General features: G+C 63.0%; 59 protein-coding genes (2 of these 59 running past the window's edge). 34 read left to right on the top strand and 25 right to left on the bottom strand.

Annotated elements, in window-relative coordinates; translation table 11 throughout:
• The 3 genes from pcaH to IB267_RS26335 form a co-directional block, all read left to right on the top strand.
• Window positions 1–674, top strand: partial view of a protocatechuate 3,4-dioxygenase subunit beta gene (gene pcaH / locus IB267_RS26325; protein WP_192450467.1) — the 3' portion only. Its footprint begins 76 nt before the window's first position; 674 of the gene's 750 nt are visible here — the last part of the coding sequence; its start codon lies off the left edge, out of view; the stop codon is at window positions 672–674.
• Entirely contained in the window at window positions 674–1,288 is a 615-nt protein-coding gene (pcaG, locus tag IB267_RS26330; RefSeq protein ID WP_192450468.1) for a protocatechuate 3,4-dioxygenase subunit alpha, read from the top strand. Before pcaH ends, pcaG begins: the two co-directional genes overlap by 1 nt.
• A gap of 105 nt (window positions 1,289–1,393) precedes the next feature.
• Entirely contained in the window at window positions 1,394–2,449 is a 1,056-nt protein-coding gene (locus tag IB267_RS26335) for a 3-carboxy-cis,cis-muconate cycloisomerase (protein WP_192450469.1), read from the top strand.
• 21 nt (window positions 2,450–2,470) lie between these two features.
• Here IB267_RS26335 and IB267_RS26340 read toward each other — a convergent pair whose 3' ends face one another.
• Together IB267_RS26340 and IB267_RS26345 are read right to left on the bottom strand one after the other, a co-directional pair.
• Window positions 2,471–3,208 carry a FadR/GntR family transcriptional regulator gene (locus IB267_RS26340; protein ID WP_043614941.1) on the bottom strand — a complete coding sequence of 246 codons (738 nt, stop codon included), beginning with the start codon at window positions 3,206–3,208 and terminating at the stop codon, window positions 2,471–2,473.
• A gap of 108 nt (window positions 3,209–3,316) precedes the next feature.
• The gene (locus IB267_RS26345; RefSeq protein WP_192450470.1) at window positions 3,317–4,105 is read right to left on the bottom strand and encodes an NAD(P)-dependent oxidoreductase; all 789 of its coding nucleotides are present in this window, start codon (window positions 4,103–4,105) and stop codon (window positions 3,317–3,319) included.
• Window positions 4,106–4,395: 290 nt separating this feature from the next.
• Between IB267_RS26345 and kdgD the strand changes: the two genes are divergently transcribed.
• From kdgD to IB267_RS26375, 6 genes are all read left to right on the top strand, one after another.
• A complete protein-coding gene (gene kdgD, locus IB267_RS26350; protein WP_192450471.1) occupies window positions 4,396–5,307 on the top strand; it encodes a 5-dehydro-4-deoxyglucarate dehydratase in 912 nt (303 codons plus the stop codon).
• A 20-nt stretch (window positions 5,308–5,327) separates the two neighbouring features.
• Window positions 5,328–6,470: a mandelate racemase/muconate lactonizing enzyme family protein gene (locus tag IB267_RS26355; RefSeq protein ID WP_192450472.1), complete on the top strand. Its 1,143-nt coding sequence runs from the start codon at window positions 5,328–5,330 to the stop codon at window positions 6,468–6,470.
• A complete protein-coding gene (locus IB267_RS26360) occupies window positions 6,467–7,339 on the top strand; it encodes an amidohydrolase family protein (RefSeq protein ID WP_246810848.1) in 873 nt (290 codons plus the stop codon). Before IB267_RS26355 ends, IB267_RS26360 begins: the two co-directional genes overlap by 4 nt.
• A gap of 121 nt (window positions 7,340–7,460) precedes the next feature.
• Window positions 7,461–8,438 carry a TRAP transporter substrate-binding protein gene (locus IB267_RS26365; RefSeq protein WP_192450473.1) on the top strand — a complete coding sequence of 326 codons (978 nt, stop codon included), beginning with the start codon at window positions 7,461–7,463 and terminating at the stop codon, window positions 8,436–8,438.
• Window positions 8,439–8,517: 79 nt separating this feature from the next.
• On the top strand, window positions 8,518–9,039 hold the full coding sequence (locus IB267_RS26370) for a TRAP transporter small permease (RefSeq protein ID WP_192450474.1): 522 nt from the start codon (window positions 8,518–8,520) through the stop codon (window positions 9,037–9,039).
• Window positions 9,040–10,320: a TRAP transporter large permease gene (locus tag IB267_RS26375; RefSeq protein WP_192450475.1), complete on the top strand. Its 1,281-nt coding sequence runs from the start codon at window positions 9,040–9,042 to the stop codon at window positions 10,318–10,320. It begins immediately after the preceding gene.
• 67 nt (window positions 10,321–10,387) lie between these two features.
• Here IB267_RS26375 and IB267_RS26380 read toward each other — a convergent pair whose 3' ends face one another.
• The 3 genes from IB267_RS26380 to IB267_RS26390 all read right to left on the bottom strand — a co-directional run bounded on the left by IB267_RS26380 (window position 10,388) and on the right by IB267_RS26390 (window position 12,103).
• Window positions 10,388–10,720, bottom strand: coding sequence for a tetratricopeptide repeat protein (locus tag IB267_RS26380; RefSeq protein WP_192450476.1), 333 nt, complete (start codon window positions 10,718–10,720; stop codon window positions 10,388–10,390).
• Window positions 10,721–10,745: 25 nt separating this feature from the next.
• A complete protein-coding gene (locus IB267_RS26385) occupies window positions 10,746–11,342 on the bottom strand; it encodes a flavin reductase family protein (protein ID WP_192450477.1) in 597 nt (198 codons plus the stop codon).
• Window positions 11,343–11,494: 152 nt separating this feature from the next.
• Window positions 11,495–12,103, bottom strand: a complete 609-nt coding sequence (locus tag IB267_RS26390) for a superoxide dismutase (RefSeq protein WP_192450478.1) — start codon at window positions 12,101–12,103, stop codon at window positions 11,495–11,497.
• 167 nt (window positions 12,104–12,270) lie between these two features.
• Between IB267_RS26390 and IB267_RS26395 the strand changes: the two genes are divergently transcribed.
• A complete protein-coding gene (locus tag IB267_RS26395; RefSeq protein ID WP_210336012.1) occupies window positions 12,271–12,882 on the top strand; it encodes a metalloregulator ArsR/SmtB family transcription factor in 612 nt (203 codons plus the stop codon).
• Window positions 12,883–12,942: 60 nt separating this feature from the next.
• Here the strand turns inward: IB267_RS26395 and IB267_RS26400 are convergent, their stop codons facing one another.
• The 5 genes from IB267_RS26400 to IB267_RS26420 all read right to left on the bottom strand — a co-directional run bounded on the left by IB267_RS26400 (window position 12,943) and on the right by IB267_RS26420 (window position 16,019).
• Complete coding sequence (locus IB267_RS26400) at window positions 12,943–13,710, bottom strand: 3-hydroxyacyl-CoA dehydrogenase (protein WP_192450480.1); 768 nt, start codon at window positions 13,708–13,710, stop codon at window positions 12,943–12,945.
• A 105-nt stretch (window positions 13,711–13,815) separates the two neighbouring features.
• Complete coding sequence (locus IB267_RS26405) at window positions 13,816–14,136, bottom strand: FliM/FliN family flagellar motor switch protein (protein ID WP_051659531.1); 321 nt, start codon at window positions 14,134–14,136, stop codon at window positions 13,816–13,818.
• 155 nt (window positions 14,137–14,291) lie between these two features.
• Complete coding sequence (locus IB267_RS26410; RefSeq protein ID WP_192450481.1) at window positions 14,292–14,648, bottom strand: hypothetical protein; 357 nt, start codon at window positions 14,646–14,648, stop codon at window positions 14,292–14,294.
• Window positions 14,649–14,955: 307 nt separating this feature from the next.
• A complete protein-coding gene (locus IB267_RS26415) occupies window positions 14,956–15,219 on the bottom strand; it encodes a hypothetical protein (RefSeq protein ID WP_192450482.1) in 264 nt (87 codons plus the stop codon).
• On the bottom strand, window positions 15,216–16,019 hold the full coding sequence (locus tag IB267_RS26420) for a DUF899 domain-containing protein (RefSeq protein WP_192450483.1): 804 nt from the start codon (window positions 16,017–16,019) through the stop codon (window positions 15,216–15,218). The genes IB267_RS26415 and IB267_RS26420 overlap by 4 nt, the downstream gene beginning before the upstream one ends.
• A gap of 245 nt (window positions 16,020–16,264) precedes the next feature.
• On the opposite strand from IB267_RS26420, the gene IB267_RS26425 reads away from it, so the two are divergent.
• The 8 genes from IB267_RS26425 (at window position 16,265) to IB267_RS26460 (ending at window position 23,097) form a co-directional block, all read left to right on the top strand.
• Window positions 16,265–17,008: a hypothetical protein gene (locus IB267_RS26425; RefSeq protein WP_192450484.1), complete on the top strand. Its 744-nt coding sequence runs from the start codon at window positions 16,265–16,267 to the stop codon at window positions 17,006–17,008.
• An 80-nt stretch (window positions 17,009–17,088) separates the two neighbouring features.
• Window positions 17,089–17,415 (top strand): hypothetical protein, encoded by a 327-nt coding sequence (locus IB267_RS26430; protein WP_192450485.1) that lies wholly within the window; start codon window positions 17,089–17,091, stop codon window positions 17,413–17,415.
• A gap of 7 nt (window positions 17,416–17,422) precedes the next feature.
• Entirely contained in the window at window positions 17,423–18,109 is a 687-nt protein-coding gene (locus IB267_RS26435; RefSeq protein ID WP_371742645.1) for a phospholipase D-like domain-containing protein, read from the top strand.
• 309 nt (window positions 18,110–18,418) lie between these two features.
• Window positions 18,419–19,591, top strand: a complete 1,173-nt coding sequence (locus IB267_RS26440; RefSeq protein WP_043614704.1) for an ABC transporter substrate-binding protein — start codon at window positions 18,419–18,421, stop codon at window positions 19,589–19,591.
• Window positions 19,592–19,768: 177 nt separating this feature from the next.
• A complete protein-coding gene (locus tag IB267_RS26445; RefSeq protein WP_192450487.1) occupies window positions 19,769–20,635 on the top strand; it encodes a branched-chain amino acid ABC transporter permease in 867 nt (288 codons plus the stop codon).
• Window positions 20,632–21,636, top strand: coding sequence for a branched-chain amino acid ABC transporter permease (locus IB267_RS26450; RefSeq protein WP_192450488.1), 1,005 nt, complete (start codon window positions 20,632–20,634; stop codon window positions 21,634–21,636). The genes IB267_RS26445 and IB267_RS26450 overlap by 4 nt, the downstream gene beginning before the upstream one ends.
• Window positions 21,636–22,400 (top strand): ABC transporter ATP-binding protein, encoded by a 765-nt coding sequence (locus IB267_RS26455; RefSeq protein ID WP_192450489.1) that lies wholly within the window; start codon window positions 21,636–21,638, stop codon window positions 22,398–22,400. The genes IB267_RS26450 and IB267_RS26455 overlap by 1 nt, the downstream gene beginning before the upstream one ends.
• Complete coding sequence (locus IB267_RS26460) at window positions 22,381–23,097, top strand: ABC transporter ATP-binding protein (RefSeq protein WP_192450490.1); 717 nt, start codon at window positions 22,381–22,383, stop codon at window positions 23,095–23,097. Before IB267_RS26455 ends, IB267_RS26460 begins: the two co-directional genes overlap by 20 nt.
• A gap of 36 nt (window positions 23,098–23,133) precedes the next feature.
• Here the strand turns inward: IB267_RS26460 and IB267_RS26465 are convergent, their stop codons facing one another.
• From IB267_RS26465 to IB267_RS26475, 3 genes are all read right to left on the bottom strand, one after another.
• On the bottom strand, window positions 23,134–25,140 hold the full coding sequence (locus tag IB267_RS26465; RefSeq protein WP_192450491.1) for a CHASE2 domain-containing protein: 2,007 nt from the start codon (window positions 25,138–25,140) through the stop codon (window positions 23,134–23,136).
• Window positions 25,140–28,796 (bottom strand): FecR domain-containing protein, encoded by a 3,657-nt coding sequence (locus IB267_RS26470; RefSeq protein ID WP_192450492.1) that lies wholly within the window; start codon window positions 28,794–28,796, stop codon window positions 25,140–25,142. The genes IB267_RS26465 and IB267_RS26470 overlap by 1 nt, the downstream gene beginning before the upstream one ends.
• A 459-nt stretch (window positions 28,797–29,255) precedes the next feature.
• Window positions 29,256–29,942: a GntR family transcriptional regulator gene (locus IB267_RS26475; protein ID WP_192443894.1), complete on the bottom strand. Its 687-nt coding sequence runs from the start codon at window positions 29,940–29,942 to the stop codon at window positions 29,256–29,258.
• A gap of 204 nt (window positions 29,943–30,146) precedes the next feature.
• On the opposite strand from IB267_RS26475, the gene IB267_RS26480 reads away from it, so the two are divergent.
• From IB267_RS26480 to IB267_RS26515, 8 genes are all read left to right on the top strand, one after another.
• Window positions 30,147–31,190, top strand: coding sequence for a 4-hydroxythreonine-4-phosphate dehydrogenase PdxA (locus IB267_RS26480; RefSeq protein ID WP_127890821.1), 1,044 nt, complete (start codon window positions 30,147–30,149; stop codon window positions 31,188–31,190).
• A 75-nt stretch (window positions 31,191–31,265) separates the two neighbouring features.
• Window positions 31,266–32,252 carry a tripartite tricarboxylate transporter substrate binding protein gene (locus IB267_RS26485; RefSeq protein WP_192450493.1) on the top strand — a complete coding sequence of 329 codons (987 nt, stop codon included), beginning with the start codon at window positions 31,266–31,268 and terminating at the stop codon, window positions 32,250–32,252.
• Window positions 32,253–32,313: 61 nt separating this feature from the next.
• The gene (locus IB267_RS26490) at window positions 32,314–32,814 is read left to right on the top strand and encodes a tripartite tricarboxylate transporter TctB family protein (protein WP_043614681.1); all 501 of its coding nucleotides are present in this window, start codon (window positions 32,314–32,316) and stop codon (window positions 32,812–32,814) included.
• Window positions 32,815–32,951: 137 nt separating this feature from the next.
• Window positions 32,952–34,490 (top strand): tripartite tricarboxylate transporter permease, encoded by a 1,539-nt coding sequence (locus IB267_RS26495; protein WP_192450494.1) that lies wholly within the window; start codon window positions 32,952–32,954, stop codon window positions 34,488–34,490.
• A gap of 89 nt (window positions 34,491–34,579) precedes the next feature.
• Window positions 34,580–35,518 (top strand): sugar phosphate isomerase/epimerase, encoded by a 939-nt coding sequence (locus IB267_RS26500; protein WP_192450495.1) that lies wholly within the window; start codon window positions 34,580–34,582, stop codon window positions 35,516–35,518.
• Window positions 35,519–35,531: 13 nt separating this feature from the next.
• Entirely contained in the window at window positions 35,532–37,250 is a 1,719-nt protein-coding gene (locus IB267_RS26505; protein WP_192450496.1) for a dihydroxyacetone kinase family protein, read from the top strand.
• A gap of 340 nt (window positions 37,251–37,590) precedes the next feature.
• Complete coding sequence (locus IB267_RS26510; protein WP_034800084.1) at window positions 37,591–38,115, top strand: DUF992 domain-containing protein; 525 nt, start codon at window positions 37,591–37,593, stop codon at window positions 38,113–38,115.
• A 209-nt stretch (window positions 38,116–38,324) separates the two neighbouring features.
• Window positions 38,325–38,897 (top strand): DUF922 domain-containing Zn-dependent protease, encoded by a 573-nt coding sequence (locus IB267_RS26515; protein WP_192450497.1) that lies wholly within the window; start codon window positions 38,325–38,327, stop codon window positions 38,895–38,897.
• 54 nt (window positions 38,898–38,951) lie between these two features.
• Here IB267_RS26515 and IB267_RS26520 read toward each other — a convergent pair whose 3' ends face one another.
• Genes IB267_RS26520 through phnG form a run of 8 tightly spaced genes read right to left on the bottom strand, consistent with a single transcriptional unit; the run spans window position 38,952 to window position 44,378 of the window.
• A complete protein-coding gene (locus IB267_RS26520) occupies window positions 38,952–39,566 on the bottom strand; it encodes a DapH/DapD/GlmU-related protein (RefSeq protein WP_192450498.1) in 615 nt (204 codons plus the stop codon).
• Window positions 39,563–40,270: a phosphonate C-P lyase system protein PhnL gene (phnL, locus tag IB267_RS26525; RefSeq protein WP_192450499.1), complete on the bottom strand. Its 708-nt coding sequence runs from the start codon at window positions 40,268–40,270 to the stop codon at window positions 39,563–39,565. Before phnL ends, IB267_RS26520 begins: the two co-directional genes overlap by 4 nt.
• 2 nt (window positions 40,271–40,272) lie before the next feature.
• Window positions 40,273–41,049 (bottom strand): phosphonate C-P lyase system protein PhnK, encoded by a 777-nt coding sequence (gene phnK / locus IB267_RS26530; protein ID WP_043623284.1) that lies wholly within the window; start codon window positions 41,047–41,049, stop codon window positions 40,273–40,275.
• Window positions 41,046–41,924 (bottom strand): alpha-D-ribose 1-methylphosphonate 5-phosphate C-P-lyase PhnJ, encoded by an 879-nt coding sequence (locus tag IB267_RS26535; protein ID WP_192450500.1) that lies wholly within the window; start codon window positions 41,922–41,924, stop codon window positions 41,046–41,048. The genes phnK and IB267_RS26535 overlap by 4 nt, the downstream gene beginning before the upstream one ends.
• Complete coding sequence (locus IB267_RS26540) at window positions 41,921–42,193, bottom strand: hypothetical protein (protein WP_192450501.1); 273 nt, start codon at window positions 42,191–42,193, stop codon at window positions 41,921–41,923. The genes IB267_RS26535 and IB267_RS26540 overlap by 4 nt, the downstream gene beginning before the upstream one ends.
• Complete coding sequence (locus tag IB267_RS26545) at window positions 42,190–43,299, bottom strand: carbon-phosphorus lyase complex subunit PhnI (RefSeq protein WP_192450502.1); 1,110 nt, start codon at window positions 43,297–43,299, stop codon at window positions 42,190–42,192. Before IB267_RS26545 ends, IB267_RS26540 begins: the two co-directional genes overlap by 4 nt.
• Window positions 43,300–43,302: 3 nt before the next feature.
• Entirely contained in the window at window positions 43,303–43,911 is a 609-nt protein-coding gene (gene phnH / locus IB267_RS26550) for a phosphonate C-P lyase system protein PhnH (protein ID WP_192450503.1), read from the bottom strand.
• Complete coding sequence (gene phnG / locus IB267_RS26555) at window positions 43,911–44,378, bottom strand: phosphonate C-P lyase system protein PhnG (protein WP_192450555.1); 468 nt, start codon at window positions 44,376–44,378, stop codon at window positions 43,911–43,913. Before phnG ends, phnH begins: the two co-directional genes overlap by 1 nt.
• A gap of 90 nt (window positions 44,379–44,468) precedes the next feature.
• Between phnG and phnF the strand changes: the two genes are divergently transcribed.
• Window positions 44,469–45,218, top strand: coding sequence for a phosphonate metabolism transcriptional regulator PhnF (phnF, locus tag IB267_RS26560; RefSeq protein ID WP_192450556.1), 750 nt, complete (start codon window positions 44,469–44,471; stop codon window positions 45,216–45,218).
• A gap of 71 nt (window positions 45,219–45,289) precedes the next feature.
• Here phnF and IB267_RS26565 read toward each other — a convergent pair whose 3' ends face one another.
• Window positions 45,290–46,807: a PIN-like domain-containing protein gene (locus IB267_RS26565; protein WP_192450504.1), complete on the bottom strand. Its 1,518-nt coding sequence runs from the start codon at window positions 46,805–46,807 to the stop codon at window positions 45,290–45,292.
• 303 nt (window positions 46,808–47,110) lie between these two features.
• On the opposite strand from IB267_RS26565, the gene IB267_RS26570 reads away from it, so the two are divergent.
• Both IB267_RS26570 and IB267_RS26575 read left to right on the top strand, forming a co-directional pair.
• Entirely contained in the window at window positions 47,111–48,505 is a 1,395-nt protein-coding gene (locus IB267_RS26570; protein ID WP_192450505.1) for a selenium-binding family protein, read from the top strand.
• Window positions 48,506–48,538: 33 nt separating this feature from the next.
• Entirely contained in the window at window positions 48,539–49,165 is a 627-nt protein-coding gene (locus IB267_RS26575) for a hypothetical protein (RefSeq protein WP_192450506.1), read from the top strand.
• Window positions 49,166–49,184: 19 nt separating this feature from the next.
• On the opposite strand, the gene IB267_RS26580 is transcribed toward IB267_RS26575, so the two are convergent.
• Together IB267_RS26580 and IB267_RS26585 are read right to left on the bottom strand one after the other, a co-directional pair.
• Entirely contained in the window at window positions 49,185–49,874 is a 690-nt protein-coding gene (locus IB267_RS26580; RefSeq protein ID WP_192450507.1) for a glutathione S-transferase family protein, read from the bottom strand.
• 93 nt (window positions 49,875–49,967) lie between these two features.
• Window positions 49,968–50,558 carry a VOC family protein gene (locus IB267_RS26585; protein ID WP_192450508.1) on the bottom strand — a complete coding sequence of 197 codons (591 nt, stop codon included), beginning with the start codon at window positions 50,556–50,558 and terminating at the stop codon, window positions 49,968–49,970.
• 264 nt (window positions 50,559–50,822) lie between these two features.
• Here IB267_RS26585 and IB267_RS26590 point away from each other — a divergent pair, with 264 nt between their 5' ends.
• From IB267_RS26590 to IB267_RS26610, 5 genes are all read left to right on the top strand, one after another.
• Window positions 50,823–51,263: a hypothetical protein gene (locus IB267_RS26590; protein ID WP_192450509.1), complete on the top strand. Its 441-nt coding sequence runs from the start codon at window positions 50,823–50,825 to the stop codon at window positions 51,261–51,263.
• 82 nt (window positions 51,264–51,345) lie between these two features.
• A complete protein-coding gene (locus tag IB267_RS34025) occupies window positions 51,346–52,368 on the top strand; it encodes a GNAT family N-acetyltransferase (RefSeq protein ID WP_192450510.1) in 1,023 nt (340 codons plus the stop codon).
• A gap of 104 nt (window positions 52,369–52,472) precedes the next feature.
• Window positions 52,473–53,072 (top strand): hypothetical protein, encoded by a 600-nt coding sequence (locus tag IB267_RS26600; protein ID WP_192450511.1) that lies wholly within the window; start codon window positions 52,473–52,475, stop codon window positions 53,070–53,072.
• Window positions 53,069–53,662 carry a hypothetical protein gene (locus IB267_RS26605; RefSeq protein ID WP_192450512.1) on the top strand — a complete coding sequence of 198 codons (594 nt, stop codon included), beginning with the start codon at window positions 53,069–53,071 and terminating at the stop codon, window positions 53,660–53,662. The genes IB267_RS26600 and IB267_RS26605 overlap by 4 nt, the downstream gene beginning before the upstream one ends.
• 11 nt (window positions 53,663–53,673) lie before the next feature.
• Window positions 53,674–54,204: a hypothetical protein gene (locus IB267_RS26610; RefSeq protein ID WP_192450513.1), complete on the top strand. Its 531-nt coding sequence runs from the start codon at window positions 53,674–53,676 to the stop codon at window positions 54,202–54,204.
• Here the strand turns inward: IB267_RS26610 and IB267_RS26615 are convergent.
• Window positions 54,185–55,181: the 3' portion of a hypothetical protein gene (locus IB267_RS26615; protein ID WP_246810849.1), read on the bottom strand. 326 nt of this gene lie beyond the right edge of the window; the window shows 997 of its 1,323 coding nt (coding positions 327–1,323); the start codon falls outside the window, past its right edge; the stop codon is at window positions 54,185–54,187. The two genes, IB267_RS26610 and IB267_RS26615, sit on opposite strands and share 20 nt — an antisense overlap.

The following is a 55,181-nucleotide window of genomic DNA, read 5'->3' on the forward strand; positions in this document are numbered from 1 at the left end:
TAACGCCGGGCTACAAGACCTCGGTGCTGCGATCGCCGCAGAAGGCGCTGCTTTCGCTCGACGGGACGATTTCGGAAATCACCGGCCCGGTCTTCGGGCATTCGATCATCGGCGAACTCGACAACGACCTCATCCACAATTTCGCCAGGGCCGGTGAGAGTGCTATCGGCGAGCGCATCATCGTGCATGGCCGGGTGCTTGACGAGCGCGGCCGCGCCGTGCCCGGGGCGCTGCTCGAATTCTGGCAGGCCAATGCCGGAGGTCGCTACCGCCACAAGAAGGAAAGCTATCTCGCGCCGCTCGATCCTAATTTCGGCGGTTGTGGCCGCACGATCACCGATGCGGAAGGGGGCTATGCTTTCCGCACGATCAAGCCCGGCCCCTATCCCTGGCCGAACGGCGTCAACGACTGGCGCCCGGCGCATATCCATTTCTCGGTCTTCGGCCACGGCTTCGCGCAGCGGCTGATCACCCAGATGTATTTCGAGGGCGATCCGATGATCTGGAAGTGTCCGATCGTCAACACCATCCCGGACCGGCAGGCGGTCGAACAATTGATCGCCCCGCTCGACTGGGCAAACACGATCCCCTTCGACGCGCGAGCCTACAAGTTCGACATCGTGCTGCGGGGGCGCCGCTCGACGCTGTTCGAGAACCGGATGGAGGGCAACTGATGGTTCAGCAACTCGGCTACCTCAAGGAGACGCCCTCGCAGACGGCCGGTCCCTATGTGCATATCGGTCTCACCCCGAACTTTTGCGGCATTGGCGGCGTCTACGAGGCCGACCTCGGATCGCGGATGGTGAACGGCGAGACGCGTGGCGAGCGCATCACGATCACCGGACGGGTGATCGACGGCGCCGGCGCGCCGCTGAAGGACGCGCTCGTCGAGATCTGGCAGGCGGACGCCGCCGGGCTCTACAATTCGCCGACCGAGATACGCGGTTCTGCCGACGCCAACTTCGCCGGTTGGGGGCGCTGTTCAACCGGTGCCGACGACGGGGTCTTTTCCTTCGAGACGATCAAGCCTGGGCAGGTTCCCTACAGCCACGACCGGCAGATGGCACCCCACATCACCTTCTGGATCGTGGCGCGCGGCATTAATGTGGGGCTTCACACCCGGATGTATTTCCCGGACGAGGCGGAAGCCAACGCCGCCGACCCGCTGCTTGCGCGCATCGAGCATCGCCATCGCGTCGCCACGCTTGTCGCGACCGGAACGGCGCCTAATTATGTCTTCGACATTCACCTGCAGGGTGAGAAGGAAACCGTCTTCCTCGACATCTGAACAGGAATGTCACGCCTGGACACCGAGCGCCGCACGGTTGGCGCTTCGGGCAGCAGGTGGCATTTCGTTCGGCGAGCCGCATCCGCGACCAGAAACGGGGAAATCATGACCTATTCCGCCTTCGACCACCCTTATCTCTCCGGGTTGCTGGGGGATGAGGCGGTTGCCGCCGAGTTCTCGGCCTCCGCCGATATCCATGCGATGCTCGCCTTCGAGGCGGCGCTCGCGCGGGCCGAGGCCGTGCACGGCATCATCCCGGCCAAGGCTGCCGACCGGATCACCGAGGCCTGCCGTGCCTTCTCGCCCGATGTCAGTGCGCTGCGGCGGGCGGTGGCGGCGGATGGGGTGGTGGTTCCGGAACTCGTGCGGCAGTTGCGGGCGATCGTCGGCGGCGAGGCGGCGGACCATGTGCATTATGGCGCCACCAGCCAGGATGTCATCGACACCAGCCTGATGCTGCGGATGAAGGCGGTCGCCGAGCTTTTCGCCGTCCGGCTCGGCAGCATCGTCACGGTGCTCGAGGAGTGCGACAACGAATGGGGCGAGCGCCTCCTTATGGGGCGCACGCGCATGCAGGCGGCGATCCCGATAACGGTGTCGGACCGGCTGCGCAGCTGGATCGAGCCGCTGCTCGATCACAAGGACCGGCTGGAAGCCATGGACCGCGATCTCTTCGCCGTTCAGTTCGGCGGTGCCGCGGGCACGCTGGAGAAGCTCGGGGACCGCGCAGACGACGTGCGCGCGACACTTGCCGAGGAGCTCGGCCTTGCCGACTTTCCGCAATGGCACAGCCAGCGCTCGGAGGTGGCGGATTTCGCCAACGCGCTGTCGCTGATCACAGGCAGCCTCGGCAAGTTCGGTCAGGACGTCGCTTTGATGGCGCAGCAGGGCGACGAGATCGAACTTGCGGGCGGGGGCGGTTCGTCGGCCATGCCGCACAAGCAGAACCCGGTGGCCGCAGAGGTTCTGGTGGCGCTCGCGCGGTTCAACGCGACCCAGCTTTCCGGCATGCACCATGCGCTCGTCCACGAGCAGGAACGCTCCGGCGCCGCCTGGACACTGGAATGGCTGATCATGCCGCAGATGGCCGGTGCGACGGCGGCGGCGCTTCGTCTGGCTGGCGAACTCGTCGGCAACATACGCAGGCTCGGCCGCGCCTGAGCGGGCTCGCGGCCGGTTCCTTCAGCGGGCCGCGCGCAACATCGAACGGTAGCGCACCTGGCTGTTCTTGAGGTGCTGTCGCATGGCGCTGCGTGCCCCGTCTTCGTCTCCATCCTGGATGGCGATGAGGATGGCCTCGTGCTCCGCGATCAATCGCGACAGTTCAGCCGACGCCAGAACGGTTTCCTCGCCGCTCTCTGAAACCGCGCGCCGGGGGATGAGCGCCGTGCCCAGCATCTGGAGGAACTCGCTGAAGCGCGGGTTGTTCGTTGCCTGGGCGATTGCCAGATGGAAGTTGAAATCGGCCTCCGCCGTTGGCCGTCCCTCCGCTGCACTGGCGCAGAAGCTGTCGAAGGCTTCGGCGATCTTTTCTTCCTGGGCCGGTGAGCGGCGAAGGGCGGCAAGCGCTGCGGCATCGCCCTCGACGGCGGTTCGCAATTCCAGCATCTCAATCAGCGAGGAGACGCGCGCAAGATCGATGCCGTGGAACGGCAGAGGGGTCGAAGGTGCAGGTTCCAGCACGAAAACGCCGATGCCATGCCGCGCTTCGACAAGCCCGCCGGAGCGCAGTGCCGCGATCGCTTCGCGCACCACTGTGCGGCTCACGCCGAACTCCTGGGTCAGTTGCGCTTCCGAAGGCAGGCGGTCCCCCGGCTTGTAATGCCCGGTGCCGATCTGGCCGCTGAGGGCGTCCGTCACCTTGGCCACCAGCGTCTTGCCTTGAGGGGCGGGTGTGTCGGGGGCGGTGACGTTGCTCATGGGTTTGGCCGTTTCTGCGACTTGGATGTTGTGTGTCTGGATACGCCATTGCCAATCGAGGGCGCAATCCATGGCTGGCTGCAATGCGCCGGAACCAGGGGCGATGTCTCAATAAATCGGATCATCGACGAAGGCGCCGCCCTGATAACGCACGAGACTATCTCCTGGCTGCGGTTTGGGGGTGTTTTCAGCGATCTTCTGACGGAACACCTCGGCATTGTCCTTCGGGCGCCAGCCGAGCCAGGAAACATGCGAATTGTCCCACCAGCCGGCGTCGTTGGCCGATGCGCCCCAGATGACCGGGCAACCGAGAACCGGCACACGGAAGACGGCCTCGACGAGCGATACGAAGTCTTGATGGGAAAGCCAGGTGGAGAGCATGCGGTAGTTGACGGGCTCGGGCAGGCAGGAGCCGATGCGGACCAGGGCGGTCTCCTGGCCGAACTTCTCGAAATACATGCGCGCCAGCGCTTCGCCGAAGCACTTCGATACGCCGTAGAGCCCGTCGGGCCGATAGGGCGCGTTCGGGCCGAGCCGTTCGCCTTGCGGATAGTAGCCGATCGTGTGGTTGGTGCTGGCAAAGAGGATGCGCGGCCTGTTGTTGGCGCGCGCCGCCTCATAGAGATTGTAGAGGCCGAGAATGTTGCCGTCGAGGATTTCCGAGAAGGGGCGTTCGACCGAGATGCCGCCCAGATGCACGATCGCGTCACAGCCGGCGACAAGCTCGTTGACGGCGCCGCGGTCTGCCAGGTCGCACTGAACGCATTCCTCGTTTTCACCCGGCGAATCGAGCGGTGCGCGGTCTGACAGGCGGATCGTCCTTGCCATCGGGGCCAGCATTTGGCGCATGACGCGGCCCAACTGGCCCGCTGCGCCGGTGATCAGAAGTCGTTCCATCGCCTGTCCTCCCTCACGCCGGCGCCAACGCTCTCGGCGAGTGCTAACTTTGCATGTCATATGACAACCGCTAACATATAATATATCTATATTGCAACGCTCATCGGGGCAGGTGTTCAGTCGGTGTTTCGAGATTTGCGCAGAATTGCACGTCAAGCGAAGTTCTTCATCGGTCAACGGCCGAGGGAAATCTCGATATCTCATATGATGACTTGTATTATGACATATTGACATGCGTGTGATGACTTGCTTAGTAGATCTTGTCGAGTTTGAGGGAGGGCCCGCACGAAATGACCCCTGAGCAAATCAAGGCCGCACTTGGATCGGGCCTGCTTTCGTTCCCGGTGACGCATTTCGATGCGGAGGGTCGTTTTGCGCCCGACAGCTACCGGGCGCATGTCGAGTGGCTGGCCGGTTACAAGGCGCCGGTGCTGTTTGCCGCCGGCGGCACCGGCGAGTTCTTTTCGCTGAAGCCGGACGAGATCCCCGGCATCGTCCGGGCGGCCAAGGATGTTGCCGATGACACGGCGATCGTATCGGGCTGCGGCTATGGCACCGAGATGGCGGTCGAGATCGCCCGCTCGGTCGAGCGCGTCGGCGCCGACGGCATCCTGCTTCTGCCGCATTATCTGATCGATGCGCCGCAGGAAGGGCTTTACGCCCATGTGAAGACGATCTGCCAGTCGGTCGGCATCGGCGTCATGGTCTATAACCGCGACAACGCGGTGTTGCAGGCCGACACGCTGGCGCGGCTCTGCGACGAATGCCCGAACCTGATCGGCTTCAAGGATGGCACCGGCGATATCGGGCTGGTGCGCCAGGTCACCGCCAAGATGGGCGACCGGCTGATGTATCTCGGCGGCATGCCGACGGCGGAACTGTTTGCCGAGGCCTATCTCGGTGCCGGCTTCACCACCTATTCCTCGGCCGTCTTCAACTTCGTGCCGGGCCTTGCCAATGAATTCTATGCCGCGCTTCGCGCCGGCGAGCGCGCCACCTGCGAGCGCATCCTCAACGAGTTCTTCTATCCGTTCATGGCCATCCGCAACCGCGCCAAGGGCTATGCTGTCTCGGCGATCAAGGCCGGCGTGCGGCTGCAGGGTTTTGATGCCGGTCCGGTGCGTGCGCCGCTGAAAGACCTGACCGAGGAGGAAGTCGCCATGCTCGACGCGCTCATCGGTGCGAACAAGCGTCGGAAATGAGCGTATTGCGAGGATAGCCCATGAAGATCGTCGCCGTCCGTACCCATCTTCTCGAACATCGGCTGGCCGTACCGTTCGAAAGCGCCTCCATGCGTTTTGACCGTCGCGCCCATGTGCTGGTCGAGATCGAATGCGACGACGGCACGATCGGTTGGGGCGAATGCCTCGGGCCGGCGCGGCCGAACGCGGCGGTGGTGGCCGCCTATACGCCTTGGCTGATCGGCCAGGACCCGCGCCAGACGGAAAAGCTCTGGGCGATCCTCTACAATGCGCTGCGCGATCAAGGCCAGCGCGGGCTTGCGATCACGGCGCTGTCCGGCATCGACATCGCGCTCTGGGACATCAAGGGCAAACACTACCGCGCCTCGGTCTCCATGCTGCTTGGCGGGCGCTGGCGCGAGAGCGTGCGGGCCTATGCGACCGGCAGCTTCAAGCGCGACGGCGTCGACCGGGTTTCCGACAATGCGCTGGAGATGGCGGAACGCCGGGCGCAAGGGTTCCACGCCTGCAAGATCAAGATCGGCTTTGGCATCGACGAAGACCTGCGGGTCATCCGGGCGGTGCGTGAGGCGATCGGCGACGAGATGCGGCTGATGATCGACGCCAACCATGGCTACACCGTCACCGAGGCGATCCGGCTTGGCAGGGCGGCCGCCGACTACGACATCGACTGGTTCGAGGAGCCGGTCGTACCGGAACAGCTTTCCGCCTATCGCGAGGTCAGGGCGGGCCAGCCGATCCCGGTTGCCGGCGGCGAGACCTGGCACACGCGCTACGGCATGTGGCCGGCGATCGAAAGCCGCGCCGTCGATATCCTGCAGCCGGACCTCTGCGGCTGCGGTGGTTTTTCCGAAATGGCGAAGATCGCAAGCCTTGCGACGCTGCACGGCGTGCGCATCGTGCCGCATGTCTGGGGCACCGGCGTGCACATCGCTGCCGCGTTGCAGTTCATGGCGGCGATGACGCCGGATCCGGTGCGGGTCAATCCCATCGAGCCGATCCTGGAGTTCGACCGGACGGAAAACCCATTCCGCCAGGCGGTGCTGAAGACGCCGATCGAGGCGGTGGGCGGTGTCGTTGCCATCCCCGACGCGCCCGGCCTTGGCATCGAGATCGACCGCGACGCACTCGCCCAGTTCAAGATGCCCGAGAGCGCACAATGATCGAGCGAACCCTGACCGGCCGCCCGCCTGAACCGCGCCTGCCGAAGGGCACGGTCGACGCGCAGATGCACATGTATCTCTCGGGGTTTCCGTCGCTTGCCGGAGGGCCGCCCTTGCCGGCCGAGCCGTTGCCGGATGCTGCGGCCTACCGCCAGGTCATGGACTGGCTCGGCATAAACAGGGTGATCATCACCCAGGGCAACGCCCATCAGAAGGACAACGCCAACCTGCTCGCTTGCCTCGCCGAAATGGGCGATGTCGCCCGCGGTGTCGCCGTCATCGACGAAACCACGTCGGACGTGGATATGGGCGCGCTTAGCGAAGCGGGTGTTGTCGGCGCCCGTATCATGGATCTGCCTGGTGGGGCGGTGGGGCTCGATGCATTGGAGGCGGTCGATGCGCGGGCATATGCCGCGGACTGGATGATCGCCGTACAGTTCGACGGCAACCGGCTGCTCGACCATCTGCCGCGGCTGGCGCGCATCCGCTCGCGCTGGGTGTTCGATCATCACGGCAAGTTCTTCGCCGGTGTCGATCCGGATGGGCCGGAGATTGCGGCTCTCTTGACGCTGATCGATCGCGGCAATGTCTGGTTCAAGTTCGCCGGCGTCTACGAGAGTTCGCGCGACGGGTGGCCCTATCAGGATGTGGCCGCCGTCTCCAGGAAGATTGCCGCGCATGCGCCGGAGCGGATCGTCTGGGGCTCGAACTGGCCGCACAACATGATCCGCAAGACGGAAGACTATCCCGACGATGCACGGCTGGCAGACCTCGTGCTCGGCTGGCTTGCCGACGACCGGTCCAGACATCTGGCTCTCGTCGAGAACCCGGAACGCCTGTTCAAGCTGCCGGCCTTCGCCGCGACGTAGTTGCCGCGGGTGCTGGGAGGCGCCCGTGGAACCCAGGACATGGAGATTTCGCATGCCGGCCCGGATGGGCGGAAACTCGGTCTTGGGAGAGGCCGAAGCACGACTAGAGGAGGAGGAAAACATGAAGAAAATTGCAAGCATGCTTTGCGTCGCCATGGCGCTGGCGTTTGCCGGCACAGCGGCGCAGGCGCAGGAAATCACCCTGCGTTCGGCCGACATCCATCCGGATGGCTACCCGACCGTCGATGCGGTCAAATACATGGGGCAATTGCTCTCCGAGCGCACCAACGGCCGAATCAAGATCGAGGTCATGAACAACGGCGTTCTCGGCGGCGAGAAGGACACGATCGAACAGACCCGCTTCGGCGTCATCGACATGAACCGCGTCAACGCAGCACCCTTCAACAACCTCGTCAAGGAGACGATGGTGCTGGGCATGCCGTTCCTGTTCCGCTCGACGGAGCATATGCACAAGACCGTCGATGGTCCGATCGGCGACGAGATCCTGGCCGCCTTCGAGCCGCACGGGCTGATCGGTCTTGCCTTCTACGATAGCGGCGCCCGCTCCTTCTACACGACCAAGAAGCCGATCGAGAAACTCGCCGATCTCAAGGGCCTGAAGATCCGCGTGCAGCAGTCCGATCTCTGGATCGCGATGATGCAGGCCTTCGGCGCCAATCCGACGCCGATGCCGATGGGCGAGGTCTATTCTTCGCTCGAGACGGGCGTCGTCGATGGTGCCGAGAACAATTGGCCGTCCTACGAATCCGCCCGTCATTTCGAGGTGGCTAAGAATTATTCGCTGACCGAACACTCCCTCAATCCGGAAATCCTCGTCATTTCCAAGATGAGCTGGGACAAGCTTTCCCCTGAAGACCAGACACTGCTCCGCCAGGCGGCCAAGGACAGTGTCGGCAAGATGCGCGAGCTTTGGAGCGCGCGCGAAAAGGCTTCCGAGGAGAAGGTTCGCGCTGCCGGTGCGAACGTGATCAAGGTCAACAAGGAGGAGTTCGCAGCCGCCATGGGGCCGGTCTACGACCAGTTCGTCAGCGACCCGAAGCTGAAAGACCTTCTCGAAAGGGTGAAGGCGGTCAAGTGACAGCGGTGAGGCCGGCTCCGGGATCGGGGCCGGCCTTCGCAACTGTTCACCGGATCGCCCTTGCGGAGGAGGAAGACACATGCGTCGTTTCATGCGGACGATACGTCCGTTTCTAGGCGCGCTGAGCCGCGCTTCGCTCTACATCGCCGGCATCGGCATGGTCGCAATGACCCTGATCGTCGGCTGGCAGGTCTTTGCCCGCTACATCCTGAACGACTCGCCGAGTTGGTCGGAGCCCCTGGCTCTCCATCTCATGGCCTGGTTCATCATGCTCGGTGCTGCCGTCGGCGTGCGCGAAAGCGTGCATCTCGGCCTCGATGTCGTCCGACACGTGATGAAGCCGTCGGTGCAGCTGGCCATGGATCTGGCGAGCCTCGGGCTGATCGTCGTCTTCGGGCTGGCGATGGCCTACTACGGCCTGCTCCTTTCGGCCGGCACCTGGACGGCGACCATTCCGGTTCTCGGATGGCCAGGCGGCGTCGACTTTTTCCCGCTCATCGTCGGCGGCGCGATGATCGCCCTTTTTGCGGCGGAGCGCTTTCTCGACCAGTTTCTCGGCGTGGAACTCGCGGCCGATGTCGTCGTGCAGGAGATGGCCTGAATGGCTTACACTATCCTCTTCGGGGTCTTTACCCTCCTGATGCTCATCGGCATGCCGATCGCCTTCTGCCTCGGCATCGCTTCGTTCGCGACCGTGCTCTATCTCGGCCTGCCGCCGGTGGTGGTGTTCCAGCAGCTGAATTCGGGCATGAACGTCTTTGCCATGATGGCAATCCCGTTCTTCATCTTTGCCGGCGACCTGATGGTGCGCGGCGGCATCGCCAACCGGCTGATCCAGTTTGCCGCCGGGCTCGTCGGCCACCTGCGCGGCGGCCTCGGCCAGGTCAACATCGTGGCCTCGACGCTTTTCGGCGGCATTTCCGGCTCGGCGGTCGCCGACGCCTCGGCGGTCGGCGGCCTGATGATCCCGCAGATGGCCAAGCGCGGCTATGACCGCGACTATGCCGTCAACGTCACGGTCAATGCGGCGATCATCGCGCTGATGGTTCCACCGTCGCACAACATGATCCTCTATTCGATCGCCGCCGGCGGCAATGTTTCGGTCGCCGATCTCTTTACCGCCGGCATCATCCCGGGGCTCTTGCTCGCGCTTGCGCTGATGGTGACGGCCTATGTCGTTGCCAGGCGCCGGGGCTATCCGTCCGAACCGTTTCCGGGCTTTGCCAAGGTCTTCTACTACCTGCTCGCCTCGTTCCCCGGCATCGTGCTGATCGGCATCATCTTCGGCGGCGTGCGTTCCGGCGTCTTCACTGCCACGGAAAGCTCGTGCATTGCCGTGCTTTATGCCTTCCTCGTCGCCATGCTGGTCTATCGCGAACTCAACTGGGCCGGCTTCGTCGAAGCGTTGATGGGGGCGGTGCGCACGACGGCCATGGTGCTGCTCGTTATCGGCATGGCGGCGTCCTTCGGCTGGCTGATGGCCTTTCTGCAGGTGCAGGCACTGATGATCAGCGGCATCGGCGCGATCTCGGAAAACCCGATCATCGTGCTGCTCGTCATCAACATCATCCTTTTGATCCTCGGCACCTTCATGGACATGGCGCCGATGGTGATCATCTGCACGCCGGTGCTGTTGCCCGTGGTCAAGGCCTTCGGCATCGATCCGGTGCATTTCGGGGTAGTGATGATCCTGAACGCCGGCATCGGACTCAACACGCCGCCGGTTGGAACCGTGCTCTTCGTCGGCTGCGCTGTCGGCGGGATTACCATTCGCGAAGCGATGCGCACGATCTGGCCGTTCTTCGGCGCCAGCATCGCGGTGCTGATGGCGGTCACCTACATTCCGGCGCTGTCACTCTGGCTGCCCTCGGTCTTCCGGTGAACTGATCGCTGGCGATACCTCTAGGCTCGGCATGGCCTGCCGGGCCTCCATCCTAATCGAGGGCCGGCTATTCGTTTCCGTTGGCGGCGAGACACTGGCGCTCGAGGCGTTTCAGGAAGACGCCGATTTCCTTTGCCGCCTGCAGATCGCCCTTCCGCTCGGCGACCGTACGGCCCTCGCGCCAGACCGCAATCGCCTCCTGGTGGCGGCCGAGCTTGAGGAGGATCGCCCCGCGCAGCTTCCATGCTGCCGAATAGTCCGGATCGAAGGCGAGCGCCCGCTCGACATGGGCCAAGGCCGTATCTAAGTCCGCCTCCTGGAGGCAGATGCTGCCGAGCGTGAAGCGTAAAAGGGCGTCGTCCTTGCCGTCCTGTAAGAGCTTTTCGAGCACTTGCCGCATGGCTTCCTCCTCGGCGATCGCCGGTTCAAGCCGCAGGCTTGCTTGGGCTCAGGGGCGCATGCCCATTGCTCGCCAGCGTCGGCAGCGATCTCGTCCTGTCGAGAGACTGATACCGGCGGCGGCCCCAGATCAAGGGGTCGGCATGGGCAGATGTCTCGGTTGCGACAATTGTTCCCACGAACAACATATGGTCGCCCACCTCGACCGAAGCGCTGAGCAGGCAGTCGAGCGTGGCAGCCGCGCCGAGCAGCCTTGGCCGTCCGCTTGGCCAGTCCGCCCAGATGCCGACGAGATAGCGCTTCGATGCTTCGATCTTGCCGGCAAAGGCATCTGCGATCAGTTCCTGGCCCTCAGCCAGCATGGCAAGTGAAAACCCCCGCTCGGCGGCAATCAGCGCGGCAAGCGGACTGTCCGCCTTGATCGAAACGACGATCGAGGGCGGGTTGGCGGAGAGCGAGAAGGTTGCCGTCACCGTCCGGCCAAGACTGTCGGCACCCTTGCCGGCGCTCGCCACGCAGACGGTCGCGGCGAGATGCGACAGGGTATCGGCGAACTCCGGTTTCGACACGGCGAGGGCCGCATGGGCGTCGATGTCAAGGGAGGGCGGAGGTGTCTGGCGCATGGGGCTTCTTCCAAGATGAAATAGCCCGTGGCGGCGGGGAGACGCCACGGGATTTGCAGAAGCCTGAGCTCAAGGCGGGGGCGAGCGGCTGCTGCAACTCTTCGACCGATCGGCGCGCGAACTCTTTCCAGTCCGCGGCGTGCTTCAGTCGGTCAGGCGGACGTAAGTTCCGCTTCGGCAAACTCGTAGTTGGCAAGCTTGTCGAGGAAGTTCGAGGCGTAGTCCGGGCGACGGTTGCGGTAGTCGATGTAATAGGCGTGTTCCCAGACATCGAGGCCGAGCAGCGCCTTGCCCTCGTTGGTCGCGACCGGGTTGGAGCCATTGGCGGTCTTCGTCACTTTCAACTTGCCGTCCTGGCCGAGTACCAGCCAGGCCCAGCCCGAACCGAACTGGCCGGTGGCGGCTGCCTTGAAGGCATCCTTGAAGGCAGCGACGCTGCCGAAATCTTCGGTGATCTTCTTTTCGAGCGCGCCGGGGATCTGGCCGCCCTTCGGCGAAAGGTTGTTCCAGAACAGGATGTGGTTCCAGTGCTGGCCGGCATTGTTGAAGACCGGTGCGAGTTCCGCCTTGCCATGGCTGAGGCGAATGATCTCTTCCAGCGACAGGCCTGCAAGCGAGGCATCCTTCTCGACGAAGCCGTTCAGCGCCGTGACATAGGCCTGGTGATGCTTGCCGTGGTGAAACTCGATCGTCTCGGCGCTCATGCCGTTTTCCGAGAGTGCTGTGGCGGCGTAGGGAAGGGCGGGAAGTTCGAAGGCCATGGTCAAATCCTTTGCGGGCGGGGCACTCTCGATGGATCACTTGTCGGCGAACGGAAGAGAGTGTATTTAGCAAGACAATTCTTTGTAAATCTGCGCGCGGGAATATGTCAAGCGATCCCTTGTTAAATCCAGAGCAAAGCGCCGGCCGCACCCCGGGCGAGCGCATCATGCTGGCCCTCAAGCTTCACGGGCCGCAGACCGCGGCCGCGCTCGGCAAACGCCTGGCGATCACCGGAGAGGCCGTGCGCCAGCAGCTCGTGCGTCTCGCCGAGGACGGGCTCGCCACGTCGTGGTCGGAGGCGAAAGGCGTTGGTCGGCCCTCGCAATTCTGGGGGCTGACGGCTGCCGGCCACGCGGAGTTTCCCGATACGCATGCGGAGCTGACCGTCCAGCTCTTGCGCACCATCCGGCAGACGCTTGGCGAGGAGGCGATCGACCGGCTGATCGCCGCCCGCGAGGACGAGACCCGTCAGAACTATCGTGCGGCGATGGTAGAGAAAGAGAGCCTGCGCGAACGGGTCGACGTGCTCGTTCGACTGCGGTCGCAGGAAGGTTATATGGCGGCTTGCGAGGATCCGGGCGACGGTACGCTGCTGTTCGTCGAGAACCATTGTCCGATCTGCGCTGCCGCGACCAGCTGCCAGGGCTTTTGCCGGGCAGAACTGAGCGTGTTCCGCGCGGTGCTCGGCCCTGGCGTCGAAGTCGAGCGCGCCGAGCATATCCTGGCCGGCGCGCGACGGTGTGCCTATGTGGTCAAGCCGGCCGCTCGGGCCGCCTGATCCTGTCAGGGCAACGGCCTGGCGCACGCCCGTCGACGGGCGCGGCCAACTCCAATCGTGTCAGCGGGCGCCCATGCGCAGGGCGCCGTCGAGCCGGATGACCTCGCCGTTCAGCATGCGGTTTTCGCAGATGTGCTGGACGAGTGCCGCGAATTCGTCCGGTTTGCCGAGGCGCTGCGGGAAGGGCACGCTCTTGCCGAGCGAATCCTGTACTTCCTGCGGCATGCCGGACATCATCGGCGTTTCGAAGATGCCAGGCGCAATGGCGACGACGCGGATACCGTAGCGCGCGAGTTCGCGGGCAATCGGCAGCGTCATCGAGACGACGCCGCCCTTGGAAGCGGCATAGGCGGCCTGGCCGATCTGTCCGTCGAAGGCGGCAACCGAGGCGGTGTTGACGATCACCCCGCGCTCGCCATCTTCGCCGGGCTCTTCGCGCTGGATCGCTTCGGAGGCGAGCCGCAGCATGTTGAAGGTGCCGACGAGGTTGATCGCGACCGCGCGCGAAAAGCTGTCAAGCCGGTGCGGACCGTCGCGCCCGAGCACCTTTTCCCCCGGCGCGATGCCGGCACAGTTTATCAGCCCGTGCAGCTGTCCGAACCGATCGAGAGCCGCTGCCACGGCGGCGGCGCCATCCGCCTCGCTGGTGACATCCGTCTTCTGGAAAAGCGCATTGCTGCCGAGTTCGCCGGCCATCTGCTGGCCGGCTGCGGCGTTGACGTCGGCGAGAACCACGCGGGCGCCCGCGCTATGCAGCCGCCGGGCGACGGCCGCCCCCAGACCCGAACCGCCACCGGTAACGATAAAGACTTTTCCATCGATCAGCATATGAGGCTCCTCCCGTACCGGATCGTGTCGTTGAACTACCGACATAGCCTTGCTGGCCGTCGAAGCCAAGTTCCGCTGACGATGAGCCGCCTTGCGCCGCGGAGCCTATTGGGCGCCGATCGGGGAGATTTCGATGATCTTGATGCCGATGGCGTTGGTGGCTTCGTCGAAGACGATCTCGCCGCGGCCGATGACCATGCCGTTGACCTTGAGCTCCACCGGTTCGCCGAAGTTGCGATCGAGATGGATCGTGTCGTCCTGGTGGAGTTTCGAGATCTGCGACACCGTCAGCTTGGCGCGTCCGATGACCGCTTCGATTGCGAGCGGAATGCCCTGAACTGCGCGTTCGCTCATGACGGAACGGCCTTCGAACGCAGGGCTTTCGTCGAGCTCGACCAGCTCATCCTGTAGCTTCTTGTTAATCATTCTGCACCATCCAAAGCACTGATTCACGACTCTTTAACAAAGAGTTGCGCCAGTTCGCCCTGGGTGGCAACCGTGGCTAAATGGGGGTTCCCCGTGCCTTGCAAGCGAGCGTTAACAAAACGTTAACATCCACAATGTGGAGGCGGTGAAAGCTGTCAAAGCGTCACCGCAGCCCAGTTTCCGTCCCGTTTCTGGAATCCGATCATGCGGCGGCCATTCGGCAATTTGTCGCCGAGTCGCACGACATAGACGTAACCCTCGTAGACCATCAGCCCGCGATCGCCGTCGCTGAAGAGGATCTGGAAATTCGGCGACTGCATCATCGCGGCGTCGACCTCGGCGCCGGTCACAGTCGGGGCGATCGCTGCGATCTCCGACGAAGGCTCCTTCGCTCCACGCATGTAGTAGAGCGATGCCGCGGCGGCTGTAACGAAAAGCAGCAGGCCGCCTGCCAAAGGCAACAGGCGGCGCTTGAAACGTGTCGGGTTCGGTTGAGAGGCGGCAACACTCAAGGTCAACTTCCTGATTCGCTGTATTTTCCGAACGGATCCGGTCACAGGTGGAAAGCGACTGATCTCTCCGGCCGATAAAAGTGCCGGATATCTTGCCAAATCTACCTAGTGGAACCGTTCCGTACTTCAAGCCGAGAAGTCACTTGCTTCTCCGACTCGACAGCATGCCCACTCGCCGATTTCAGGGACATATGCCCATCGGCGTTTCCACATCTTTTGCGTGCCGTGCGACAATAGCATGTCGCCGGATGATTTCTCAGCTCCCGACGCCCGCAACTGACAGGCGCCGAGAGCGAAGACCAATCGCTTAGCTCTTTCTGATGTCGATCAGTTTCAGCCAGGGCTGAAGGTGAAAGGCGCCCATCAGCAGATACATGGCGGTCATTCCGCCGATCACTGTTTGTCCGGCGTCGCCGCACAGCATCGAATCGGCACCGGCGGTTCCCATGTTCGAAAGAACGGCCATCAGGGCGAAGGTGGGGGCGGCGGCAAGCGCCAACCCCGCCGCTATCAAACGGGCGAGGGAGGGCGCCCGCCCGTCGCGCTCACCGGAGCGGGCGCCGAAGCTCATGGCTTCGCGCTCGTGTCGGAAGCGCGCATAGCGGCCTCGCCGGCATCCGATACTTCGACCCATCTCTTGTCGGGGGCAGCGCCTTCGACGTAGCTGTCGTTCCAGTTCCACCACTTGTAGGCCGGGGTCTGCGGATAGCCGGCCGGCGAATCCTCCCACACTTCCTGTCGGCCGAGCGGGGTGATGTCGAGATAGTTCCAGGTGCCGCCCATCTGTTCGTCGCCGCGGCTGTTGACGAGGTAGGTGCGAAACAGCTGTTCGCCGTCGCGGAAGAAAACATTGTGGCCGTGCCACTCGCCCACGTCGAAATCGGCATCGAAGCTGTCGGTGATGGTGTACCAGGGCATGGTCCAGCCCATCCGCGCCTTCAGCTTGATAATGTCCGCCTGCGGGGCGCGCGAGGCAAAGACCAGGGTCGTGTCGCGGGCGTTGAGGTGCGACAGATGCGCGACCTGGTCGGCGACCATCGAGCAGCCTCGGCAGCCGTGATCGGGCCAGCCGTGCACGCCCGGTTCGTAGAAGGCGCGGTAGACGATCAACTGGCGCCGACCGGCAAAAAGATCAAGCAGGCTCGCCTTGCCGTCGGGGCCCTCGAACACGTAGTTCTTGGTCACGGCCATCCAGGGCATCCGCCGACGCTCGGCGGCCAACGCATCGCGGGCGCGGGTGTGCGCCTTTTCCTTTACCAGCATTTCCTGTCGGGCTGCTTCCCATTCCTGCGCCGAAACCACCGCCGGCTTCTGCATCGTCGGCTCGGCGTCCGCGCGTCCGGGCTCGCGTTTGTCGATTGTCTGGGTCATGGTGCTGTGTCTCCTCGTTTCAGCAAAGCTTCTCAACGCAAGGCCGATGCCTTGCAGTCCTGGAGAGCTTGACACCGCAAGAGGGCAAGCGGGAGTAACAAGTGTGGCGGTGTTTTCGAGCCGGAACCGCTGCGACTGGACAGCGGCGCGGGAGTTCGCCGATCAAGCTCCTTTTTAGTTGTCGCTGTTGTAATTCCTCGAAGTTGAGCGAGTATGCTTGTCGCAACCACGCGCGGGAGGGAGGCATGCATTTCGTTTCGGATGCGGTTGGCGGGTACAAGGTCTTTGCCGTGTCGGGGGTCAATACGGTTTCGTTCGCGATCGACTATCGCAACGCCGACACCACCGGGCTTCTCGGTTCTGCAGTCGAGAGGCATGATCCCGCGGAAGGTGAGCGGTACTACATGTACGGCTTCAAGGTCTTCGAGACGGTGATCTCCCATCCCAACGAGGATACCGTCGTCCTGACCTACGACCATCCCGTCCAGAGTTTCGTCTGGGACGACTTCACGGCCAAGCCCGGTCGGCGTTACGACTATTACTTCCATCCGCTGACGGGTATGGCGAAGAACATCAGCCGGTCAGCACCTGCCATCAGAATCGGTATCAAAACCGAACCACTCTTCAGTGAGGAGACGCACGACGTTTTCTTCAACCGCGGTGTCGCGAGCAGCCAGGCCTACCGACGCCGTTTCGGAAACAAGCCGCCGGATAAGCTGGAAACGCCCGAAAAGACGCGCGAGGCGCTGCAATGGTTGAGCCGGGACCTCGACGAAGCGCTGCTGCGTTTCATCGACGAGGCGGAAGCCGGCGACACCCTGCTCGGCTGCTTCTATGAATTCAGGTATCGCCCCGTCGTGGAAAGGCTGAAGGCTGCCTTCGAGCGCGGCGTGGACGTGAGGCTCGTGCTCGACGCGAAGGAAAATGCCTTACCGACAAGAAGGGCAAGTTCCACGAGAGCTTTCCGCGCGAGGAAAACAAAGAACTAGTTCGCGCCGTAGGGCTTCCGAAGGCGACGATCGCACGGTGGCGGCAGAACAATCCAGCCGACATACAACGCAACAAGTTCATGGTGCTGCTCCCCAAGGATGAGGGCCGAAAGCCGCAGGTCTGGACCGGCTCGACGAACCTCTCGATGGGCGGGGTGCATGGCCAGACCAATGTCGGGCATTGGGTCCGCGACGCCGATCTCGCCAAGGCGTTCGAAAGCTATTGGAAATTGCTCGCCGGCGATCCCGGCGCGGCAAAGACCGACAATGGTGCCGCGAGCAGGGCAAAGCGAAAAGCCTTCCGCAAGGCGGTCGCCGACCTCGCCGAAGTGCCGCAGGCGCCCGCGGATATTCCAGGCGGCGTGACCCCCGATCTTCAGTCCGCGTGCCGGAAGCGCTGTCCTTGATATGTATGTGAAGGCGCTGGACGAGGCTCGCTCCTATGGCGGTGTGACGCTCGCCTTCGGGATCAACGACCGCTTCAAGCAGGCGTTTCTCGACAACAGCGCCCAGTCCGGCGCACATCCGGTCCTCTTCCTCCTCTTGGAAAAGCGCGACCAGCCGAAGGCCAAGGCAAAGAAGCCGTTCATTCCGCTCACGGCGCGACAGAACGTCTATCAGGCCTGGGGCTCCTATCTGCGCGACCCGGTCTATCAGTGGGCGCGGGAAACCAATGCGCGGGCGCTCGGGCTCAACACTCACGTCGCGTACGTGCATTCGAAGTTTCTGCTGGCTGATCCCCTGGGCGCGGATCCGATGGTCGTTACCGGTTCGGCGAACTTCTCGGACGCGTCGACCAACGACAACGACGAGAACATGCTGCTCATCCGCGGCGATCGGCGCGCCGCCGACATCTACTTCACGGAGTTCAACCGGCTGTTCAACCACTATTATTTCCGCTCTGTCCGAGAGACGACGGCAAAGAAGAAGTCCGACCGGGACAAGGCAGCGCGTGTCGGGACGTCCGAGGGCGCCGGGGCCAGTCTGTTCCTCGATGAAACGGGCGAGTGGCTGAAGAAGTACGAGCCCGGCAAGTTGCGAGCCAAGCGCGTTCAGGTCTTCATCGACATGGCGCAGCCGGAAAACCTCCCGCCGATCTAGATAGGCATCATCGATAGGCTGCGAACCCGCGATCGCGCCGCCACGGTGTCGTTTGCTATGCTCCCTGTTGTTGATCGCAATCGGCTGGCGCGCGTGCGGGAACGTGCGTGTCATGCGCTGGGGATTTCGGTAGCCTCGGCTGGTCGAGGGGCGCCACCTGTGTCAAAACATAACCCCTAAATTATGATTGGCACCCCATATTTCATTTTTACATCACCGTTTGGCATGGCAAGCTGACAACCATCAAATTGACAGTCGTTTGCGACGAGGATGCGGGCTCGGGAGTGGCCGGCATCTCAGGGAGGAAAAATGAAGCGGATGATTCTGGCTGCGGTTGCGGCTTTGGCGATGAGCGGTGCTGCCTATGCCGACACGATCAAGATCGGTGTCGTCGGACCGTTCTCCGGCCCCTTCGCGCTGCAGGGCAAGAACTTCAAGGCTGGCATCGACGCCTATATGGCGCTGAACGGCAGCAAGGTCGGCGACGACGATATCGAGATCATCTACCGCGACGTGCCACAGGCCGATCCCGCCCAGTCGAAGGCGCTGGCGCAGGAGCTGGTGGTCAAGGAAGGCGTGCAGTATCTCGCCGGCTTCTACTTCACCCCGGATGCCATGGCGGTCACACCGCTGCTCACCCAGGCGAACGTGCCGCTCGTCATCATGAATGCGGCGACCTCGGCGATCGTCACCAAGAGCCCGCTCGTCGTGCGCACCTCGTTCACCACCTGGCAGACCTCGACGCCGATCGCCAAGGTTGCCAAGGACGCGGGCGTTTCCAAGGTCATCTCCGTCGTCAGCGACTACGGCCCGGGCGTCGATGCCGAAAACGCCTTCAAGGCAGGCTTCGAAGCGGCCGGCGGGCAAGTGGTCGAAGCGATCCGCATGCCGCTCGCAACCAACGACTTCTCGCCGATCATGCAGCGCATCAAGGATTCCGGTGCCGAGGGCGTCTTTGCCTTCTTGCCGTCCGGCCCGACGACGCTCGGCTTCGTCAAGGCTTTCAAAGAAAACGGCCTTAAGGACGGCGGCATCAAGTTCTTTGCCCCCGGCGACCTGACGCAGGAATCCGATTTGCCTGCTCTCGGCGAGGCCGCGCTTGGCATCCAGACGACGTTCCACTATGCGGTGTCGCACGACTCGCCGGAGAACAAGGCTTTCGTCGAGGCTGCGAGCAAGGCGATCGGCAACCCGGCCGAACTCTCCTTCCCGTCTGTCGGCGCCTATGACGGCATGCATGTGATCTACAAGATGATCGAGGCGACCGGCGGCGAGCAGGATGCGGCAAAGGCCGTGGAAGCCGTCAAAGGCCTTTCCTGGGTAAGCCCGCGCGGTCCGGTGACGATCGATCCGGAATCGCGCCACATCACCCAGAACATCTATCTGCGCGAAGTCGCCAAGGCCGATGACGGCACCTATTACAACAAGGAAATCCAGACCTTCGAGAAGCAGGGAGACCCCGGCCTCGCTGCGCTGAAGTAGTCGACTTCGGCGGGTGCTGAGCGCCCACCGACACCGATGGCGCGTTGACCGGTTGCTTTTGAGCGACCGGCGCGCCTGCGGCGCCGCGAATGCTGGCGCCTGACTGCCGCTCCGCGCATAGTATGCGCACCGAATCCGGCGCAGCCAAATTTGGAAGAAAGGGCAACGGATAGCCCCATGCAAACCGTCCTCAGCATTGCGATCGACGCCCTTGCCTACGGCATGGTGCTCTTCGTCATCTCCATCGGCCTTTCGGTCACCATGGGCTTGATGCGCGTGGTCAATCTCGCGCACGGCGCCTTTGCCATGATCGGCGGCTACATCGCCTCCTACGCGGCCCGCGATCTCGGTCTTGCCTATGGCTTTGCCGTGCTGCTCGCGATCTTCGGCACCATCATCATCGCCGTGCCGATCGAGCGGCTGCTCTACCGGCGGATCTACGGCGCACCGGAACTGACGCAGGTGCTGATGACCATCGGCATTACGTTCTGCATCATCGGCATTGCCAATTATGTCTTCGGCCCGACGCTGAAGACGGTGCCGCTGCCTGGCGAACTGCAGGGCTCGGTCGATCTCGGTTTCCGGGCGATCGCCACGCATCGCATCTTTGCGATCGTCTGCGGCCTCGCGGTTGCAGCCGGCCTCTGGTACGCGATCGAAAAGACCGCCTTCGGCGTCAAGCTGCGGGCCTCGGTTGACAACGCGGCAATGGCGGCTGCCCTCGGGGTGCGCACGGAAATCGTCTATGCGGTGAGCTTTGCTGTCGCCGTCGGACTTGCCGCCTTCGGCGGCGTGGTCGGCGCCGAACTTCTGCCGGTCGAACCCTATTATGCGCTGCGCTACATGGTGACATTCCTCGTGGTCGTCTCCGTCGGCGGTGCCGGCTCGATCCCGGGCGCGCTCGTCGCCTGCCTGCTGCTCGGCGCGATCGATACGACCGGCCGTTATCTCATGCCGGAATTCGGCGAATTCTTCTTCTATCTGGCCGTGATCGCGATCATCTGCGTCTTCCCGCGCGGGCTCGCCGGGAGGGCCAAGGGATGACCATGACGACGACGAACGACTTGCTCGCGACCGCTCCCGTGCGCCGACGGTTCGGCGGCGGCGACCTCATCGGACTGGCGGTGATCCTGCTGGTCGCGGTGATCGGGTACTTCCTCTTCCCCAACAATCTGGCGCTCCTGACCCGGATCATCGCCGCCGCGCTTCTGGTGTTGTCGCTGGACCTTGTCACCGGTTACTGCGGTGTCGCGACGCTCGGGCACGCGGCCCTCTTCGGCGCCGGCGCCTATGCGGCCGGCATCGCCTCGGCGCATTACGGCATCAACGATCCGCTGGCGATGCTCTCTTTCGGCATCGTCGCCGGAGCGGTCGCCGGGCTTGTCTGCGGGGTCGTCATCCTGCGCGCCCATGGGCTACCGCAATTGGTGCTGTCGATCGCGCTCATCCATCTCTTCCACGAATTTGCCAACAAGGCTTCGTCGTGGACCGGCGGCAGCGACGGGCTTTCCGGCATTGCGCCGACGGCGCTTCTCGGCCTCTACGAGTTCGACCTCTGGGGCCGTACGGTCTATGTCTTCGGCGTCGCTCTGCTTGCTATTGTCTTCGTCGTGCTGCGGCTGATCGTGCGCTCGCCCTTCGGCATGCTGTGCCGCGGCATCAAGGAAGATCCGATCCGCATCCGCTCGATGGGGGCGTCGCCGAAGATCGCGCTGACCAAGATGTACGTCATATCCGGTGCCGTTGCCGGCGTCGGCGGCGCGCTGAATGCGATCTCCACCCAGGTCGTCGGGCTCGACAGCCTCTCCTTCACCATGTCGGCCGAAAGCTTGGTCATGCTGGTGCTCGGCGGTACCGGCTCGCTCTTCGGCGCGCTCACGGGCACTGTCGTCTTCATGTTCTTTGAGGACGTCGTCTCAGCCGCCAATCCCTTCCACTGGCTGACGATGGTCGGCGCGCTTTTGATCGCCGTCGTACTCTTCGCGCCGAAGGGCATCTATGGCACCGCGGCTGCGTTCTTCGCCCGCCGCAAGGAGGCACGGTGATGCAGCCGATCTTTGAAGTCCGCAGTCTGAAACGCGCCTTCGGTGGGCTTGCGGTCACCAATGACGTCAGCCTCAGCATGGCGCCGGGCGACCGGGTCGCGCTGATCGGGCCGAACGGCGCCGGCAAGACGACCTTCGTCAATCTCGTGACCGGCAATCTCAAACCGGATTCAGGCGAGGTGCGCATTGACGGTGAGGCCGTGACCGGTGTCGACGCCATCGGCCGGGTGCGGCGCGGGCTTGTGCGCTCGTTCCAGGTGACGCGGCTCTTTGCCGACATGACGCCTTGCGAGCATGTCGCGCTTGCCGTCCTGCAACGCACCGGCCGCGCCGGTCGCCTGTTCGGCAATTTTCTCGGCATGCCCGATGTCATGGCCGAGGTGGAAGACCTTCTCGGCAAGCTCGGGCTTCGGGAACTGATGCATTGCAAGGTTAGCGAGATCGCCTACGGTCAGCAACGCTTGCTGGAAATCGCCGTTGCGCTGGCGCTGAAGCCGCGGGTGCTGCTGCTCGACGAGCCCGCCGCCGGCGTGCCGCAGAGCGACACCGGTCGCATCGAGCAGGCGCTCGCCGACCTGCCGGCCGATCTCGCCGTTTTGATGATCGAGCACGACATGGATCTCGTCTTTCGCTTTGCCAAGCGCGTGGTTGTACTGGCCGCCGGCGCGATCATCTTCGACGGTTCGCCGTCCGACGTGACGAAGGATCCGCGCGTGCGGGAAGCCTATCTGGGGAGCTATGCCAATGCCAGCCACGCCGCTTGAGGTGGAAAACCTGTCCGCCGGCTATGGGCCGACGCGGGTGCTCGAAGGCGTATCCTTTGCCGTCCCGGCGGGCGCCCGCCTAGCCGTGCTCGGTCGCAACGGCATGGGCAAGACGACGTTGCTTGCGACGCTTGCCGGCCAGACGCGGCGCTATGACGGCCGCATCCGCATGGGCGGGACGGACGTAACCGCGTTGCCAAGCGCTGCGCGCGCCATGCAGGGCCTCGGCTTCGTGCCGCAGGCGCGCTGCGTCTTCCCGACGTTGACCGTCGAGGAGAACCTGTTCGTCGGCCTCAAGAGCCGACCGAAAAGCGCGATCCGGGAAGCCTACGACATGTTTCCGCGTCTCTTCGAGCGCCGGCGCAATCTCGGCAGTCAGCTTTCCGGCGGCGAACAGCAGATGCTGTCAACGGCACGCTCCATCCTCGGCCGTCCGTCGATCCTGCTGCTCGACGAACCTTTGGAGGGCCTGGCGCCTGTCATCTGCGAAGAACTGATGAAGGCGTTTGCCGAACTGGCAAAGACCGGCGACATGACGATCGTGCTCGTCGAACAACGCATCCAGAGCGCGCTCGACTTTGCCGACCGGGTGATCGTGCTCGAACGCGGCCGGATCGCATGGTCCGGAACGCCGGACGCGCTGGCGGGAGATCACGACGCCGTCGAACGGTTGCTCGGCGTCGGCGGGCTCCACTGACCGCGCGACTGATTTCGCCCGGTCACTTTCGCTCGTTCACTTGGGCTCCCGCCTTGACGTATCGAGGCGGGAGCGTTCCCTTTCGTAGTAGCGCGCGAGCGGCGGCAGGGCGCTCTTCAACTGGTCGAACACCACGTCATGCACCCGAAGCGTGCCGTCATACTTGGCCTGCACGAAGGCCTGATGGCGTTCGAGCGCTTCTTTCTTCGCGCCGACGGCGACAGTGAAGACCGGCGATACGGCGCTGCGGCCCTTGACGGTGATGCGATCGAGTTCGGCGACCGGGAAGGTCTTTTCGACGAGACGCGCGGTCTCCTCACCGAGGAGCAGGGAGATGCCGTAGTCCTTCGATGCGCCTTCGAGGCGGGAGGCCAGATTGACGGCGTCGCCAAGGGCCGAATAGTCGAAGCGCTGGTGCGAGCCCATGTTGCCGACGACGCATTCGCCGGTATTGATGCCGATGCCGATCCTCAGGGTTTGGGCCGATCGGCGGTCCCGTTTTGCCTCATCCTCGAGTTCCCGGTTCACCCGTTCCAGCCGCGCAAGCATATCGAGCGCCGCCCCGACGGCGTGCACGGCATGGTCGGGATCGTCGAGCGGTGCGTTCCAGAAGGCCATGAGGCAATCGCCGATATATTTGTCGATGGTGCCGCCCTGTTCGAGCACGGCTTCCGAAAGCGGCGTCAGCAGCCGGTTGACCAGCGCCGTCAATCGCTCCGGATCCTCCTTCATTTCCTCGGCAATGGTCGTAAAGCCCCGGATGTCGCAAAAGAGGATCGACAGCGTGCGCCGTTCGCCGCCGAGCCTGAGGTGCGACGGGTCCTTCGCCAAACGCTCGACAAGGGCAGGGGAGAGGTACTGCTGGAAGGCGCGGGTGATTTCTCGGCGCTTCCTGCGCTCCTCCGCATAGTCGAGCCCGGCCTGGCCGGCAGTCACGGCAAGGAACGCAAGCCCGGGCCCAAGCGGCGACAGGAAGACGTGCCCAAGGCGCATCGCGGCATAGCTGGCGGCGACGATGAGGCCGATGGCGACGGCGCCATAGGCAAGAGTGCGCCAGCCGGTCGTGCGTAGCACCGAGAAGGCCGCCAGCATCGCAGCCAGCGCAATGGCTGCAACCACATAGGGCCTCGCGGCGCGCTGTATGAAAAGCTCATGGGCCAGATTGTCGTAGATGGTCGCCTGCATCTCGACGCCCGAAACGAGCTTGTTCGAATGCACGGTGTCCGATGTGGTGAAGGCATCGGCCCCGCCTTCGGCGATCGATGGCGCATTCTGCAGGCTGAGACCGACGAGCACGACGCGGTCCTCGAACATGCCTTCGGGCAGGAAATTGTCGGGGTCGAGCGCCTGGTAATAGGAGACGGTGGGATAGGTCCGCGCCGGTCCGAAGACCTGGATCAGCGCGTCCTTTGGCGGTGCGTGCGATTTCGCACCGGCAATTGCCGCGAGCACCGCGGCAAAGCCGTCCGGGTAGTCGGGAACGGCACGCAACGTTCCGTCACCGCTGAGGCTGACGGAGGCGATCCCGGTCCAGGCGCCCTTTGCGATGAAGCGGGCGAGCGGCTCGGTGCGCACGAACTGGTCGGCCTGAGGCGCCTCCACCAGCGTCTGGTCGCCGGCAAGAACCACGTCCGCGCCGAGCGCCTTTTCCAACGCCTCGTCGTTGGCGGGATCGGCCGAAGGCTCGGCAAAAATCACGTCGATTCCGATCGCGCGGGCGCCGGCCTTGCGCAGCGCCTCGATGAGGCGCGCATGCAGGGCGCGCGGCCAGGGCCACTGGCGACCGATTTCGGCCATCGACGGTTCGTCGATCGCGACGATGATCGGGCTGTCCTCGGGCAGCGGCGGGCCGTCGATGGTCGACAGGTAGTCGAAGCTGCGCAACTCGTTCAGCCGCCAGGCATTGGTCAAGGTCGCCAGCGACAGCGCAATGGCGACGAACACCGCGAGCGCGAGAAGCTTCAGCCGCCGTTGCAGGAAACGGGGGCTGTCCCATTGTCCGGACCGACCACTCGATGCCTGCACCGTGACGCGCTCCTCCATCAGAACCGCACTTTGATCGTGCCCTTGAACGTTCGTCCCCAGCCGGGCAGGCCATTGCGCACTTCGAAGTCTTCATCGAGCAGATTGAAGGCCGCCAGATCGACCTCGATCTGCTTGTCGAACGGCTCCCACTGCAAGGCCGCGTCGAGTGTCCAGAAATCGTCGAGGTCTTTTCCACCACCGGGTCGCGCGCCGACATAGTTGGCAGCAACGGTCGTCTTGACGTTCGCCGTGCTGACCCAGGTCAGCGCCGCCTGAGCGGTGTTTTCGGGCACGAACAGCAGTTCTCCCGGCTGGTTGCCGGTGTGCTCCTTGACGTCGGCTTCCGTGTGGGCCGCAGTCAGCGAGAGGCCGAAGCCGTGGCCAATGGCGAAGTTCGCCGTTGCGGCAACCCGGTCGAGCCCGACCTTGGCATAGGCCAGGCTGGTGGTGGAAAGCGGAATGTCGAGCGCGAGCTGCCGCACCTCCTGGTGCTGGTAGTCGAGTGCGGTGAAAAACCAGCTGTTCCATTCCGCGTCCCAACGCAATGCCAGCGTATCGGCATAGCCTTCGGCGCCGAAGCGCAACTGGTTCGGCTGCAGCCCGACGATGCCGATCGGCGCAAGGGTGGCCACGTCGAAGTTGAGACCGTCGCGCATGGCGGCCGCGCGCAGCCAATGCCCTTCAGCCGGCGCCCAGGCGATGCCAATTTTCGGCTCTAGCCTGACATCGCCATCGTTGACGCCTTCGATGTAGCGCGCAAAGAGGGCGCCTTCCGTCTTCAGGTCGGGCGTGATTTCGTAGATCGTGTCGATATAGGCCTTCGCGACGGTCTGTGTCGCGGACGTCGAACCGGACGCGATGACGGGCGCATTGCTGCTGCCGGTGCTGACGCCCAGCGGGTCAAAAATGTCGAACGCGCTCGATGACTTTACCACGCCGCCTTCGACGCCGTAGCGCCAGGTGAAATCGCCGTCACCGTAAAGGTGATTGATGGCGGCGATATATGTTCTCTGCTTGTCCTCGCTTCGGCTGGTGGCAAGGTCCGGAAAGCGCGGGTCCGTGAGCCGGATCCGCTCGTTTTCCGTGGTATTCTGATCGGAGAAGAAGAACGCGGCATTGGCGATGTTGCGGTATCCGAAGGTATGGCTCCACGCCACGCCCGAGAGTAGCCGCGAGGAATCGTCGTCGCTCAGCCCGTCGAGCTTCAGAGGGGCCGCGCGGGGATCCGGGATATCGAAAATGCTGCGTTTATCATCAAGATCGCCGTAGTTGGCATAGGCCACGACCCTGTCATCCGGCGTCGGGGAGGCCGTCACATAGCCATTGCCGCCAAGCAGGCGTGCTTCACGCTCGACCGCCAGGCCATTGCCGATATCGATCGTATCGCGCGGCTTCTCCCAATGCAGATTGCCGTAGACGCTGATCGGGAAGGGCGAGAACGTCAGTCCGCGCAGTTCCGCTTCGCCGATTCCGCCCTCATGGTCGCTGTCGGCGATGATGCCGCCTGCGACCGCGGCCTCGAAAAACGGCCGCTGGACGAGATTGGCCGTGCGCTCGCGGCTTGCCAGCATGTGCGGCTCGATCAGCAGCCCCTGGAAGAAGGCGGAGAAGCTTTGCGGATTGGCGGTGTTGACGACGGGGCTGCCATCGAAATCATAGGTGTTGAACAGCGGATTGACGCTGCCGCGGATCGCCTGGTCGACATAGCTCGATCCCGTGAACGGATCGAAGACCACATCGCCGTAATATTGCCCCCAGGCGTTCAGCCCCTGCAGGCGGAAGGCGTCGTTGAGCGTCGATCCGGCATCCTGATTGGCGCCGAGCGGCGCGCTTTCGCCGCCGCGTGCCCGGGTGCGTCGCATGATTTCTTGCGCATAGCGGATCGCCGCATCGGAATCGTATTCGTCGATCGCAATCGCGGTGCGCACGGTTGAGACAACGGGATCGTTCGGGTCGAGCCGGTCGGCGTTGTCGAGAGCCTGCGCCGCCGGGATACGGTCGCCCTTTTCATAGTGCGCCGCCGACAGCAGTAATTGCGCGTTGGAATAGGCGGGGTTGGCGGTGGAACCGGCCAAGAGGTCGTCGAGCGCCTTATCCAGGTCGCCGTTCTGCAAATGGTATCGCCCGCGTGCGACCAGCACGAGGTCGAAGGAGGGGTCGATCGCGAGTGCCGTATCGATCTCGCGCTTTGCTTCCGCAAGCCGCATTTCATCGAGGTACTGATAAGCCAGGTTGGCATGGTAGAGCGGATCGGCCGGATCGAGTTCCACGGCCTTCCGGAATGCTCTCTCGGCGCCGCGATTGTCGCCCCGCTCGCTTTTTGCCAGGCCCACCCAGTTCCAGAGGGAGGGGTCGCCCGGCGTGATTTCCAGGGCCCGCTCAAGATCCGTCAGCGCGCCCTCCCGGTCGTTTTCAATGAGCAAACGATACTTGGCGCGCGATTCCAGCGCGGTCGGATCATCAGGGTCGTTCGCAAGCGCCTTTTCGATACCAGCGCGCGTTTCGTCTCGATCGTCGAGCAGCATCGCGAATTGCGCCCGGGCCGCTGGAAGGAACGGATCGTCCGGATATCGCCGTTCCGCCTTCTTGATCGTGTCGATCGCTGCTCGAATGTCGGTGCGAAAGCCCGCGGTCCAGGCGGCAGCGAAGGCGCCATAGGCACCCGTTGCCTGAGACGGTGGCTCCTCGATCCGGTCCGGGTCGGCGAGAGCGCGTGCAAAATAGCCGCCGAAGGCCGCAACGGAGCGGCGGTCGGCGTCAAGCCCCGGGGCTGCCTTTTCGAACAGCTGTGCCGCATCGCCGTAGCGGCTTTCGGAACCGGCAATCAGCGCTTCGACGAGGTAGGCGCGTGCGGCTTGAGACCGGTTGAGGCTGAGGCGTCGGGCCTGTTGAAGGGCGGCCGTGGCCTGGGACCGCCCGTCGAACCGCAGCTGGATTTCGGCCAGCGTCAGCCAGTCTTCGGCCGAGCGCGACGATTCCGGCCGGGCTTCGATCCGATCGCGCGCATTGCGCATGTCGCGCACCTTGAGCGGGGTTGACGGCATCAGGGCAAAGGCGTCGCGCAAGGACAGATGGAAGAGCATCTGCTCGCGGTCCTTCGGCGTCACGATCACGATCTTGGCCGGCGCCTTCCCGATCGCGGCAACGGCGCCTTCGCCCTGCTTCACCGTGACGCTGCCGAGGTCGTTGCTGAGTTCGACCACGCCCTCGAGCACGGTCAGCGAAGTTGTGTCGCCGGCAACCGTCAGGGTCCAATCGGTGCCGCGAATGGCAGCCGTTGCCGACGGCGTATCGATCGTGAGGCCCTGGCCGCCCCGTTCCGCCCGTGCCCAGATCGTACCAGACTGCAATTCGAGATTGGTATCGCTGCCCGTACCCATGCGCTTGACGCGCAACGCCGTGTTGCGGCCGAGCCGGATCTGGGTGTGGTCGGAGAAAAGCACCGCCAGCGCCCCGGTCGCATTGGTGCGCAAGATATCGCCGGACAAGAGGTCCTGTGCGAGATCGACGAAGCGCCAGCTCGAAACGTCGACGAAGCGAACCTCCTCGCCGGATTTGCGGGCAATTACCGATCCGGCTACGGGTGGGGTTCGCTGAACCGGTTCAGCCAAGCCTGCGCCTGGACAGAGGATAGCCACTGTCGCAAGCAGTCCCCGAAGCCGTTGCCGCCCCATCTTCGTTCCTGTCTCCGCCCCACGTAGATTCAGTGAATTTCGATCAGGTTAAAGTCAATTGAATTCGAATATCCTTAATTGCTTTCCAAGCAATGCAGATTGTTCGGGAGGCAAATCTGTAACACCAGGCGGACAGCGACGCTGCCATCGCCTGCCGTTGCTTGGTGGCGAACGGATTCTTCACTGTTGCACGCGAGTGTGTCGTCCCCGAACCTGCCGTCGGCTTCCCTCGGTGGCTGGCGCGTCTGCTGGGGACGCAGGGCTTGCTCTCCAAGCTCTCGAGCCTGGATGTCTCGGGAAGGGCGCTGACCGCAAACCCCGGTGCCGCGCGACGCAATTCGCGCGGGGAAAAAGCAGGTGGCCGCGGGAGAGGCCGAGGCCGTTACGAACGCCTGTTCGAAGTTCTGACAGAAGGTGCGCGCCTGCCGGGGCTCACTTGCGCTGAAGCTGGAGCGTCGCCTACACCGCGGCGCGCACCCGTTCCCAGGCATTCATAAGGTGCCGACCGAGAACTTCGGAAAGCTTTGCCTTGTCGCGGGCTTCGAGCGCGACGATCATTTCCTCATGCTCGGCAACGGCCGCTGCCCATTTCTCGGGCCCCTCGTGGCCGATGAAGCGAATGCGCTTCAGCCGCGTCTGCAAGATCGCATGCATGTCCGCCAAGGCGGCGTTTGCCGCCAGTTGGGCGATGGCCGAATGGATCTGCTGGTTGAGCTTGTAGTATTGCAGCCGGTCCCCGGCCTTGTATCGCGCGACCATCTCGTCGTGGAGCGCGCGAACTTCTGCGATGCCGGCGTCGCTGGCGGCTTCACAAGCGAGCTTGCCGGCAAGCTCTTCCAGCGTCTGCAAAACCGTCAGCATGTCTTGCACGTCCTTGGCGCTGAAGCGCTTGACGACGGCGCCGCGGCTCGGAACGAGCTCCACGAGCCCTTCGCTTGCCAGATACTTGATGGCTTCGCGCAGCGGCGTGCGCGAGACGCCGAGCTGCTCGCCGAGCTGACCTTCATGAAGCCGCGTGCCGGGCGAGAGATCACCCTCGATGATCATGTCGCGCAGATGCGTGACCAGCGTGTCGTGCAGCGCAGTGCGGCGGATCGGGCCGGGACCGCCCTCGGGGCGTTTCTCCAGAGAGGTAATTTCGTTCATCGTTTCGCTTCTGCATCTGGCGACTGAAGTGTCGGCCGTCTGTTCCCGTTCGCGCCAATTGAATCAGCGCTGTCTCATTAAAGCATGGAGACGGCCCCCGATATCGTCAACAGAAAATGCTGCATACAGAATACAAAAGACTTGATGCAGAATTTTGAATAACGTATGACGGCTCTCGAAAGATTGAAGTGGAGGACATCTCTCATGACGACCAACGGTGTAGCCGCTACCGGCGCGCGTCCTGTCATCGCGCTCGCTATGGGCGATCCGGCCGGCATCAGCCCGGAGCTCACGGCAAAGCTGCTGGCGCTTTCCGATATTCGTGAGGCTGCCCACATCATCACGATCGGCGATCGTCGCATCCTCGATGAAGGCGCCCGCATTGCCGGCGTCACGCTCGACCTTGCATCCTCGACCCTGGAGGGCCTCGACGCCGTCGGGACCGAGCGCCACGTGTTCGTCGACCTTGGCCATCTCGATCCGGCCGACGTCGTTCGCGGCGAGGCGACGCTTGCGGGCGGCACCTTTGCGACCCGCAACTTTCGCGTAGCGCTCGAGCTGGCGCATGCCGGCAAGGCGGAAGCAGTCTGCTTCACGCCCTTCAACAAGAAGGCGATGCGCTTTGCCTATCCGGGCTACGACGACGAGATCCGTTTCGTCTCCGACGTTCTCAACTTCACGGGCAAGGTCCGGGAATTCAACGTTCTCGAGAAGGTCTGGAACGCCCGCGTCACCTCGCACATTCCGATCAAGGAAGTGGCCGACAACCTGTCGGTCGAGGCGATCCTTGCCGAGCTCGAGCTGACCCAGAGCTGCCTCAAGGAAGCCGGTTACAGCGAGGCGAAGATTGCTGTTGCCGGGCTCAACCCGCACGCCGGAGACGGCGGCAGCTTCGGCATGGAAGAGATCGACATCATCGAGCCGGCCGTCGAAAAGGCTAAGGCGCGCGGCTTCAACGTCGACGGCCCGTTCCCGGCTGACACAGTCTTCGGCCGCGCCCTGAAGGAAGGCTACAACGCCGTCATGACCATGTACCACGACCAGGGCCAGATCGCGATGAAGCTGATCGGCTTCGACAAGGGCGTGACCATGATGGGCGGCCTGCCGTTCCCGCTCTGCACCCCGGCTCACGGCACTGCCTACGACATCGCCGGCAAGGGCATTGCCGACGTTGGCGCCAGCCGCGAAGCGCTGCTTCTGGCGGTGCGCATGGCGAAGAAAAAGGCGGCTCTCAAGGCTGCTGCCTGATTTCGCACGCTTTCAAGCAATAACGGCGCAGGAGGAGGTCTTGCGCCGCAGAACCACAAAAACGGGAGGACCCGCATGAAGAATACCGTATCCATCGCATGCATCATGGCAGCCGTTTTCGGCGTTGCCGCTCCGGCCGCCGCTTTCGAGCCCGACCGTCCGGTTGAATTCGTCGTCACCGCCGGCCCCGGCGGCGGCACCGACATCTTTGCCCGCACGATCCAGGCGATCATCGGCAAGTACGAGCTGATGAAGGCTCCGGTCGTCGTCACCAACAAGGGCAGCGCCGGCGGCGCCGAAGGTTTCGTCTACACGGCGACCAACAAGGGCGATGCCTACAAGCTCACCTTCGGCACGAACAACGCCTACCTCCTGCCGGTCCGCGCCAAGGTTCCCTACAAGATCGAAGACCTGACCCCGGTTGCAGCGCTTGCCTCCGACGAGTTCATTCTCTGGGTCAACGGCAAGGCGTCCTACAACACCGCAGCCGACTTTGCCGCCAAGGCGAAGGAAGGCGGCCTGAAGATCGGCGGCAGCCAGTCGAAGGACGTTGACCAGATCTTGACCTCGATGATCAACGAGGCGACCGGCGCGACGATCAACTACATCCCGTTCAAGAGCGGCGGCGAAGCAGCCGTCCAGCTCGCCGGCGAGCACCTCGACGCCAACGTCAACAACCCGAGCGAAAACCTCGGTCAGTGGCAGGCCGGCATGGTCAAGCCGCTTTGCGTCTTCAAAAGCGTCAAGCTCACCAACGACGCCAAGGTTGCTGGCGACAAGGGCTGGAGCGACATTCCGACCTGCAAGGAATCGGGCATCGCCATCGACAACTACTCCATGCCGCGCACCGTCTGGCTGCCGGCTGGCGTTGACCAGGATGTGGTCAAGTTCTATGCCGACCTGATGCGCAAGGTTTCGGAAACGCCGGAATGGGCGAAGTACCTGACCGACACGTCGCAGTCGCCCGCCTACATCGCCGGCGAAGACTTCAAGGCCGCCATCGAGATGGATGGCGCCGCTGTCGGCGAAGTGCTGAAGCGCGAAGGTTGGCTCGCCAACTAACAGGCGACGATCGGGACGGGTGCCATCCGGCGCCCGTCATTCGCTTTGAAAGGTCACGATCATGAGCGAGAACGGTGCGAATGGGGTCTCCCGCTTCGCGGTTGAGCTTGGTGTTGCCGCGCTGACCGGCGCCTTCGGTGCTGCGGTCTGCTACGGATCTCTCGATATCGGCGCGGGCTGGACGGAATTCGGTCCCGAAGCCGGCTATTTTCCCTTCTATGTCGGCCTTCTGATCCTTCTCGGAAGCGTCGCCAATGCGATCCACGCCCTTGTCAAACATCGCGGGTCCGGCGAGATCTTCATCGACGGCCACCGCGCCAAGGTGGTGACGTCGTTCCTGCTGCCGCTGGTCGCCTTTGCCGGCGTATCCGCCTGGCTCGGCCTCTATGTCGGCACGGCGCTCTATATCGCCGGAACCATGCTCTTCCAGGGGCGCTACAAATGGTGGATCGCGTTGCCGTCGGGTATCGCCGTTTCGCTGTTTTTCTTCATCATTTTCGAGTTCGGTTTCAAGGTTCCGCTGCTCAAGGGACCGATCGAGGCCTGGTTCGGGATCTATTGATCCCGACCGCCCAAGGGCATGTCGGGCAAGCGCGCACGGCGCTCTTACGCTAACGACAAGCAAGAAAATCAAAGACTTAAAGCGCAGGCAGCGGGCCTCAAGGATCGTGACGCGCTTTAAGCCCCGGGAGGAATGACATGGAAAATATCGGTCTTCTGATCGATGGCTTCGGACACATCCTCAGCTGGAACCATATCCTGCTGATGATGATCGGCGTCACGCTCGGCATTCTGGTCGGCGTGCTGCCCGGCCTCGGCGCGCCGAACGGCGTTTCGCTGCTCTTGCCGCTGACGTTCTCGATGGATCCCATCTCCGCCATCATCCTGCTCTCCTGCATGTACTGGGGCGCGCTCTTTGGCGGATCGACCACATCGATCCTGTTCAACATTCCCGGCGAACCCTCGTCGGTGGCGACCACGTTCGACGGCTACCCGATGGCCAAGGCCGGGCAGGCGAGCCGGGCACTGACGCTCGCCTTCGTTTCTGCCGGCATCGGCGCGCTCGCCGGCGTCGTGATGATCACGCTGCTTTCCGGTTGGGTCGCGAACTTCGCGTTGCGCTTCTCGTCGCCGGAATATTTCGCGGTCTATTTCCTCGCTTTTGCAAGCTTCATCTCGATGGGCGCGCAATCGCCCTTCAAGACGCTCGTCTCGATGATGCTCGGCTTTGCCCTTGCATGCGTGGGCATGGACACGATCTCCGGCGACCTGCGCCTGACCTTCGATATCCCGACCCTGATCAAGGGCGTCAGTTTCCTGATCGCGGTCATGGGTCTCTTCGGTATCGGCGAACTGCTGCTGACGACGGAAGAAGGTCTGCGCTTCGAAGGCATCAAGGCGCGCGTCAAGCTCGTCGAGATCGGTCGCACGCTGGTCGAGATCCCGCGCTACTGGTTCACGATCCTGCGCTCGACGATCATCGGCATCTGGATGGGCATCACGCCCGCCGGCCCGACCGCCGCGTCGTTCATGAGCTACGGCGTTGCCCGCCGCTCGGCCCGTGACAAGTCGAAGTTCGGCAAGGGCGACCCGCGCGGCGTCGTCGCACCCGAAACCGCCGACCATTCGGCCGGCACCTCGGCGCTTCTGCCGATGTTGGCGCTCGGCGTTCCCGGCTCGGCAACGGCTGCCGTCATGATGGGCGGCCTGATGATCTGGGGCCTGACCCCCGGCCCGATGCTCTTTACCGAGCGGCCGGACTTCGTCTGGGGCCTGATCGCGTCCATGTATCTCGGTAACGTCGTCGCCGTGTTCCTGGTGATCGCCACCGTGCCGCTCTACGCCTCGATCCTGCGCGTGCCCTTTGCGATCATCGGCCCGATCATCGTCGCCGTCATCTTCTCCGGCGCCTATCAGGTGGCAAACTCGGTCTCCGACATCTTCATGGTCATCGGTTTCGGTCTGCTCGGCTATGTCTTCAAGAAGCTCGACTACCCGCTTGCGCCGCTGGTTCTGGCCATGGTGCTCGGCGACAAGGCTGAGGACGCCTTCCGCCAGTCGATGCTTCTTTCCGGCGGCACGCTCTCCATCTTCTGGTCAAACCCGCTGGTTTCCTCTCTGATGGCGCTTGCTCTTGCCCTTCTGCTGTCGCCGCTGGTCTTCGGGCTGATCGGCCTGGTCCGCAAGCGCAGCCAAGATGCGGCTCCCCCGCATGGCGACGGCAGCGCGGCGGCTTGACGGAGCCGCCGCACCCCAAACGAGCGCATCGGAAAAACGCGGCGCGGGCCCCCTTCGGGACTGCGTCGCAAGAATGAGTGAGGAAAACCATGGCGAACCCATCGCGCAAATGGACCCGTGAAACCTGGCCGATCGCGGCCGCGATGATCCAGTATCCGAACTTGGCTGTCGATGGCAGCTCCGTTCAGGATCAGTCGGTCGAACAATGGGCAGAAACGCTCGCCGATGTCGTCGACGCCGGCTTCACCGAACTCGACCCGACCGACAGCTGGATCCGGCTCGCCGATCTGTCGGCCTCGCGCCGGGATGACTTCGTCAAGCTGACGCGAGACCTCGGCCTTTCCATGCCGGCGATCTCGACGGCGCGTCGTAGCGTCATCGATCCCGAGCATGGCGACGAATATCTCGCCTATGGGCATCGGGTCATCGACACGGCTGCGGCGATCGGCGCGGGCTCGGTCTCCTTCGGCCTCTTCGGACCCTTGACCGACGCCCAGAAGAAGGCGCTCTGGTTCTGGACCGTCGATGGCGTCAAGAACCCGGAAGATCCGGCAATCTGGCAGAAGGCGGTTCAGCGCATCCGCGAACTCGGTCGCCATGCCGAGGAACTCGGCATCGAGCTCGCGCTCGAAATGTACGAGGACACCTATATCGGCTCGGCCGACAGCGCCGTGCGATTCGTCACCGATGTCGGCCTGCCGAACGTCGGCATCAATGCCGATCTCGGCAATCTCGTGCGCCTTCACCGCCCGGTCGAGCACTGGCAGCCAATGATGGCAAAGGTTGCACCCTTCGCCAAATACTGGCACGTCAAGAATTACTACCGCACCGAGGATGAGACCTCGGGTCTGGTGGTTACTCATCCGGCGCCGCTGGAATTCGGCGTCATCAACTATCGGGCGGCGATCCGCATGGCCTTGGCGCATGGCTTCGACAGCCCGTTCCTCTGCGAGCATTACGGTGGCGACGGGCTCTCCGTCAGCGCCGCCAATCGAGACTATCTGAGGCGTATTCTGCCTCGCGACTAAGGGAAGAGACGCGATGACCACAATCTTTGACGCACCGGAAGAATTTGCGACGACCGCGCTTGCCGGATTCAGCTCGATCTACGCGCGCAACGTCCGTCTCGTGAAGGGCGGGGTCGTGCGCTCGACTAAGGTGCCGAAGGGCAAGGTCGCCGTCGTCGTTGGCGGCGGCTCCGGCCACTATCCGGCCTTTGCCGGCTATGTCGGCCCGGGCATGGCGGATGCGGCCGTGGCAGGTGATGTCTTTGCCTCGCCGTCGACTGCGGCCGTTGCCCGCGTCTGCCGAGTGGCCGACCAGGGCGGCGGCGTGTTGCTCGGCTTCGGTAACTATGCCGGCGACGTCTTGAATTTCGGCGTTGCCGCCGAGCGCCTGCGCGCCGAAGGCATCGACGTGCGCATCGTGCCGGTGACGGATGACGTCGCCAGCGCGTCGGCTGAAACGCCTGCCAAGCGCCGCGGCATCGCCGGCGACCTCGTCGTCTTCAAGATCGCTGGCGCCGCTGCAGAAGCGGGCTTCAATCTCGATGAGGTCGAGCGCGTCACCCGTCTTGCCAACGACCGCACCGTCTCCTTCGGCGTTGCTTTCGGCGGCTGCACGCTTCCGGGCGCCAAGGGACCGCTCTTCACCGTTCCGAAGGGCGAGATGGCGCTTGGTCTCGGCATCCACGGCGAGCCGGGCATCCGCGAAGAAAAGATGGTTTCGGCGACAGAGTTCGCCAAGCTGCTCGTTGGCAAGCTGCTTGCCGAGCGGCCGGCCGACGTACGCAAGGTCGCACCGCTTCTGAACGGTCTCGGTTCGACCAAGTATGAAGAACTCTTCGTGCTTTGGGTTGCGATCGAAAAGGAACTGAAGGCGGCTGGCCTCGAAATCGTCGATCCGGAATGCGGCGAATTCGTCACCAGCCTCGACATGCAGGGCTGCTCGCTGACGCTGATGTGGCTGAATGACGAACTCGAGACCTACTGGCGCGCGGCGTGCGATGCGCCGGCGCTGCGCAAGGGGGCGATCATTGCCACCGAGCCCGCGACGGACACGCTGAAGGATGACGAGGACGCGATTTCCTTCGCGCCGGCTTCCGAGGCTTCCCGTCAGAGCGGCGTGTGCATTGCGCGGCTGATCGGCGAAATGGCCGAAGCGCTGAAGCAGGCGGAAGACGAGCTCGGTCGCATCGACGCCTTTGCCGGTGACGGCGACCACGGACAGGGTATGCGCCGCGGTTCGGCGGCGGCGGACGAAGCGGCAAAAGCTGCTGTGGCAGCCGGCGCAGGTGCCGCCAGCGTGCTGGCGGTGGCGGGCGATGCCTGGGCGGACCGGGCCGGCGGCACGTCGGGTGCGATCTGGGGCCTGCTGCTGCGCGCCTGGAGCAATGCCTTCAACGATGATACAGCCCCGAGCGATGCCGCTGTTGTCGACGGCGCCCGCCGTGCGCTCGATGGCGTGACCCGCCTCGGCCGCGCCCGTATCGGCGACAAGACGCTGGTCGATGCGCTGGTGCCTTTCGTCGAGACCCTCGAGCGCGAGTTTGCCGCCGGAAAGCCGCTGATCGAGGCATGGCAGGCGGCGGCAAAGGCTGCGACCGAAGCGGCCGAAGCCACGTCCAGCCTGACGCCGAAGCTTGGCCGAGCACGGCCGCTCGCCGAAAAGAGCATCGGCCATCCGGACGCTGGCGCCGTTTCGCTGGCGCTGACGGCTCGCGTTGCCGCCGGTGTGCTGGCGCAGGCCGCAAAGGCCTGAGATTAATTGTCTCCTCCGGTCGGGCGGCGTCGCCGCCCGATCGGAAACCTCTCCCGATGTGACCGCCTCCCTCTGCGCCGTTCGGCGCCACCGTCACACGATGTCGCGCCAGAACGCGTTGGCAGAAGGCTCAAGGCCCGCCTTTTCGTGGCTTTTTCAACACTATCTGCAGTCATTGTTGGGGAAACCCGACCAATTTTATCATCTGCTAAAAGCTTGCCACGGAATTGCCCGATCGCGGGCTATGGCTTTGTTTTCCTGCAGCGTGCGCTATGTTTTTGAGTTCGCGTGCCGCCGGTCAAATGGCAATCATTTCTGACGTTCCGAGAAGGAGACAAGAATGAAAAAGAGTTTTGCCGTGAAGGTGTCCGCAGCGTCTCTGGTTCTCGCTGGCGCGATCGCCGCAAACGCAGCTGATCTCGCGACAGTTCAACCGCAGCCTGAGCCCGACACCAGCAATGGCGTCAAGATCGGCTACCTCGACTGCAACATCGCCGGCGGTGTCGGCTATGTGCTTGGGTCGGCCAAGGAAGTCGATTGCGTCTTCCGCTCGACCATGGGCGCCGAAGCGTCCGACCACTATTCGGGCGCCATCCGCAAGATGGGCGTCGATGTCGGCTTCACGACGCAGAGCCGCTTGATCTGGGCCGTGTTCGCCCCGACCGCCGGCTATCACCGCGGCTCGCTCGGCGGCCTCTATCAGGGTGCAACCGCGGAAGCGACCGTCGGCGCCGGTATCGGTGCCAACATCCTCGTCGGCGGCACCTCCGGGTCGATCCACCTGCAGACGATCAGCGTGACCGGCCAAATCGGCCTCAACCTGGCCGCAACCGGCACGTCGATGACGCTGACGGCCGTCAACTAACGTCCGGCGTCGGGCCGCTGCTCCTCCCATGGCTGGCTCGACGGGACGCATATGACAACAAAGGCACCGCACACTCAGACGAGCGTGCGGTGCCTTTGAATTTTGCGCTGTTGCCATCCTCCGATTCGCGGTTAAGGAAGGCCAGCGGGAGTTGGCGCCATAAGAGCGAATGTCGAGGGACCGGATTGAACAGAAGCCTTTGCTTTGGGATGATTGCCTTTTGTTTCGCAAGCGCGCCGCACACCGCCTCGGCCGAATGGCAAGCGGTCGAAAAGGAAGCGCTCTACACCGTCAACGGACAGACGGGCGCGGAACTCTATGCCTCGATCGGCGAGCGCGGCCCCAAGGCTGGTATCGGCAGGGCGATCGCCCACACCAATTTCAAGCTGACCTGGACGCGGAAGTATGAGCAGCAGAGCGGCGCCTGTGTGCTGGCGGTGGCAAAGCCGAAGCTGATCATCACCTACACCCTGCCGAAACCGGCAAAGCCGCTGCCTTCAGGCACGCGCGAGAACTGGGACGTCTTCATCGACGGCGTACGCAAGCACGAGCTCGTACATGGTGACTTCATTAAGGAGATGGTGCGCGCGATCGAGCAGGCAACGTTGGGGCTGACCGTTCCCGACGATCCGAAGTGCCGCAAGATCAGGACAGTCATGACCGAGCGCCTCGGCGCGCTCTCGCAGGCGCAGCGCCAGCGCAGCCGCGACTTCGATCAAGTGGAACTGACGGATGGCGGCAACATTCACCAATTGATCCTGAGGCTGGTGAACGGGCCGTAACTGCCGCGTTCTCAGTTCGAAGAGGCGCCGAACCTCTGCCCGGCGCCGTATCACTCAGGCGTAACGGACCAAAAATTCCTCGGCCGTCAACTCGCGGAAATCGTCGAGTGCGCGGCGCAGGCGCTGGTGGTCCCAATCCCACCAGGAAAGCGCGTCCATGCGCTCGCCGACGCCTTCGTTGAAACGGTCGCGGATGAGCTTCGCCGGAACGCCGCCGACGATGGTGTAGGGCGCGACGTCCTTCGAGACCACCGCACCGGCACCGATGACGGCACCGTTGCCGACGGAGACGCCCGGCAGAATGGTGGCGCCGTGGCCGATCCAGACGTCATGGCCGATCGTCACCCGGTTCGAGCGACGCCAGGCGAAGAGGTCGTGGTCGAGTTCGGTGTCGTCCCAATAGTTCGGCGCACGGTAGGTGAAGTGGTGCAGCGTCGCGCGCCAGGTCGGGTGGTTGGTGGCGTTGATGCGCACGGCAGCGGCGATGTTGACGAACTTGCCGATCGTCGCGCACCAGATAGAGCCGTCCTGCATGATGTAGGAGTAGTCGCCGAACTCGACCTCGTCGAGCCGCGAGCGCTCCTGCACTTCGGTGTAACGCCCGAGCGTCGAATTGTTGACGCTCGCCGTCGGGTGGATAAAGGGCTCGAGCCCGAGCTTCTGGCTCATGCGGCAGCCCTTCTGGGCGAGAAGGCCGAAACGTCGAGGATGCGGTCGGCAACCGCGTCGCGCACTTCTTCGTCGTGGAAGATGCCGATCAGGGCTGTGCCCTTGGTCTTTTTCTCGGCGATCAGTTCGACCACGACCGCCCGGTTCTTCGCATCGAGCGAAGCGGTCGGCTCGTCCAGCAAAAGGATCTTGTGGTCGGTGATGAAGCCGCGGGCGATGTTGACGCGCTGCTGCTCGCCGCCGGAGAAGGTTGCCGGCGGCAGGCTCCAGAGTTCGCGCGGCAGGTTCAGCTTGTTCAGCAGTTCGGCCGCATGGGTGCGGGCCTCTTCGAGCGGCATGCCACGAGCCTGCAGCGGTTCGGCGACGATGTCGAGCGAGGAGACGCGCGGTACGACCCGCAGGAACTGGCTGACATAGCCGAGCGTGGTGCGCCGGACTTCAAGCACGGTGCGCGGCTCGGCGGTTGCGAGGTTCACCAGCTTGCCGTCGTGATCCATCAGGATCTGGCCTTCGTCGACGCCATAATTGCCGTAGAGCATTTTCAGGATCGAGCTCTTGCCGACGCCGGAGGGACCGCCGAGAACGACGCATTCGCCAGCCTTCACAGAGAAGGAGACGTTGGCGACGACCGGCCGGCGAATACCGTCGCGCAGGTGCATGGTGAAGCTTTTTGCGACTTCGGAAACAACGAGAGGAGTTGCCATGATCAGACCTGCAAAATCGAGGAAACGAGGAGCTGGGTATAGGGCTCGCGCGGATCGTCGAGCACGCGGTCGGTCAGCCCCTGTTCGATGACGGCGCCGTCCTTCATCACCATCATGCGGTGCGAGAGAAGGCGAGCGACGGCGAGGTCGTGGGTGACGATGATGGCGGCAAGGCCGAGGTCATGAACGAGACCACGCACCAGATCGAGCAGGCGCGCCTGAACCGAAACGTCGAGGCCGCCGGTCGGCTCATCCATGAAGACGAGGCGAGGGGATGTGACGAGGTTTCGGGCGATCTGCAGGCGCTGGCGCATGCCGCCTGAGAAGGCGCGCGGCTGGTCGTCGATACGGTCGATGCCGATTTCCACCCGCTCCAGCCAGTCGCTGGCGGTGGCGCGGATGTTGCCGTAGTGGCGATCGCCGACGGCCATCAACCGCTCGCCGACATTGGCGCCGGCAGACACGGTCATGCGCAGGCCGTCGGCCGGGTTCTGGTGCACGAAGCCCCAGTCGGTACGCATCAGGAAGCGGCGCTCGGCTTCGCCCATGCGGGCGAGGTCACGGTACTGGCCGTCGCGCATGTGATATTCGACGATGCCCGACGTCGGCATCAGGCGCGTCGACAGGCAGGACAGAAGCGTCGTCTTGCCGGAGCCGGATTCGCCGACGATGGCGAGCACTTCGCCGGCATAGAGCTCGAACGAGACATTGCGGCAGCCGATGCGGCTTCCGTAGAACTTCGAGACGTCGTTCACTTTCAGAAGCGGGAGCGTACTCATTCTGCGGCCTCCTGGCGTGCGAGCATGTGACCTGCATGGCCACAGGCGCGGCGGTCTTCGCAATGATCGGTATCGGAGCAGACGAACATTCGTCCGCCCTTGTCGTCGATGATCACCTCGTCGAGATAGACGTCCTCTGCGCCGCAGAGCGCGCAGGGCTTGTCGAACGTTTGGATCTCGAAGGGATGGTCGTCGAAATCGAGGCTGACGACGTCGGTATAGGGCGGCACGGCATAGATCCGCTTTTCGCGGCCAGCGCCGAAGAGCTGCAGCGCTTCCGACATGTGCATCTTAGGATTGTCGAACTTCGGCGTCGGCGACGGGTCCATCACGTAGCGACCCTCGACCTTCACCGGATAGGCATAGGTCGTGGCGATATGGCCGTTGCGGGCGATGTCCTCGTAGAGCTTCACATGCATCAGCCCGTATTCCTCGAGCGCATGCATCTTGCGCGTTTCGGTCTCGCGCGGCTCAAGGAAACGCAGTGGTTCCGGGATCGGCACCTGGTAGACGAGCGTCTGACCCTCGGAGAGCTTTTCCTCAGGGATGCGGTGGCGCGTCTGGATTATCGTCGCCTCTTTCGTCCGGGTGGTGACGGCGACGTCAGCGACCTTCTGGAAGAAGGCGCGGATCGAGACCGCGTTGGTGGTGTCGTCGGCGCCCTGGTCGATGACCTTCAAGACGTCCTGCGGACCGAGGATCGAGGCGGTGACCTGCACGCCGCCGGTGCCCCAGCCATAGGGCATCGGCATTTCGCGCGACGCAAATGGAACCTGGTAGCCGGGAATGGCGATCGCCTTCAGGATCGCGCGGCGGATCATGCGCTTGGTTTGTTCGTCCAGATAGGCGAAATTATAGGTAGCAAGGTCGTTCATCGCTGATTACCCTTGAGTGTATCGACCGCTGATGAGGCCAGGATTTGAGCGAGATTTTCGTCTGGGTGATTGGGATCTTCGTGCTTTGTTCGGCGGTTGCCGGCCTGTTCGGCATTGCCCGCCGGCCGTAGCGCGGGCCGGACAGCAGGGCGCGTAAGAACGACGGAGGTGGCGACGCCGGTGGTGTCTATGCCGGTGACGGCGGCGATTGTGGTGGCGGGGATGGCGGCGGCGATTGAGCCGCCAGAGCTGACGGCATGCCCGATCATTCGGCCGCCTCCCGTTGTACCTTCGGTGTTTCACCTGAATTCGCGGCCTCGTAATCGCGGCGCATGCGGCGCACGAGATCGAGTTCGGCCTGGAAGTCGACATAGTGCGGCAGCTTCAGGTGCTCGACGAAGCCGGTCGCCTGGACGTTGTCGGCGTGTGAGATGACGAATTCCTGGTCCTGGGCGGGGGCGACGATGTCCTCATTGAATTCGTCGGTCCTGAGCGCCCGGTCGACCAGCGACATCGACATCGCCTTGCGTTCGCTCTGGCCGAAGACGAGGCCATAACCGCGGGTGAACTGCGGCGGCTGCTTGGCCGAGCCCATGAACTGGTTGACCATCTGGCATTCGGTGACGCGGATCGAGCCGAGCGAGACGGCAAAGCCGAGTTCCGGTAGGTCGAGTTCGACCTCCACTTCGCCGATACGCACTTCGCCGACGAAGGGATGGGTCCGGCCGTAGCCACGCTGGGTGGAATAGGCGAGGGCCAGCAGGAAGCCTTCGTCGCCGCGGGCGAGTGCCTGCAGGCGCAAGTCCCGGGCCATCGGAAACTCCATCGGCTCGCGCGTAAGGTCGCCCATGACATGGCCCTCGGGCATCTGGCCATCACCCTCGATCAGGCCTTCGCCGTCGAGAATGTCGGAGACGCGCATCACATGCTCACCTGGCTCCTTGACTGCCGGTTCTTCGACCGTTTCGTCGGCGATCAGTGATGGGTCGAGCAGGCGGTGGGTGTAGTCGAAGGTCGGGCCGAGGAGCTGGCCGCCCGGCAGATCCTTGTAGGTCGCCGAAACGCGGCGCTCGACCTTCATGTTGGCGGTGTCGACCGGTTCGGAGTAACCGAAGCGCGGCAGCGTCGTGCGGTATGCGCGCAGGATGAAGATCGCCTCGATCATGTCGCCGCGCGCCTGGCGGACGGCAAGGGCTGCGAGCGCACGGTCATAGAGTGAGGCTTCCGCCATCACTCTATCGACCGCAAGGCCGAGCTGCTCGACTACCTGGTCGATAGTGATGGAGGGAAGGCTACGGTCACCACGGCGGCGATCGGCGAGAAGGCGGTGGGCATTGGCAATGGCGGCTTCCCCGCCCTTGACGGCTACATACATGGCTCACGCCTCCTTGAGCGAAAGACGGGTGGTGCGCGGCAGGCAGACGAGCTTGTCGCCGGTCGTCAGCACGAGATCGACACCGCGCGGAAAAATCGCGCGATTGGACGTCCAGAATTCGAGGAAGACATCCGGCAGCCCCTTCACCGCAACGTCCGTTACGTCCTTGATGCCGGGGCCCTTGGCGGTCAGTACCGGGCCGCCGGTCAGCGCCTCGACTTCGATGACGAGTGTCGTCGAGCGGTCCGGATATTCCTGTGTGCCGAGCGAGAACTGATCGAAACCGGGGAAGGCTGCGCCCTTTTCGATGAAGGCAAAGCGCGCGTCGGTCTTGCTGGTGGTAAGCGGAGCACCCGTGTGGAAGGCGATCCACTGCGGAACGGCCGATTTGGAAAGCGCCGGCGTCAGCCAAACGGGCGTGTCATGGTCGCACAAGGTCAGCGCCACGGCGCCGGCGGCCGCAGCGAGCGGAGCGGGGGGCGTGCTGGTCGCGCCAAGGCGCTTGATCGTGCCCGGACGTGCAAAGCCATCCATCAGGTCGCGGAAGACGGACTGGGCTGCAAAGACCGGATCGGCAAAGGCGCCGGCGTAAATCTGCGAATGGCTGGCCATCAGTCGTCTCCCCGGACCATGGTGAAAAAGTCGACGCGGGTGGCCGCAGTCTCCTCGGCCTTGCGGCGTTCTTCCTGGGCAAGCCGGTCAGCCACGCGGCCAAGCAGGGCATCGACACCGACCCTGTCGCCGTCACGTTGGGCAAGGGCGTCGAAGATGGCCGCGAGCCGCGCGCGCTGCCGGTCCGTGCCGAGCAATTGCCCGTGGCCGATCTCGCCAGTCGAAAGGCGGATTGTGGCACGCGAAACGGTGGCTTCTCCGAGATTGAAGGCGTCGCCGCCGCCACCGATGCGGCCGCGCACCATGACAAGGCCGGTTTCAGGACCGCGGACCGGATGAACGTCCGGCTTGTCGGCCAGCGCTTCCCAGGCGGCGCTGAGCTCGTCGAGGGTTGCGCGGGCGAGCAGCCCCATGGCCTTCTTGCGCGCCGGATCCGGCGGGCTTTCCTGTTTCAGCTTCGCATCCATCATTTTCACCTCAAATGTCTATTGATCTAGACAACTGTACATCTTATACTTTTCCATAACTTCCGCAAATGACAGGCTTGTGACATGCCAATGCGAAAAGATCCGGCGACGAGAAAAGTGGTGGAGCGCCAGACGGGGGTCGCTCTATGGCGGCAGATCGCCGACCGGATCCGCCTGGCCATCAGCAATGGCGACTATGATGCGACCGGCATGGTGCCGCCGGAAACGACGCTCGCCGGCGAGTTCGGCGTCAATCGACACACGGTCAGAAGCGCGCTGGCGGCGCTTGCCGAAGAGGGGCTGGTGCGCGCCGTCCAGGGGCGCGGCACGATGATCGAGCGCAAGGAACGGGTGAGCTATCCGATCTCCAAGCGCACGCGCTTCTCGCAAGGTCTCGGCCGCCAGGTGAAGGAGATCGGTACGCGGCTGCTCGGCCATGCCGAACTGCCGGCGAGCGGAGAGGTGGCAAAGGCGCTCGGCATTTCGCCGGGCGATCCTGTGACCGAGCTTCGCACCGTCAGCAGCGGCGATGGCCGACCGCTCTCGGTGTCATCGAGCTATTATCCTGCGCATCGCTTCCCGCGCATGGCCGAGGAATTCGAACGGCTGCACTCCGTTACCAAGGCCTTTGCAGCCCACGGCCTGGATGATTATGTACGCGCCTCGACCGAGATCGTCGCCCGGCATGCAGATGCCGAGGAGCTTTCGATGCTGAAGCTCTCGCCCGGCGCAATCGTGCTCGAAGCCCAGTCGATCAACGCCGATCTCGGCGGCAAGCCGATCGAGTATTCGCGTAGCCGTTTTGCCGCTGACCGGATGAAGCTGCGGATCGAGACTTAACTCGCCTCGAATAAGAATAAGCGAAGCCGCCGATGATTATCCGCCACAAAGCCGACTGAAGAACGCGTGGATTAGCCGCGTAAGTTAGGGTCGACAAGCTTGACTTTCTCAACACCTTCAAGGGCCCCTAGGGCGGCACGAAGCTCCTGCGCTTCCTTGTACAAAAGGGGAAGGTGTATTTTTACAGCTAGGCTGCGCGTGAGCATAGTGGAAGAGAACCTACGCATATCTCGGGGCTCGATAGCTTGAAGTGCTCTATCCAACACCATCTTAACCCAATTGGCCACCTTTAACAGGTCAGCATCCTCGAGCGGGTCAAGGAAGATTTCCATGTCGAAAAGCCGTCGATTCCCTGTATGAGTGTTTTCTTCCGCCGTGACATAAGACAAATTTGGAGCGTAGGTCATCCACCGCTTTTTCGGCTCTAGCAGGCGAATTCCAGATACCCCTGGTAGGGATATCAGTGCGTTCGCAATTTCGTCATTCATGTCTTCAGCCATGGTGTACAACTCAATATCAACTCCGTTGTCCACGATGTAGAACGCGTCCAAAGGGATCATTGGTTGAAGTTGTGAATATACCATGTTCTTGAGAGCCGCTCTGCTAACAAGGCTTTTGGGCTCAACCTCTATATTATAGCAAACGCCTCTATATTTTTGTTTTATAAATTCGCCTCGATCGCTGTAGAATTCCTTTGTCGCTTCATTTATCTTGGCAACTTGAGTTATTGTTCGAGGATCAATCTTAGTGTTGAAATGCTGCTCGGAGAATCTAAGGAAACTCTCAGTCGTATACATATGGAAGTGATCCACATCTGCGGCTGATTTCATTTCTGCCTTGAGTGCTGGTAGAGGACCAATCGTCTTTCCGGATGTGATTTGCCACCAATCTTCTTTAGTGTCATCGGTGATGAAGATAAGTGATTTGAACCCTGCACTTTTCGCGTGCTCTAAAACTTGCAGCCAAAGCAATAAGTCACCAAACTTCGCTTCGTACCGGATCCCCCGGAAATGGTGTACATCTTCCTTTTTGGCATCCATGAAACCCGGTGGAATTTTACGCTCGTACCGATCCTGACCGTCGGCGCACATATTCTCAACGGCCTCCTTCGAAGGCTCAGGACCTATTCTTCCGTTCAGCAGCTTATCGACTTTCTCACGAATTTGATCGTGTTCATGGACGGCAGGCTGTTTATCACTTAGGGGCTGAAGTTTCTCGACGTATTCATCCACAAGCTTCTTAACATCCTCGACAAGCGTACCTTGTTCGATCAGTGGATGCCGCGCGCTGAATAGCGATTTCATCTTCGATACAGAATTTGTCAGTTCATTCTTGATAGTATCGAACGCCTTCTTTTGCTCTCCGATCACGTCCAATCGTTTTCTTTGATACTCAAACGCGGCTTGAAAAGGCATCCACAGCCTGTCGGCGACATTATGCAGCGACTTCAGGAGGTCCTCTCGCACCGTGCCGGGATATCGATAGAGATTGAGAACAACATTCGCATCAATCACAAAAAGACTCTCTTTCCAAAGAGCCTTCAATTCATCGTCGGTAGGCTTATAGAACTCAGAGAATGTAGGTTTCATAAGGTGCACTGCCGGTTTACTCAGCGATGTGATCTCGCTGCGACTCGTTGCTTGTACTTGAGCAATACTGCACGCCTAGATTTCGGAGTCGAGCACGTTAAGCAGGCCGTCCGGCATAATCTAACTGAGCGGAAGGTTGTCATTGGCGACGGTCACAGCTTTTATTTCCGCTAGGGCTGCAAGCACAGGGCTTCCCCGTCAGGAAATAAGGCAAGGGCCGCATTTCCGACGCGTTTTTGCCGCATGACCGGAGCCTGCATCAGGAACCGCGCATTCGGGACTTCTCTAAGGGGGAGAATGGCAATGGCGACGTGGCGACCCGATCCATCCTTCTATCCATCACCGCGGATGGCGGCCAAGGCCCCAAAGGAGACGCTCGCCTACGTGGCGGCTTTCGATCCGGACCGAAGACGACCGGACGCGATCGCGGTCGTCGATGTCGATCCGGCGTCGCCGAACTATTCGCAGATCGTCGGCAAGGTCGATATGCCCAATGTCGGCGACGAGTTGCATCATTTCGGCTGGAACGCCTGTTCCTCGTGCCTGTGCCCCAATGCGCCGCATCCGCATGTCGAGCGCCGCTATCTGGTGGTGCCGGGCCTGCGCTCCTCGCGTCTGCACATCATCGACACCAAGCCGGATCCGCGCAATCCGAAGATCGTGCGGGTGATCGAGCCCGCCGAAATTGCCGAGAAGGCGAACTATTCACGGCTGCACACCACCCATTGCGGGCCTGAAGGCATCTACGTCAACGCGCTTGCCGATCGCGACGGCAAGGCGCCCGGCGGCATTTTCCTGCTCGATCATCAGAGCTTCGACGTTCTTGGCCAATGGGAAATGGATCGCGGGCCGCAGAAGCTCGCCTATGATTTCTGGTGGCATCTCGGCCACGACACGATGATAACCAGCGAATGGGGAACGCCCGATACGTTCGAGAACGGGTTGGTTCCCGAGGTGCTCCTTGGTTCGAAGTACGGCCGGCGCTTGCATTTCTGGGACCTGCACAAGCGCAAGCACGTGCAGGAGATCGATTTTGGCGAGGAACACCAACTCGTCTTCGAATTGCGCCCTGCGCACGACCCGACCAAAGCCTATGGTTTCGTCGGCTGCGTCATCAGCCTCAAGGATCTCTCGGCCTCGATCTGGACGTGGTATCGTGACGGCGACAAATGGGCGGTCAAAAAGGTGATCGAGATCCCGGCAGAACCGGCCGATCCGGATCTGCTGCCGCCGGTGCTGAAAGGCTTCAGCGCGGTTGCGCCGCTTGTCACCGACATTGACCTGTCGATGGATGACCGCTTCCTTTACGTTTCGTGCTGGGGAACCGGCGACATGATCCAGTACGACGTGTCCGACCCCTTCGCACCGAAGGAAACGGGACGAGTCCGCATCGGCGGCATCGTTTCGCATGCGAGCCATCCGAAGGCGAAGAACGGCGCGCTCAACGGTGGGCCGCAGATGGTCGAGATCAGCCGTGACGGAAAGCGGGTGTATTTCACCAATTCGCTCTATGGCGCCATCGACCCGCAGTTCTATCCCGAAGGCATCGACGGATGGATGGTCAAGCTCGATGTCGCCGATGGTGGCGGGATCGCGTTCGACGAGCGCTTTTTCGTCGATTGGCCAAAGGGCCACCGACCGCATCAGGTTCGCCTCGAAGGCGGCGACTGCTCGTCCGATTCCTATTGTTATCCGTGAGGAGGGAGCTGTGGTGCAGCCCGGTCACGAGGAATGACGGCAGTCTGGCCATGGCTCTCGCTCGCCGGCCTCGGCGCCTTTCACGGCCTCAATCCGGCGATGGGCTGGTTGTTTGCCGTGGCACTCGGGCTTCACCGGCAAAGCAGCCGGGTCGTCTGGCTGTCCCTCGCGCCCATCGCGGTCGGTCACGCGATCTCGGTCGCGACCGTGCTGGCGGTGTTCGCAGCATTCGGCTCGGTGCTCGATCCGAACACGTTCAGGATCGCTGCGGCCTTGCTCATTCTCGCCGCCGCCGGCTACACCGCCGTGTATGGCCATCGCCACCGCGTCCGGATCGGGATGCGGACTGGCATGGCGGGGCTTGCACTCTGGTCCTTCCTGATGGCGACGAGCCACGGGGCCGGCCTCATGCTGGTGCCGGCGGTGCTCAGTCTCTGTCTTGCAGGTCACGCAGGCGACTTGGCGATGGCAAGTTCGCTGCCGATCTCGCTCGCGGCCGTCGCGGTGCATAGCGTCGCGATGTTGACGGTGACCGCCGCGCTGGCGCTTGCCGTCTTCGCCTGGTTCGATCTTGCGATCCTGCGTTCGGCATGGATCAATTTCGATCGTCTTTGGTCGCTCGCACTCGGGGCAACCGGCGTCGTTCTTCTCATCCAATGAAACGCAAGGCAGCCGCCTACTAACGCTGCGATTTCACATAGCTGATATAGCCACGGACATCGGCGGCGGGCTCGGCATAGGCAGGTCCGAGCGCTCGTTCGATATTCGCCATATAGGCTTTTGCCCAGTCCGGCAGGGCATAGTCGATCGCGGCCAGGAACTCGAGCGTTGCGGCGAGCCGGATATCGGCGATCGAAGGCTTGGCACCCCCGATGAACGGCTTGTCGCCGATGTAGAACGTCCGGAATACCTCAAGTGGTTCCGCAAGGGCTGCAACCGCCGCCTGACGGGCGATCTCCTTCGTCGCCGCGTCGGCATCGCTGCAGCCGACTTCGCCCGCGTAAAGCGGAAAGTTCAGCGCCGGATAGGTTGCGCGGGCGAGATAGGGATAGAACGTGCCGATCAGATAGAACATGGCGCTGTCGATCATCGCGCGTGCTTCTGGTTCCCTCGGGTAGAAGTCATCCAGCCCATGTTTGTTGCAGAGGTACTGCATGATCGCGCAGCTTTCCCAAAGCGCGCCTTTGGGCAGGTCCGCCGTCTCGATCATTGGTGTCAGGTGCGACGGCGCCCGTGCCAGATATTCTGGCGTGCGCGTCTGGCCGTAGACATCGTTTTCGCTGAAATCGAGATTGGCTGCCCTGAGAAACACGCGCGCCGTCATGTTGTTAACGCTGGGCTTGATGACGTTGAGCTGGATTGCGGACATGGCATTCCTCCCTTTTGAGCGCCATTCGACAGGTGCCGCTCTTGCTTGAGCCACCTGCGCAAATCGAGCGGCCTTTCCCTGCGCCGACCGATGCTAGCGTCGGCCGTACGGGTCTTTTGCCAGGCGATCGGGCGAAAGCGTCGGTCGCGTGCGCTCGACCAGCGCCTCGATCGCATCGGCAAGGTGAACCTCGGCAATGTTGTAGTCGCCGCGAGCGATCCTGATCTTGTGGGCTTCCATCAGCACCTCGGCGTGGCTGTGGCCCGCAGGCGGCTCGAAGCGATAGGACGCCAATTCGACCAGCAATCCAAGCGGATCCTCGAAGTAGATCGAATCCATGAAGCCGCGATCCTTGACACCGCTGTGCCGGATCTTTCGCTCGTCGAGCCGCTCCACGGCCTGGTTGAATGTCGCGCGCGAAACGGCAAAGGCTATGTGGTGCACGCAGCCCATGTCGGTCGGGGTGCGCTCGGGATCTGGCGTGCGGTTCTCGTCGGTGAAGACGGTGATCAGGCGGCCGTCGCCCGGATCGAAGTAGAGGTGGCTTTCGCTCGCCCGGTCGAGGTTCGGTTGCTCGAAAATGAAGGGCATGCCGAGCAACCCTTCCCAGAAATCGATCGACGTCTGCCGGTCGGCCCCGACAAGCGTGATGTGGTGAACGCCTTGCGATTGCAGTTTGCGCATAGCCGGCCTCCCGGGTTCGGCGGAGAATGTGGGCCGAATGGCTCCTGGCCCCGCTTTCCACCGCATGCAATTGTCGCCCGTCGCGGGCAGAAGGCAAGCGCCAATCACAGGGGAATTGGCGGGCGGCGAACGTCTTGTGGCCGGGCAATGCACAGCTTTGAGCCCAGTTGATCTTGACCGCCTTCGATTTGGTTGTTTTTCTTGTGCGTCGCAATCAAAGAATGTGTCGAGTTGTGTCTGCCGGTCAGCGACGAGGAGGGAAGCATGAAGATCCTGTACGAGGCCGGCGTCGCCGGTCTGTTGCTTCTTTCCGCTGCCGCTCCCGTCAGGGCTGATGGTGATGCGTTTGTCGGACAGTGGCGGCAATTGACCTCCACTGCCGGGCAGTGCGACAAATGCTATATCGGCATCGTCCGTCACGGCGACCTTTTGACCGTCAGCAGCAACAACGGCTGGCAGGCCGTGGCGAACGTCGATCGTTTTGCCGACCTGCCGCTTGCTGCAGGCAAGGGACAGTGGCAGCCAACCGTTTCCGGCGCCTATGGCGGCAGAAGCTTCGGCATCCAGTTCGTTCGGCGCGGCGGGCAACTGCAGATGTTCATGGTGGTGTCGCGCGGTGATGGCGCGCCCATGTTCATTCGCGCGACCTTCGAGAAGAAGCCGCCTGTCTCCGACGAGGGGCAGCAGCAGATTCACCGCATCTGATGCAATTCGCCGTTCACCGGCCGGCGGCTCTCCTCAAAAGCCGGCAAAGTCTTCATCGTTCGACGACGGGCAAGCGCCACTGGTGTCCAAGGCCGCGGCGACTGCAGCCCATGTTTCAGAAGGTCTCTTTCGACAAGACCCTGCACTGCTGAGCCGTGCCTGCAGAGGATATCCAATGATGCACAGTTTGAAGCTCAGGCCGATCCGCAGCGCGGATCTGCCCTTGCTGGAGGCGCGGCTCCAGCGCGAATTCGACAACCCTGATAGCGGCACAGCCTATCCGAGATGCAAGACGGGAGGGGAGCTCATCGCCGAGTTCAAGCTCTACGGTTTGGACTGGCAAAGGGGGCTGAGAATCCTTGAAGCGGCGGATGGAAGACCGGTCGCCGCCTTTGGCCTTCTCTATAGCCCCGAGGATCTCGGGAGTAGGACGATGATAAATCGCAACGAGGCTGCGGTTGCCGTTGGACCCTATCGTTTTGACGAAGCGGCCGTCGCGACCGAGGACGTGCTGGTTCTTATGGAGCGGCTGGCAGGCCGGCGCTTTGGCTTCCTCAGGCTCTGCGTCAGCGCTGCAAATCTCGGCCTGCGCGAAATCGTCCTCAACCGAGGCTGGGTGGAGGGGCGCGAAAATCTGGAAATGGGTTGGGTTGCCGAGGGTCAACCGGAGGCGGAAGGGCGTGACGCTTGGACCGTGCAAAGACTGACTGGCCGTGACGATCCTCGCTTGCCTCAGCTTGCGACTTTGTTGGCAGACCATTTTCAATGGGATGACGACTGCGCCGGTCGGTTGAGGGAATATCTGGCGGAAGGGTATCACGCTGGATATGTGCGCGATGACAACGCCGTTCTCGGTGCGGCGGTCTGGCTGAAGGTCGCGGATACGGATTTCGGGCGGCTAGAGTACTTGGCCGTTGCGCCCGAAGCGCGCCGTCGGCAGATCGGGACCTCGCTCGTCCGGGCGACGTTGGGCGATTTGCGATCCGCAGGGTGCAGAGAGGTTTTTCTCAGCATGGATCCGTCGGCAACGGCCGCTCGTGCGGTCTACGTGGCGCAGGGCTTCGTTCCGACGCTCCGATATTCCACATTCGAGCTTTCCTTCTGAGATCGCTTTCGCCACAAAAACCGTCTCCGGTACGCGTGTTTTGATTTCCGCGGCAAACTTTCCTATCTTCCGGCTGCAGCATCTGCTGGGTGGATGGAGGACATATGCCGATCGTACGGCGATCGAAGATCAGGCAGCGCCTGCTGATCATTCTTGTCACCGGTATCGGCGGCATGGCGGCGGCTGCGATTTCCTTTGCTTCGGCGGTTTATGATGCAGCCAATCCGGTTCCCGTGCCGGTCATCGGCAAAGGCCAGGCGGTCGATACGGGCCGGTGGCGAGTGACCATCAACGGCGCCCAGATGTCGTCCCTGCCGCCGACCGGCACGAAACCGTTCGAACCGAAGCGGTTCCTGCTAGTGGATCTCGAGGTCGACAACCGGTCCGTCGCCACCAGTAACGGCTTCATGAACCTGGTCACGATCCAGTATAACGCCGCTCCGCCGCAGCCCAAGCCCACCTATTACCTGGCGCGGGACAAATGGATCGCCAGTGCGATCAATCCGAACATGCCGGAAAGACTGGTCGCGGCCTGGGAGTGGCCGGCGGACCGCCCGGAACCGCAGACGCTTTCGCTGGCGATCGGAAAACAGATCTACAAGCCGCGCGACAATCTCTACGGCGCGCCGAATTGGTTCGATGACGGTGAGGCTGCGGTCGTTGAACTGCCGGTCACGCAGGCTGCGGAGACGACGGAGCAATGATGTCGGCTTTCCGTACGCTGCTGCTTTGCGGCCTTGCGATCGCCGCGCTCTATACGATGCGAAACAGCACGCCCGGCTACGGCGACATCACCGCGCCGATCGCCATTCACGGTGCTGTCGGCGAGCGGGCGGAAACGCGCGACTTCGCCTTCGGCGCGGCCAATGTGCATCTGGCGCGCCAGCTCAAGGTCGAAAGTTTCGGGCGGGTCAAGGACTACTCCACATCCGGTGTCTGGCTGCTCATCGAGGGAGCGGCCGTTGCCAAGACGGAAACGATGACGTTGATGTCTGCGGAATGGCTGGCGGGCAATGGCCTGCGCTATGCGCTGAGCCAGCGGTTTTCGACCGTGCCGGGCTATCTGCCGACGGAGCGGCTCGAGCCCGGCCTGCCAAGGCCGGTGCTGCTTGCTTTCGAGCTACCCGAGGCGGCCGTCGACAAGGGCACGCTGCTCGTCGCACGCAGTCGTGTGTCGCCGCTCGCCGAGGAACTGTCGATTGCGCTCGGCGACAAGAAGCCGGCCGAGATCAAGTCGACCGTCACCATTGCGCGCAGCGGCAGCGGCGCGCCCTGGACGCTGGCCGCGCGGTGAGGGAGGGAGTCATGAGCGAGAAACGCACCTTCTGGACCTGCCTGCTGGCGCTGATTGTCGCGCTGCCGCTCGCTTTCGTCGCCCGCGCATGGGACAGCCTTCTTGAGAGCCAATGGCTCGCCGCGGAAATCGTCGTCGAAGATGGGGCAGCGCGGGCCTTCGCCGGCGGGCAATGGAAGCTTGTGGATATGCGGCGCCTGCCGCGCACCGACGACGCACGCGTTATTCTCGCCGAATTCGAGGCATCGTCGATCGATCTCGCCGCCTTGTCGAAGGGCGCCTGCCGCGTCCGGCTGATCGACGGCAAGGGCCGTCAGTTCGAACCGGTCACCCTGACCGAGCCGATCGTGCGGAAGATGTATCCGGAGGTGGCCGAGCGTCCGCGCTGCAGTGTCCTGGCTTTCGCCGATGCCAAGGCCGGCACGGCCGTCCGCATGGCCGAGAGCTTCATCGTTCCGGCGGAGGCGCGGGACCTTTCGCTCCGGATCGAATATCCAGGCGCCAGTGACGAGACGCTGGTGTTCAAGTGGACGCGTAGTTGATCTCTGCCTTATCGGCCTGACGGGAAACGGCATGTTCGAGCATCGCTGCCAAGAGGGTGATGCGCAGGGCATCGAGCACGATGCCGCCGTTGAGATCGCTGGGACTGCCGATGATAAGGCTCAAGGCATCGAAAACGAGCCGCCAGCTTGCAAGATCAACCACGTCCAGCGTCCGTGTCGCTGCGTACCAGGTCCAGGCGCCAAGCCAGGTAATGGCATTGTAGGCGACGATGAAGGCGAAAAGTGCCGCCAGCCCCGAGCCGAGCGTCAGCTTCAGGCAGGTCCAGATCGGCGCATAACGGGAGCGATAATCGCTGACGAAGTGGTCGAGAAAATCGGCGACCCATTTGCGTAGCGTGCGGGCGCGGCGCGGCTTTGCCGATGCAGGGCGAGTGCGCTGTGTTGCGCTCGAAAGCTCGTAGCCGTTGATGATGGCCGCCATGACCAGCCAGATGACCGGAAGGAGCGCATAGAAGAACAGGCCCGACGCCTCGTTGCTCCAGTCAGGCTTTCTCAGTTCCACCGGCACGAAGGTCTCGGCGGCGTACGCAATGCCGGTGAAGGCGAAGCCGTTCATGCTCAAAAGCTTGCCGGCGCCAAGCCAGGTGATTACCTGGTCCTTCCAGACCGACAGGCCGTAGAGACCGATGAAGATCCAGCTGGCATCTGCGGCCACGATCAGCAGACGCCAGAGGGGCGCTTCGCTCCGCTTGCTCATGCGTTTTGCGCCCCAGCGCAACAGCCAGCAGAGCGCGATTGACACGAGAACGCCGCGCGATCCCAGAATATCGAAGAAGTTGGCTTTTTCGCCGAAAGCCACGGCAGCAAGTGCCGACCGCGAATATTCGCGCACGGTATCGCCGAGAAAACCCCAGGCGGCGTAGTAGGCAAAGAACGGCAGCAGGGCAGCGGCGGTGACGGCGAGCAGCCTGCGCTCGGCCTTCGGCGCCTTTGTCTCGACAGGCGCTGCCGCCGGT

It is taken from the genome of Ensifer sp. ENS09 (assembly GCF_014852425.1).
Classification (GTDB): Bacteria; Pseudomonadota; Alphaproteobacteria; order Rhizobiales; family Rhizobiaceae; genus Ensifer.

Coding starts and splice junctions, on each gene's coding strand:
- IB267_RS26485 (WP_192450493.1), top strand. CDS start 31,266: ATGAAGAATACCGTATCCATCGCATGCATCATGGCAGCCGTTTTCGGC.
- IB267_RS26565 (WP_192450504.1), bottom strand. CDS start 46,807: ATGAAACCTACATTCTCTGAGTTCTATAAGCCTACCGACGATGAATTG.
- IB267_RS26445 (WP_192450487.1), top strand. CDS start 19,769: ATGCAAACCGTCCTCAGCATTGCGATCGACGCCCTTGCCTACGGCATG.
- IB267_RS26605 (WP_192450512.1), top strand. CDS start 53,069: ATGATGTCGGCTTTCCGTACGCTGCTGCTTTGCGGCCTTGCGATCGCC.
- IB267_RS26580 (WP_192450507.1), bottom strand. CDS start 49,874: ATGTCCGCAATCCAGCTCAACGTCATCAAGCCCAGCGTTAACAACATG.
- IB267_RS26395 (WP_210336012.1), top strand. CDS start 12,271: ATGCTGGCCCTCAAGCTTCACGGGCCGCAGACCGCGGCCGCGCTCGGC.
- IB267_RS26450 (WP_192450488.1), top strand. CDS start 20,632: ATGACCATGACGACGACGAACGACTTGCTCGCGACCGCTCCCGTGCGC.
- IB267_RS26400 (WP_192450480.1), bottom strand. CDS start 13,710: ATGCTGATCGATGGAAAAGTCTTTATCGTTACCGGTGGCGGTTCGGGT.
- IB267_RS26365 (WP_192450473.1), top strand. CDS start 7,461: ATGAAGAAAATTGCAAGCATGCTTTGCGTCGCCATGGCGCTGGCGTTT.
- IB267_RS26535 (WP_192450500.1), bottom strand. CDS start 41,924: ATGAACGACCTTGCTACCTATAATTTCGCCTATCTGGACGAACAAACC.
- IB267_RS26475 (WP_192443894.1), bottom strand. CDS start 29,942: ATGAACGAAATTACCTCTCTGGAGAAACGCCCCGAGGGCGGTCCCGGC.
- phnL (WP_192450499.1), bottom strand. CDS start 40,270: ATGGCAACTCCTCTCGTTGTTTCCGAAGTCGCAAAAAGCTTCACCATG.
- IB267_RS26375 (WP_192450475.1), top strand. CDS start 9,040: ATGGCTTACACTATCCTCTTCGGGGTCTTTACCCTCCTGATGCTCATC.
- IB267_RS26490 (WP_043614681.1), top strand. CDS start 32,314: ATGAGCGAGAACGGTGCGAATGGGGTCTCCCGCTTCGCGGTTGAGCTT.
- phnF (WP_192450556.1), top strand. CDS start 44,469: ATGCGAAAAGATCCGGCGACGAGAAAAGTGGTGGAGCGCCAGACGGGG.
- phnH (WP_192450503.1), bottom strand. CDS start 43,911: ATGGCCAGCCATTCGCAGATTTACGCCGGCGCCTTTGCCGATCCGGTC.
- IB267_RS26470 (WP_192450492.1), bottom strand. CDS start 28,796: ATGGGGCGGCAACGGCTTCGGGGACTGCTTGCGACAGTGGCTATCCTC.
- pcaG (WP_192450468.1), top strand. CDS start 674: ATGGTTCAGCAACTCGGCTACCTCAAGGAGACGCCCTCGCAGACGGCC.
- IB267_RS26430 (WP_192450485.1), top strand. CDS start 17,089: ATGGTGCTGCTCCCCAAGGATGAGGGCCGAAAGCCGCAGGTCTGGACC.
- IB267_RS26465 (WP_192450491.1), bottom strand. CDS start 25,140: ATGGAGGAGCGCGTCACGGTGCAGGCATCGAGTGGTCGGTCCGGACAA.
- IB267_RS26405 (WP_051659531.1), bottom strand. CDS start 14,136: ATGATTAACAAGAAGCTACAGGATGAGCTGGTCGAGCTCGACGAAAGC.
- IB267_RS26505 (WP_192450496.1), top strand. CDS start 35,532: ATGACCACAATCTTTGACGCACCGGAAGAATTTGCGACGACCGCGCTT.
- IB267_RS26415 (WP_192450482.1), bottom strand. CDS start 15,219: ATGAGCTTCGGCGCCCGCTCCGGTGAGCGCGACGGGCGGGCGCCCTCC.
- IB267_RS26545 (WP_192450502.1), bottom strand. CDS start 43,299: ATGTATGTAGCCGTCAAGGGCGGGGAAGCCGCCATTGCCAATGCCCAC.
- IB267_RS26345 (WP_192450470.1), bottom strand. CDS start 4,105: ATGGAACGACTTCTGATCACCGGCGCAGCGGGCCAGTTGGGCCGCGTC.
- phnG (WP_192450555.1), bottom strand. CDS start 44,378: ATGGATGCGAAGCTGAAACAGGAAAGCCCGCCGGATCCGGCGCGCAAG.
- IB267_RS26585 (WP_192450508.1), bottom strand. CDS start 50,558: ATGCGCAAACTGCAATCGCAAGGCGTTCACCACATCACGCTTGTCGGG.
- IB267_RS26540 (WP_192450501.1), bottom strand. CDS start 42,193: ATGATCGGGCATGCCGTCAGCTCTGGCGGCTCAATCGCCGCCGCCATC.
- IB267_RS26500 (WP_192450495.1), top strand. CDS start 34,580: ATGGCGAACCCATCGCGCAAATGGACCCGTGAAACCTGGCCGATCGCG.
- IB267_RS26420 (WP_192450483.1), bottom strand. CDS start 16,019: ATGACCCAGACAATCGACAAACGCGAGCCCGGACGCGCGGACGCCGAG.
- IB267_RS26440 (WP_043614704.1), top strand. CDS start 18,419: ATGAAGCGGATGATTCTGGCTGCGGTTGCGGCTTTGGCGATGAGCGGT.
- IB267_RS26510 (WP_034800084.1), top strand. CDS start 37,591: ATGAAAAAGAGTTTTGCCGTGAAGGTGTCCGCAGCGTCTCTGGTTCTC.
- IB267_RS26515 (WP_192450497.1), top strand. CDS start 38,325: ATGATTGCCTTTTGTTTCGCAAGCGCGCCGCACACCGCCTCGGCCGAA.
- IB267_RS26610 (WP_192450513.1), top strand. CDS start 53,674: ATGAGCGAGAAACGCACCTTCTGGACCTGCCTGCTGGCGCTGATTGTC.
- IB267_RS26570 (WP_192450505.1), top strand. CDS start 47,111: ATGGCGACGTGGCGACCCGATCCATCCTTCTATCCATCACCGCGGATG.
- IB267_RS26600 (WP_192450511.1), top strand. CDS start 52,473: ATGCCGATCGTACGGCGATCGAAGATCAGGCAGCGCCTGCTGATCATT.
- IB267_RS26480 (WP_127890821.1), top strand. CDS start 30,147: ATGACGACCAACGGTGTAGCCGCTACCGGCGCGCGTCCTGTCATCGCG.
- IB267_RS26460 (WP_192450490.1), top strand. CDS start 22,381: ATGCCAGCCACGCCGCTTGAGGTGGAAAACCTGTCCGCCGGCTATGGG.
- IB267_RS26355 (WP_192450472.1), top strand. CDS start 5,328: ATGAAGATCGTCGCCGTCCGTACCCATCTTCTCGAACATCGGCTGGCC.
- IB267_RS26360 (WP_246810848.1), top strand. CDS start 6,467: ATGATCGAGCGAACCCTGACCGGCCGCCCGCCTGAACCGCGCCTGCCG.
- IB267_RS26590 (WP_192450509.1), top strand. CDS start 50,823: ATGAAGATCCTGTACGAGGCCGGCGTCGCCGGTCTGTTGCTTCTTTCC.
- IB267_RS26520 (WP_192450498.1), bottom strand. CDS start 39,566: ATGAGCCAGAAGCTCGGGCTCGAGCCCTTTATCCACCCGACGGCGAGC.
- IB267_RS26495 (WP_192450494.1), top strand. CDS start 32,952: ATGGAAAATATCGGTCTTCTGATCGATGGCTTCGGACACATCCTCAGC.
- IB267_RS26340 (WP_043614941.1), bottom strand. CDS start 3,208: ATGAGCAACGTCACCGCCCCCGACACACCCGCCCCTCAAGGCAAGACG.
- IB267_RS26370 (WP_192450474.1), top strand. CDS start 8,518: ATGCGTCGTTTCATGCGGACGATACGTCCGTTTCTAGGCGCGCTGAGC.
- IB267_RS26380 (WP_192450476.1), bottom strand. CDS start 10,720: ATGCGGCAAGTGCTCGAAAAGCTCTTACAGGACGGCAAGGACGACGCC.
- IB267_RS26575 (WP_192450506.1), top strand. CDS start 48,539: ATGACGGCAGTCTGGCCATGGCTCTCGCTCGCCGGCCTCGGCGCCTTT.
- IB267_RS26425 (WP_192450484.1), top strand. CDS start 16,265: ATGCATTTCGTTTCGGATGCGGTTGGCGGGTACAAGGTCTTTGCCGTG.
- IB267_RS26455 (WP_192450489.1), top strand. CDS start 21,636: ATGCAGCCGATCTTTGAAGTCCGCAGTCTGAAACGCGCCTTCGGTGGG.
- IB267_RS26385 (WP_192450477.1), bottom strand. CDS start 11,342: ATGCGCCAGACACCTCCGCCCTCCCTTGACATCGACGCCCATGCGGCC.
- phnK (WP_043623284.1), bottom strand. CDS start 41,049: ATGAGTACGCTCCCGCTTCTGAAAGTGAACGACGTCTCGAAGTTCTAC.
- IB267_RS26335 (WP_192450469.1), top strand. CDS start 1,394: ATGACCTATTCCGCCTTCGACCACCCTTATCTCTCCGGGTTGCTGGGG.
- kdgD (WP_192450471.1), top strand. CDS start 4,396: ATGACCCCTGAGCAAATCAAGGCCGCACTTGGATCGGGCCTGCTTTCG.
- IB267_RS26390 (WP_192450478.1), bottom strand. CDS start 12,103: ATGGCCTTCGAACTTCCCGCCCTTCCCTACGCCGCCACAGCACTCTCG.